This is a genomic window from Pseudoalteromonas sp. NS-SX12 (assembly GCF_057367955.1).
The window spans coordinates 2,497,469-2,555,139 of the sequence record NZ_CM170634.1; the positions used below are offsets into that span (position 1 = coordinate 2,497,469).

The following is a 57,671-nucleotide window of genomic DNA, read 5'->3' on the forward strand; positions in this document are numbered from 1 at the left end:
AAAACATCGCTATAAGCGTTTTAGTTTTCATTTTGCTTCCTTTTAGTCCTTTAAATCTTAAATGGTGTTTGCATTCTAATTAACGCGTAAGACTTAATTGAAATATAATAATCGCTGTATCCACTCCCCGCGCCTGCAATAGCCCCCAGTGCATTGCAGCCTAATTGGTGCTTGTGCGGGCTGTACATTACAAACTCAGCGTCTAAAGGGTTTGGCGATGGATCAGTTAGGGTTAAAATTTTCCCTATTACCCAATTCGCAATTGGTACTTCTAATTTTTTACACCAATTAACTTCGATCTTAAGCAAATTGGCATCTTGAATATTAACGTGCTGTTCATCTGTGATTTTTTTTGCATCAGACTTACGATACATAAGATTGTCATTAGGTATTTCTTGCCAACGATTACCGTGGCGGTCACTCCTAGTTACTTTGTGTTTATCAAAAATCTCAGGCGTCGGGCTAAGAATATTTATTTGGGCACCTGCTTTGGCAATCGCACTTCCCTCAACGTACAACTTTGACATTAAATAAGCCCTACCAACTTCAAGCGCACTTGATTCGTCTCGCATAAATATTGGCACCATGCCTTGTGCTAAGGCATCTCGCATTTTGGCTTTACTTCCGTTATTTAACGATCCTGCTCTTGCTGCTTCAAATGTGGCTGCATTAAGCGTCATTTTGTCGCGATAGATAGTTGCCCATTGAATCAACAGCATTATCATGACAAGAACGATAGGGGCTAAGAACGGAATGCTGATCGAAAATTCAGCCATTGCTTGACCGGTTTGAAACTTTCTACTCATCATTAAATTAATCATTGCTTGCAACAGTCGTGTCAGTAGTTTTAGAAGACTGAATTCTCATTAATTCTAAAAACAACTGATCCATGCGTGATTTTGCATTGGTGTCGACAACAAGGTGGTTTTGAGCCTCAATTAAAATATCGGTAGCTTGTCTCACCCTTGCAATTGCAAGGTTATGCCATGCTTTCGCATGTTCACTATCGCTATTTATACAATTTTGATACGCAGTTACCGCAGCATCAAGGCGATTTGTGCGCGTATAGATATTACCTAAACGAAACCAAGCCGGAGCATAGTTTCGTTTTTCAGAAAGTAATTGGCGATAAAGTCCTTCGGCCAATTCAAGCTGGCCGGAGCGATAAGCGGTTTCTGCATTTGCTTCTATCGCAATTAAATTAAGTTTCGTCGATTTTGTTGGTTCATGCTTAGGTGTAGTTGAACACGCTAAAAGCGTACTTACACATAAAACTAACGTTATAATTTTAATTAATGCTCTTACCATGAGATTTTACTTCCTACTTTGATATTTAACCTTTCAGCATTACCCGACTCCAGCTCAAGCACGCAGTAAGCAGCTTTAGACCTCGCCATTCGCCAAGGTTTTAAATTTTCATAAACATCAGTAACTGTGCCTGCTTTATCAACAAATACGGCGTCAATCGGATAACCCATCCACATTGTATGAATGCTACTACATGGCTTTATGAGTAAACCAAAGCCAGAATCAATTGTTCGGCCTAGTAGGCCTCTCAGCCTTAACCAAGCGGTATTAGCAAGCCCTAGCCTAAAGTTATTTACGTTTTCGTTGTCTATTGTTAATTCAACTAGCTTCATATTAAACTTCGTAAATAAATTTCATCACGATCGGGAAAAACAGAATCGCAAAGGTTACAGGGAAAATGAATGCAACAAGTGGAAACACCAGTTTAACCGGCGCTTCAAGGGCTTTCTTTTCAGCACGTTGAAAACGTTCGACTCGTCGCTGATCCGCTTGAACTCGTAATGTTGAGCCTAAACTTGCACCCGTCCGCTCTGCTTGCGCCAATGCGCTAACTAAGTTATTGATTTCAGTAATTTGGACACGCTCTGCCATAGAACGAAACGCATCAATTTTGCCAACACCTGCGCGTAAATCCCGCATCACCTTTTCAAACTCAACTTTTAGTGGCCCTTCCGGACCTTTATCTACAGCTTGAGAAATAGCACCTGTTAAATTCAAACCAGCTTCAACCGCCATGGTAATAAAATCTAAATACACAGGCAGTGCTTTAACTATTTTCATTTGACGCTTTTTCTTTAAGTCATTGAGTGTTACAAGAGGTAAAAAGTAGCCTGCGATAAACGCACACGCTAAGTAATTAAGCTGAACTGAATTGAGGGCAGCTAAACAAAACCAACATAACAGACCTGAAATGATTGATACGACAATACGAATACCAAAATAGTCTTCTGCTGAAATGATGTAAGACAACCCTGAAATTTGTAGCTTTTTGTTAGTTTTAACTAAATAATCTATCGGTAAGCGCTCACCGATATAATGCGATGCTATCTTAACAAGCGGCCAAATAAGCCGAAGTGAAGGAGGCAAGGGATCCATAAAATCACGGCTATCTTCTGGCACATTTTGCTTTATCCTGGTAACGCTGTACGCGAATAAACATATTGATGCAGCAAAGAAAATTAGTATCCAATATAACATCTCAACAAATCCTTTTTACACGTCGATGTTTACGATTTTCTTAATAAAGAAATATCCGATGTAAAGCATGATTGAACAGCCAGCTATCACTGCCCATCCCATAGGTTCGGTAAATAAACGAGACATATGAACAGGCTCCATATGGTACAAAACATAGCCAAGGAAAATAGGAAGGCCCGTCATTACAATGCCCTGAATTCGACCTTGTGCTGTCAAACTATCAATCTTGCCTTCCATCTCAATTTTTTTACGTAAAGTGTCACCTAGCCTTTCTAATGTTTCAGCTAAATTACCACCGATCTCTTTAGATATTTGCATGCCCGCAACCACTAACTTAAAGTCTTGTTCAGGCATACGTTCAACCATATTATTGAGCGCCTCAATAAAATCGACACCCAAGCGTTGCTCACGTAAAAAGAGTGAGAACTCTTGAGATATTGGCGCATCGGCTTCTTGAACCATCGCTTCTATCGCACTTATTAAACTTGAACCCGAACGCATTGACGCACAAATCATATTGATCCCATCCGGCAGCTGTTCAATGAATTTTTTACGGCGCTTTTTCTGCAAAAATTTATAAAGATAAGGGGGCAATATTGCCATTCCAATAACAGCAAGTGCAGCTAAAAACCAAGCGCCAGTGTAAGCCCAAACAACGATAAAGGTTATGAACATTAATACGATATTGCCGACAAACAATTTACCCGGTTCAATAAATAAAAACATGTCTGATAAATTGCGCTTCGCGTTGTATTTAAACGTTTCGTGGTATTTCTGCGCAAGTTCTCGTGAAATAAATGACCCACCAAAAATCAACAGTGCGACTGAAGCCCCCACGATGATCATCAATACCATGCTAGACATTTGGCACCTCTGGCTTGAAGATACTAAGGTCCACGTCTATGCCACGATCACGAAGATTCTCATAAAACTCAGGAACCATTCCGGTAGCCATAAAGTGGCCTACAACCTTTCCGTTTTCGTCGTAACCTGTTTGTTTAAATTTAAAGATTTCTGATAGCTGTAAGGTGTTCCCTTCTACCCCGGTTACTTCGGTAATTGAGGTAACTCGACGCGAACCATCACTGAATCGGGACTGCTGCACTATCATATTAACCGCTGAGCCAATCTGTTCGCGTATCGCCATTATTGGTAAGTCCATGCCCGCCATCATAACCATCACCTCTAAACGTGATACACAATCTCGTGGTGTATTCGCGTGTGCGGTTGTTAATGAACCATCGTGACCTGTATTCATCGCTTGCAGCATATCTAATGCCTCACCACCACGACACTCACCTACTACAATTCTGTCGGGGCGCATACGTAAACAGTTTTTAACCAAATCTCGAATTTCAACAGCACCTTTGCCTTCTTGGTTAGGTGGTCTTGCTTCCAGTGATACTAAGTTAGGTTGATAAAGCTTAAGTTCGGCGGCATCTTCCACTGTAATAATACGTTCGTCATCTGGAATAAAGTTTGATAACACGTTAAGTAACGTCGTTTTACCTGAACCTGTACCACCTGAAATAACAACGTTTCGTTTATTTATTACTGTTGTTTTTAGGAAGTTAGCCATATCTTCATTCATGGAACCAAAGTTAACGAGATCTTCAATCTCTAACTTCTTATCCATAAATTTACGAATTGTAATACACGGACCTTTCAGCGCTAATGGTGGAATAATCGCATTCACACGTGAACCATCTTTTAAGCGAGCATCAACCATAGGTTGACCTTCGTCGATACGACGACCAATTGGCGTAACAATACGTTCGATAGCACTTAAAACGGCTTGTGGGTCGGTAAAACTAATATCAGAAAGGTATAACTTACCTGAACGTTCATAGAAGATTTCATCGTAAGCATTAACCATTATTTCTGATACTGCTTTATCATTGACCAAGGCCTCTAACGGACCCAAACCAACTGACTCATCAAGTACTTCTTTCGCTAATTCCGCACTGTCGATTTCAGCAGGCAGTGAAAGCCCACTAATTATACTGTTAATTAAACTGCCACTTTGACTTCTTAGCTCATCGTCAGACATTTCCGACACATTAACGCGTCTTAAATCAATTTGACTAATCAGTTCTTTATGAACACGTCTGCGCCACTCATTACGTTCTTTTATTTTTTGCCTAGTTTCGTCTGTATCGCCCTGCGCGAGTTCGTGGTGCTCCTTGACAGCAGAACTGGGCTGAATAGAATCAGCTTTTGGTGTGCTATCACTGTGCGTGTTCGACTGTGAATGGTTAGGCCGTTCGGAGAACGCGTGTTTAGGAGAATTTTTGTTTTCTGCTTTTACATGAATATGATAGCCACCAATTTCAATCAAATCCGATTCATCTAGTGGCCCTACAGATTCAATTTTCTCTTGATTCACAAACGTGCCTGTTCGGCTGTCGCGATCTTCCAAAAAAATACCATCTGGGCGGTAATAAAGTTTTGCATGTTCACGTGATACCTTAAACCCATGGAGTTTTATCAGGTGATTTTTGTCTTTACCGATGACACATGTTGGCTCACTACAGCGAATTTTACCAACTTCAGTACCTTTTGCCGTTTTAATATTGACTTCAAACATACTGGCTAATCCAAGATATTAAACATTTCAAGTTTGTTTGCTTCACCAATTAGCTCTTTCGCACGTTGTAAGCGGTTTTGATGCGATTCATCCTCAATCGGTACGATTTTAGGAGTCACTAAAATGATTAATTCACTTTTCTTGTCAATAAAGTCTCGTGATTTAAATAACTCGCCTAAAATTGGGATATCACCAAGTAGTGGAACCTTGTTAACAGACTTTGACATATCACTACTTACTAAGCCCGATATAACAAGTGTTTCACCATTTTTTACGTTTACAACAGACTCAGTTTCTCGAGTTTGAAAACCAGGATAGTCGCCGACGGTAACTGATGGGTCTATTGAGCTGACTTCAGCTCGCACAAAAGAGACAATGTTACCTTTAGCATCTGAAGTTGGTTCAATTTCTAATTTTATACCGTACTCTTTGTACTCAACATTTAACCCACCGTTTGAATCAACAATTGGGATTGGTACTTCACCGCCAGCAAGAAATCGCGCTTTTTCACCACTTCGCGTACTTAGTGTTGGCTCGGCCAATGTGCGAGAATCACCTTGCTCATCTAATAATTGAATCTGGCTTGTTAAACCAGTGGCAATACCAAACGCAGCATAACCAGAGTTACCAATCGCCATATTGCCTACTGCGTCTACAATTTGGTCACCCATTGGGTTTTCGGTGTATACCGAGAAAATATCATTCGTTACAAAGTTCTTAATACCGCCGTATGCAGGCCCTGCCATAGCACTGCCCCACTTAATACCAATATTTTTTAGCGTGTTGTTACGCATTTCTACAATCTGTACGTCCATCCGGATCATATGTTTTAAATCTACAGTAGTAGGTGCCAGACTTAACATAGAAGTTAGATTTGGGATCATTTCTGATAAGCTTTCAGCCTTTGCGATCACATCAGCTGTAACTTCACCTTCGAGCACTACAAGGCTACCAAGCTTACGAGCTTTTACGCCCGGTAAGTCTCTAACCAATGACTGAACTTGTTGCTCAAGCTCATTCATATTAGTCGGGTCGACATTGACATAAATTTTTTGAGTTTGGTTAGTCGCATTCCAAATTTGAATCTCAGTCTGCCCTGCTCCTTCTGCAATAAGTAACAGGCGGTTATCATCAAGTACTTTGGTGCTAACTACTCCACCTTGGCCTACTACAACGCGTGTCACTTTTGATACTGGCAGTACTTCGATAGAACCAACATGAAGCTCAAGTTTAATGTTTGCAAAACAAAGTGTTGGAAATAGTACAAAAAACATACTCAACTTAATAAAATAACGTCTCATTTTAATCCCTAAAAACTGCTATTAACCTTGTTAGCAAATGTCTTAAATTGGCTAACTGGATTTTCTATTTTATTTTCTCGTGTAACGCCTTGGGCTATCCCGCCATTACCTCCGATAATGTATTCCACTTGGTGTTCGCGCTCGTTGTGCAAAAACACATCCGCTTCTTTAATTAGTGTACTACTAACCTTTAATTCATCTTTTCTGTTTCTCAATAGCGCAACAAACGAACCATATTCTTGAGCCAGTGATACACGGCCCGCATCCATTGTTGATAAGTCTAAGGTAACGGTTGAATATGCTTCTGTTTCGCCAAAAATAGATTTCTTTAGTTTGTCTTTTTCTGAAATGCTTTGACGACCTGTTGCTAGCACCGTTACGCGTTCAAGAATCAAATGAAGACTCTTATCACTTTGCTTTTGTGAGAGGTAAAGATCGATGTAGTCACCCGGCATTAGCATATTTGCATTAGAGTTATTTTCGTTAATATTGATAGTTACAGCACGACGCCCAGGTTTTAAAATATCCGAAAATTGTTCTTCACCGCTTTTTGGTACATACGATAATAAAATTGGTTTGCCAGGCTGCACATCATTTAACACCATCTTATTTGCAATTAAGCCAAAGTCATTTGGATGAATTGCATCATCAGGAACATAGTCTTGTGGAATTTCACGCACAACCGCTTTATCTGGTGTTAGTAAATCACCCTTTGATAGCGGTCCAACTGCTACCACAACAGGGACTTTTACTATATCGGTACGTGAATATTGTTGCTGAATTTCACCTTCTTTTACTTTTAGATACTGGCCCACAGCCCAGGCTGCTATACCGCCAAGCAATAACGATATAAACAAAAGAACCCAGTTTTTATCTAAAAATTTAATTGATTTCATTAAGTTATAACCTCTGAGTTTTATTTATTAATTATCTTCGATGGTAATGGGGTAATGCTTTTGGCATAACTGTACGCGTGATAACTGTCTTTGATTTTTTGCGTTAGGATTTCTATGGCATTGTGTCCTTGATGTTCTTCAAGAAAACCGCCTAATTCGTTTTCTGGAATTGGCATTAACAAAGCGGCTACGAGCGCACCTGTTACGACGAAAAACTCAACTGCCGATTGTCCTTTTTGATTTCGTTTAAATGTCTGCATCTACTCTGATCGCCGTTATAAATGTTTGATTATTCTCAATATGGAACGTCGCATTAAATTCACTTGGACCTCGTCTAGCTAAAATAACCCCCTCTTTTTGTTTGTGATGAGTTTTAGCTCGGTCAATCGTAAACCCTTGTTGTTCAAGGTAACGTGTATAAAAAGACACATTGTTTGAAATGCTTTTTCTATTGCTCAACAACAGTGTTACTGAGTACTTCGCGCCATCTTTTGCTTTGATTTCATTAAGTACTTTACTGCCACTGGGTTTTGGTAGGTCACTAATTTTACTAACAATACGAGCTAGTTTATTTGACGGCGAATGTGACACTGATACCACGGCAATCGACTTTGGATAATGCTGCGTGACTTGCGCTGTAAACAATTTTCCATCGAAAAATTTACTCACTACAACTTCACTTTCAAGTTCCTTTACACCGAACTTCTTACCATCACCTTGCCAAGCCTTAGCATAAAACTCTGCATGTTCTGAACGTTTGAGTGGCGTTTCAACTTGCCAAATACTCACTTGGCTACCATTCATAAAAATATCTTCTGCTACAACTGTAACCTCACTATCTTCAGGAAAAACGAGTTCAGCTGCATTAACAGAGTAAATAAATAACAAACTAAGTAACGTAATAAATCTAATCAATAACATGGTCTTTATCCTTGTCTGGATCTGTATCATCACCATCGCCAGGGTTACCGGTATCATCACCAGGAATATCTTCGCGATAACGCTCTAACGGTAATTCTTCAATATCAACATGACCAAACTTTAACGAGCGCGAATTTAAATGCTTTGCAATTGGTACATGCGACAAAAAATTACGCAATGTGTTAATTACCGCGTTATCAAAAAGGTTAGAAGGCACTAATCCTTTAACTTGATCAATATTGTGGCGAGGCCCGCCTACATTCCAACCATCGGCAAGCACATACAATTCACTATTCATTGCAATTTCAAATTCACTTTCACGCTTCTTCTCACGTCCAGCTTCGCTAGACATCGCGTTTCTTCCATCTTCGTCTTCGAGCAGTAAATGACTTGCTATCTGAAGTTCTGATTGCCCTTTAAAAAAACCTTTATCGTTAAATTCAGTGCCACCAATCTCAAGTAATGAAAGTGCCCCATTAAGAAGCGCTGTGATATCGCCAGGTGGCTTTTCATGCGTCGTTTTCACTTCAAAAAAGCGATGTTTTGCTTCATTTTCTTCATTAGGGTTATACGCTGCAAACAAACTTTGGTGCGCCTTGGTTGATTTCGCTTGCGTAAACTTAAAAGATGCATACCCATCGTCAACACTGTTCCACCCCTGACTGGAATCAACTGGGCGAGAGTCAATCGGTGTAGAAAGCTTTGCGAAAAGACGATTGGGTACTTCGCTTTTTATTACATCCGTCTGCTTAATTGCCAACCTTCCTTGTCCCGAGTTGGAGTAATTTTTCTTTCCTTCCTCAAGCCATACTGTTTTTTCAAACGCGATGTAGCGCGCACTCATATCATTGTAATGTCGTGCTTCAATTACCTTCGAGAAATAGGGTAAAAGCAGCATCAGAGGTGCTATTACAAACGCTAACAAAATGCCTACTTCAACTAACGATTGTCCATGTTGTTTCTTCATTTACATCCCTGCCAAATCTAAACCAAAAACAGCACCTAAAAGATAAGTACGTTCCGAATTGTCGATATCTTGTAAACTTGTTTGCCAGTATGGGTTATATAGATTTCCATACTCAAATCGAGTATTTGGCCACAAGTCAGTCGCGCGATAATAGTAAATTCGAGCCTTTGCTGCCGATGAGAATTGGTCACGAGGTACGTCCATGCCCTCTTCAATGTTGATGTCAACATTGCGTGTCTCATTTTCTTTCGTGGTGCCTATACCTAACGACTTTGATGTTTGTAACGCATCGATAGATTTTGATACAACAATCGTTACTGGAGGCGCATCATTCGATTGATCAATTTTCTTAACAGAATAGAACTGTTGTATGCCGCTATATGCATCATTCATCGCACTTTCCCGTGCGTATGCACGATTTGAAGCGCTGCGGTTTATACGTCTTGATTGTCCATATAGGCTGCGACTTGAGTATCGTCTTGTATCATTATCTTCACCTGCGTGCGATCCGCCCCAACCTATGCGCGCTTCACGTTTTCTGCAGCGAAACCGTTTCCAACGTTTGTAGTGAATACTTAATGTATCCATTGATGTCCAGGTCTCTTTATCTCGTTCACCGTGGTTAATTAAATCTGTGCCTCCGGCTTGACGCGTTTTGTAGTAGCCTGTGCACCAAGGCCATGTAAATGAAAACGGAAAACCCCAATCATGTGAACGATTGACTAAAAATTGATCGCGAGAATTCGTGACTACTTTGAAAAATTCTTGATAACGTCCGGTGTTATCTGTCCGATTAAACCCACCTTGATAATCGCGCCAATCGTTGAAAATAGTATTCATTAATGTTGTTGCAGAAATAATGTCCAATTCGGCATCAGCATCATTTAACTTTACGATTCCATTGAGTGAATCAACCATCGCAGCCGACGACGCATACGACATAATACTTTGCGATTTTGACAGTCCCGTATTCACTGCATTCGTTAGCGTCACTGCTACTTCTAACCCCGGTTGTAAAACCGTATCATTGATACTGTCGATGTACTGCTCAGCCTGCGTAAAATATGCACCGACACCTGGAATAAAGCGGGCAACATCTTCGATGTTATCGAATGTTTCTACAGCAAAATTAAACCAAGAGGAAAGACCTACATATTGTCCAATTGCAACATGATTTGCGATCATTGCACGGTTTGTGTACGCCTTGAAATTTAGCTCACGTGCTAAAAATTGAGAACCACTTAACACAGCCGCATCAGATGTGTTTTGTAGCCGAGTTTTGTGCAGGTTCTGTTGTGATACGTTATATAAATAAAGTAAAAATAGAACGATTACGGGTAAAAAAATCAAGCCAACGACTAGCGATTGACCGCTTTGTTTTCTCATAACACAACCTTGTGAAAAATGGGGAGATGCCTCCCCAACTACCTTGTCTTAACAAGTACTAATCTGTACCAGAACCACCACCGGAAGTACCACCTGATGATTTATTCGCACCATCGTTGTAATTTCCTAAATTGTAATTTTTATCTGCTACAGTAGCACTATCACCAGCAGCGTCTTTTGCCGCCTGAATTTGGTTTCCAGAATCTTGTCCCGAAATTTCAGTCGATATTGCTGAGACTTGATTCCGTACCGTTTTACCGAAAAAACTATATACACCTATTGCCGCAACCGCGATGAGTGCAACAATGATGATATATTCGGTCATACCTTGACCAAACTGACTACGTTTCATAACCCACCTTTAAAAGTAATAGGTAAATTATTACTTAGAACCTTTAGCAGACTTATTCGCTGCATCATTGTAGTTACCTAGGTTATAGTCTTTATTTGCAACGTCAGTAGCAGCCTTAGCTGAATCTTGTGACGCTTTAATTTGTGTTGCAGAGTCCTGACCAGACACTTCATTTGCAAGCGCTGATACTTGGTTTCGTACTGTTTTACCGAAGAAGCTATATACTCCAATAGCTGCAACCGCAATCAGTGCAACGATAATAATGTATTCGGTCATACCTTGACCAAGTTGACGTTTTTTCACTGTTTTCTCCTTAAATAGAATAAACGCACCAAAAATGATACGTGCTTTAGAGAGAATGCTCTATTCACCAAAGGGATGACAAAACTTGTTACAAAATTAAATTTTTTTGAAAAAAATACACCTAATGGCGTACTTACAAACTCGCTGTTTTACTCAGGATTTGTGTGCGGTTTTTTGCACCTGTTTTTTTCAAAATACGCTGTACGTGTGTTTTAACAGTCGCTGGAGAAATCGCCAACTCTTTTGCAATCTCTTTATTTTGTAAGCCACTATGAAGGTAGGTAACTATTTGATTTTCTTTACGTGTTAATACACTTATAGGTTTACTTTCTTCGACTCGTTTATTGATATATTCAGACGCTATTTTTGATAATGCCGCTCTACTAAAGAGCAATTCAAAGTTTCCTGAAAGCACTTGTAGTTGATCAATAATCAGCTGAGGTGATAAGTCTGTTTGTAATACGCCTCGATAGCCTTTGCGTAAATAATCGCATTCTTGTTCAAAGCTTATAGATTGCTGCAACACGATAATTGACTGTTTCTCTAATCCATATAACGAATAAGAACGTAAATATGTTGACTCTACAAAGCACACATACTTATCAGAGTGCTGCGTGTTAATTTTATCCCCGGGCAGTACAAAACGTACCTTAGTGTCTAGCAAGTTGGCACATTTAAACACTTTACTCGCCAACTTATTTTCTTTGCCTATAATATAAAAATCCATTTTCTCAATTACACCTAGAAACTTAATTTACGATATGTTTGCGCATCTTTGACGCTAAAATCCTTAGTTTTTAAACGTTCTACAGATTTTAATCTAAACCGCTTTTCATATAATTTATTATGGTACTGTGCAAAGCCAAATTGGCTATTGTCTAACAAGAAAAACATGATATCTGGTGGTAACACTTCTATCATACCGACCTCAGGTGGATTCATTCGCTGACGTTTATTGAGCGCCATACTAAGCATATTTTTCTCTTTCGCTGAGAGCATCCAACGTTTATCTGTAATCGGTGTGACAATAAACAAATTTTCGCCATCATATTCAGCAATTAGTTCGCCACTCTTCTGTTTAAATGTTAAATAATCAGGAAAGCCTTCTTCTTTAGCAGTAGCTAAAACAAGTTGATCAAACTCTTCATCTGAACCTGTAAAATTAATCTGCTTTTTAACCCTTGCTTTTATTTCTTGATCGTTAATCGACACATACGTTTTTAACTCATGATCGTATAACTGACTTACGCCCTGTTTTAACGAAACGTATTCGGTTTTATGGTAGTGTTCAGGAATATTTAAATCAAAACGCGTAAACGTATCAGACACCCAAAAGTCACTGGTACCATAATCTTGTTCACCATTAAACACCTCAAAATGGAAGTGCAAAACGTCCGCAGCTAAGCGTGGTGAAAATTGCAATAGCGCAATGGCGAGGGAAATAGAAAAGAGTCGTATCATGCTTCAATCCTTGAAAATAATCGTGTGATGTCACTTCACCTTTTTACTACTTTATGGGAACATATTATTTTACATTTTGCAACGCTTTGTAATTTAGTAACTTTATAAATTCAGTACAACATAGGACGTGTTATGAAAATCAACCCCCTTGCTATTTGTGCCACAATAGCAATTTCTGCATCATTCGCTTTAAATGCAAAAACCAATCAACTAGCGCAATTTATGTCGAATATTGAAGGGTCTTCGATAACCCATCAAGATTACAAAAAGTACGTTAAAAAAACCGTATTGGTTGGGTTTGAACAAACTGGCTATCAAGGTAAAGATGTCAAAGGATCGCTTAGCTCGACTAGCTATAGTATTCCGCTTGCATTGAGCGAAGTGGATGTTGTTGAACAATATCAAGCAGCGCTTGAAAAAAGTGGTTTTACCCTATTAAGTCAATGCTCTGCATCGGCATGTGGCAGTATCGCGAGTATGGCTAACGCACTAGGTATTTCTGCACCATTTGGGTTTGATGAGACGCAAGAGTTTCGCTCTTTTGCCATTAAAGACGACCTTTATGTCACCATTTATGCAACGGGTTACGATAAAGCGCGCAATCTGAATGTTCAGGTTGTGGAAAAACGCAATAACAATTCAACAGTATCTGTCGACAAGGCGTATATAGATTCGCTTATCGACAAACAAGGAAAGTATCAAATCCCCAATATTCAATTTAAGTTTGATAGTGATGAGTTAACCGAATCTTCGGGTAAAAGCATCGAAAAGCTGGCAACTTACCTGAAATCTGTGCCTAATCAAAACTTCTATTTAGTCGGTCATACGGATGACAGTGGTAATGCTCAGTACAATCAAACATTATCGAAAAAGCGCGCGTTGGCTATTCAAACTAAGTTAAGTGATTTAGGTATTGAAAAATCGCGTTTAGTTGCAATTGGTGTCGGTGAGTTTTCACCTAAAGAAAGCAATACATCAGAAAACGGGCGTTTATCTAACCGCCGTGTCGAGCTAGTTAAACGCACAGACTTGCTGTAAACAAAAACGCCCAACAGATGTTGGGCGTTTTAAAATTCTATTTTTCGAAATTGTTATCTGAATAACACTTCTTCTTTCTTAAACCAATGTACACATGCAGCCATTAATACACCAGCTAAAACAGCGGTAGCAATAAAAATCATACCAACATAGCTATAATCTACTGTGCCTTTAATAATTTCTTTAATAGCTAATGCAACATTGGTAATTGGCACCATAGCTGTACTCATGCTGAGTTCCATATTTGGCATCATTGCAACAATCAGCGGTAAAAACGCCAACATTGACAATGGTCCCATATAGTTTTGCGCTTCTTTAAACGAACGTGCGTAGATTGAAATCGCAAGCACGAGTGATGAAAACACGCACGCAAGTGGAATGAGCAGTAATAAGATTAATGCAAAGTCCATGAAACCAAGCATTGAAAATGCATCAGTTATCTTTTCAACATCAAAGAAGCTACTCGCCAACTTCATCCAGACTCCCATACTGGCAACGGTTATTAATGCCGTGGCAAGCGAGGTAAAAAGTACTGTAAAGAACTTGCCCAATACCAGTTCGGTACGTGGAATTGGTGTAAGCAGTAGAGTTTCTAATGTACCGCGTTCCTTTTCACCCGCGCCTAAGTCAATGGCTGGATAACTTGCACCCGCAAGCACTAATGGGATCAATAAATATGGAATTAACGCGCCGAGCTTTTCACCTAAGTTTTCACGTAAATCGGCGGTATCTACTTTTTCTAATACAACAGGGTTTAACAGTGATTCTTGATGCTCTTTCGCAATACCAAGCTTGTTAAATTGCTCACTTTGTAATGTTTGCGAAAACTCTTCCGCCATTTCTTTAATGCGGGTAAAAATAAAACTCAGTGATGACGCATCGTTAAATACAATTTGCCATTCATTACTGCTACCATTTTCCAACGCGTCGCGCGCATCTGAAGGAATAACAATACCTACATCAATTACTTCGTCTTTCACCGCTTGCTTTAATTCTTCAACGGTTTTGAAGTCTCCTTCTACCAACTTAAAGTTTTTATGAAAAAACAATTTGTCTTTAAATTCAGGTGCGTACTCAGCGTTGATAATCGCGTAATTATGTACCTTTTGCTCAGCCTCTAAGGCTGCTTTACTCATTAGAAAGCCCATCAGCGCAAAAATCACCGGGAAAATAGCAACCGGTAAGGCAACGACAAAGATAAGGGTTTTTCTATCGCGCAGCAGTTCTTTTAACTCTTTTAAAAATACCTCAAACACTTTGTTGCTCCTTCAAAATCGTTAAAAACGCATTGTTTAATACATCGCTTTGGCCACGTGCTTTAAATTCATCAATCGTACCATCAAAACAGGTAATGCCTTTATCAATCACACTTACGCGTTCACATAAAAGCTCAACTTCATCTAAATGGTGAGTTGAGAAGATAACCGGCGTGCCCTGCGCTTTAATACTTTGAATAAAGCTGATCACAGTTTGCGTTGTCATAATATCAAGGCCCGTTGTTGGCTCATCAAGCACAATCACTTCGGGGTTATGCACTACTGCACGGGCAATATTGGTTTTTTGCTTCATGCCGGTTGATAAATGCTCCGCTCGCTTATCTAAAAAGCTATGCATATCAAGCATCTCAAACAACTCTTCACAACGCGTTTTTACCGCTTGCTTATTCATGCCATGAAGCCGTGCAAAATACTCGATGTTTTCCTTCGCCGTTAAACGCCCGTAAAGTCCGGTAGAACCTGATAAAAAGCCAATTTTTTTACGTGCTTCAAGTGGCTTTTTAACAACGTCTATTCCGTTAATTTCAATTTTCCCAGCATCAGGGCCCAATGCAGTTGAAAGCATGCGTAATGTCGTAGTTTTACCGGCTCCATTTGGTCCTAATAAACCCAATACTTCGCCCTTATTACAGGTAAACGACACATCACGAACTGAGTGAAAGTAATCTTTGTCTTCTCTAGGATCCTTTTTTTCTTGGTTTTTTACTTTATGATCTTTAGTAAGCTTAAAACGCTTTTTCAGCGCCGACACTTCTATCATTTCAACTTCCTTCGTTTAGGACGAAAATAATCGGTATTTTCGTAAAATGCTTTTTCTTTGTTTTGCTCGTACCAATTTGGTACGCCAAGTAACGGTAATGGAAACAAACTGCTGTTATCGCAAAGAATGTCTTCGTTTTCAATAAGATTTTCAAGATAACTGTCTAGCCAAGCATACCTATCTTTCAGGCATTTTGGCATTAATTGATGTTCAACTGTGATATATAGGGCTTTTCCGGTTAATCCAAGGTAAGGGCGTGTTGCCATTTCGTAATTTGCATGGCCAAACATAAACGGATAAATCGTACTGTGCCACTGTTCACGCTGATTAAAAAAACCTTCAATCCATAAATGATTTTTCAATAAATCTGCCTGTGCTTGATCACATACGACTAGCACGCCGCATTCATCCAATAATGTAATGGCATTGCGCTTTTTTGAGCGCTCGGTTTTACCATGTTTATTTATTTGCTCAATATGTAATTGATTAAGCAATGCCTTTGTCTTTGGAAAGAGTAACCAAATAAAGGCACCAAACAAATCGTGCCAGTTCTCCAAACGCGTTGGGATCTCTCCCTTATCAAAAATGATTTCTTCGTAATAACCGTGTTGCCAGTCAACATCGTCATTGGCAACAAATGAAATTTGCTGGTTATTTCGGTTTGTTATGTTTATAGCTAAGGAGTTTAGCCAATCAAGTGTTGGCCAGTTGGAAAATTGCGTTAAATTAAATAAGGCGTTTAAATCGTCAAAGATCCCATGATGTAAAAAATCAGTCGTCCAATGTGCTGGGGCTTCAAATTTCATTCTGGTGATTTAAAAAGTAAAAACTAAAACGCGTACTTTAACGCATTTACTAGCACAACACTAAACTAGTTTTTATAATCGCCTAAATTTGTGACACAGGTTGAATTATGAAAAAACTAACGCCAATCGGTATTGCCGTCTCTTTATTGTTAAGTGGCTGTGCAACTACCAATGATCAACACGCGCTAGATGCTGCTTATAACAGCATTAATGCCGAACAACTCGGACAACATATAAAAACAATTGCATCAGATGAGTTTGAAGGTCGTGCGCCATCCACTAAAGGTGAAGAGCTCACTCTTGCCTATTTAGAAAAACATTTTAAAGCATTAGGCTTTGTCGGTGGCAACAAAGGTAGCTTTTATCAAGAAGTGCCACTTGTATCAATCGAAGCATCACCTGATATGTCGCTAACCATTGATGGCAAAACATATCAATACAAAAAAGATATGGTAATGGGTACGAGTCGCATGAGCGAGCTTGAAGCCATTGAAAATTCAGAGCTGGTATTTGTCGGTTATGGTATTAACGCGCCTGAGTATAACTGGAACGATTACGAAGGATTAGACGTTAAAGGTAAAACCGTCGTAATGCTGGTTAACGACCCTGGTTTTGCTACGCAAGACGAGTCACTCTTCACCGGTAATGCAATGACCTATTACGGCCGTTGGACGTATAAATACGAAGAAGCATCACGCCAAGGTGCTGCTGGCGCAATTATAGTTCATGAAACTGCCCCAGCCTCTTACCCATGGTCGGTGGTTGAAAACTCGTGGTCAGGACCGCAATTTGGTTTTCAAAAAGAAAACAAGAATATGGATCGCGTAGCCGTTGAAGGTTGGATCACGCTTGATGTTGCCAATGAACTATTTACGAAAGCCGGACTTGATTTTACAAAAGAGAAAGCAAAAGCCGCTAAAGGTGGATACTCAGTTGATATGGGTGATTTAACAGCGTCTGTAACGGTTAAAAGCGAAATCAAAAAATCAGTGTCGCGTAATTTTATTGCAACATTGCCTGGTGCTGAAACACCTGACGAACACATTATATACTCAGCGCATTGGGATCACCTCGGCAAAGATCCAAGTAAAAAAGGCGACAACATTTATAACGGTGCGCATGATAACGCAACCGGTACAGCGGGTATGATTGAAATCGCAGAAGCATTTGCAATGCTGCCGAACAAACCTGCACGTTCAGTGACCTTCTTAGCTGTAACAGCTGAAGAGCAAGGCTTATTAGGGGCCAAATACTACGCTGCAAACCCAGTTATCGACGCAAATAAGTCGGTTGCCAATATTAATATGGATAGTTTGAACCTGCTAGGTCGTGTAAAAGACATGAGCGTAGTTGGCGCTGGTAAATCAGAAATGGATGAGTACTTAGCGCGCGCTGCTGCAAAGCAAAGTCGTACTCTATCAGGCGATCCGCGCCCTGCTGCTGGTGGCTATTATCGTTCTGATCACTTTGCATTTGCACAAATGGGCATTCCAGCGATGTACTCAGGCGGTGGCACCGAAGCGATTGACGACGAAACAGCCCGTTATCGCAAACGTATGGGGCTGATTTTACGTGGATGCTATCACCAACCATGCGATCAATACCGTAAAGGCTGGGATCTTTCAGGTGCTGTTGAGGACTTACAGCTGTTTTATCAAGTTGGTTTAGATATAGCTGACAGCACGGCTTGGCCAAAGTGGTACAGTCAATCAGAGTTCCAACGAAAAAAATAATCACCGCGATTGATTAAATTAAACGGTAATGTGATTGATTCGTATTACCGTTAGTACTATAGTGAAGCTAATATTCGATTAGGTACACTGTATGTTGTTTTCCCTCTCACAATTCGCGCTACCAAAACACGCAATTAAAAGCACTCTCGCTTATAAACGCTTGTTTTTACCAATAGCATTGCTATGCCTTATTTTTAATGAGTCTACCCGCGCTGTAGTGCTTGGCGCCCTCGCCGATGCATTTTTACAAGTAACTATGTTTGTTGCTGCAACGCTTTATGGCTATTACTTATTGGTTAATCGATTTCCTAAACTCGAGTTGAGTTATATTGCACGGGTTGCACCAAAGCTTGAAATTCCGTTTGCCGCTTTGCTCGGTGCACTACCAGGTTGCGGCGGCGCAATAATAGTAGTAACACAATACACTAAAAAACAAGCCAGTTTTGGCTCCTTGGTGGCGGTACTCATTGCCACTATGGGCGATGCAGCATTCTTACTTATCGCTGCAGAGTCAAAAACGGCACTGTTGGTATTAACCCTTAGTTTTACAGTTGCAACACTGTTTGGGTGGTTCGTGAATTTATTGCATCCAGCTAATTTTCTTGCGCCCAATACACCATCACATCAACAACTACAGTGCCAAAGGTTGCCTAAGCCTGTTGGTTTTATTAGCCTTCAATTTTGGCGTATTGTCGCCTTGCCGATGACACTTGCCGCTCTGCTTGTCGCATTTCAATATGACTTTGGTGAAAATATTAACCAAGGCTTAGGTTATATCGCTGCGGCCTGTTGTTTTATTGTAGCGCTCTTATGGGCGTGCTCATCTCCTGGTAAGAGCTATCAAGATGTCACCGCTGAAGACGACTGCAGTAAAGAAAGTTTAACAACAAAGGTACTGCAAGATACACACTTTATCACCAGTTGGGTGGTGGCTGCGTTTATTGGCTATGAATTATTCGTGCTGTGGTCTGATATGAATATAGCAGCTCTTTTTCAAAACTACGCCGTGTTACTGCCGCTTATTGCCTGTTTAATTGGTTTACTGCCAGGGTGCGGGCCACAAATTCTTGTCACCTCACTTTATATGCAAGGATTAGTACCCTTTTCGGCACTTATGGCGAATGCCATTTCAAATGATGGTGATGCCCTTTTCCCGGCGATTGCACTAGCACCAAAAGCGGCGCTCATTGCAACCTTGTATACCTCCATACCTAGTTTAGCTATCGGCTACTTAATCTTCTTTTTTTAGTCAATTAAAAAAGGGGTCATGTGACCCCTTTTTATTAATTAGCTCATTGCCATTAACATGGCACTTGGCGTTTCCAAATAGTGTTTCCACAAGTTATTGAATCGTGCCATCGTTGCACCATCAATAATGCGGTGATCGCCCGACCACGATATTTGCATAATTGCACGTGATTCAACCTCACCTTTAGCATTAAAGCGCGGTAAATGTTGCAGTTTACCGAGTGCCACAATCGCAACTTCTGGCTTATTGATAATTGGTGTTGCTGTTGTTCCACCAATTGCACCAATATTTGAAATTGAAATTGTGCCGCCTTTTAAATCTGCAGGCGTTACACGGCCTTCGCGCGCTTGTTCTGTTAAGCGAGATACTTCATTGGCAATGTCCACCATGTTTTTAGCTTGGCATGATTTGATATTTGGTACTAACAGGCCAAGTTTTGAGTCAACCGCCATACCAATGTTGTGATCATTAAAGTATGTAAGTTCTGTGCAATCCGCATTAACTTGCGAATTGATCACAGGGAACTCTTTTAACGCTAAAGACAATGCCTTAATAAAGAACGGCATCATGGTGAGCTTAACGCCCTGCTTTGCATACTGTTCTTTAAGACTTTTACGCAAACTGATAAGTTCTGTTAAATCAATCTCATCGCTCAATGTGAAATGTGGAATGGTCGATACCGACTCCATCATTTGTTTCGCCATCGCCGCTTGCATACCACGAATAGGCTCAACGCGCGTTGCTTGCGTTTGTGTTGCTACTGCTGGCGCTGATGTGTCGTCAGTGCGCTTAGACGCTGTACTGCCGTCATTTAAGAAACGTTTAATATCTTCTTTATAAACACGGCCATTTTTACCAGAGCCATCCACTTTCGCAATATCAATGTTATGCTCTCGCGCTAAACGGCGCACTGCTGGGCTTGCAACGGCTTTGCCGCTGGCAACAGCTTGTGATGGTGTCGCTTCAAGCTGTTTAACTGAGGCATTTTGCTGGGCGTTCACCACTTTTTCTTGGATATTGATAACTTGTGCACTGGCAACCTGCATTTGGAAAAGCGGCGCATGTACTTTGGCAATCTCACCTTTTTGATGGTAAAGCTTGGTTACTCGGCCTGTGTGTTTAGCAGGAATTTGTACCAGCGCTTTATCTGTCATTACATCACAAACCGCTTGGTCTTCTTTGATTTCATCGCCTTCAGCAACTAACCAATCAACAATTTCACACTCAACAATACCTTCGCCGATATCCGGTAAAATAAAATCTTCAAGTGCGGTGCCTTGTGGCGCATCGCTTACCACTGGCTGCTCAGTGCTGGTTTCTGGCGCTGCTTCTTGAGGCGCACTGGCAACCGCTGCACCATCAACATCCATCGCAAAAAGCGGCGCATGCACTTTTGCTATTTCACCTTTTTGATAATACAGCTTAGTGATAACACCATTGTGCACCGCAGGAATTTGTACCAGTGCTTTATCGGTCATTACATCACAAATAGGCTGATCTTCAGCTACCGTATCGCCTTCGCTAATAAGCCATTCGACTACTTCGCATTCAACAATGCCTTCACCAATGTCTGGTAAAATAAAATCTTGACTCATAACCACTCCTTAAAACTGCACTGACTGCTTAATTGCTGATAACACTTTTAATGCATCAGGAATATATTCTTTTTCCAGTGCAAGCGGATACGGTGTATCTAAACCACATACGCGACTAATTGGCGATTCTAAATGTAAGAAACACTCTTGCTGGATTGTTGCAGCAATTTCGGCACCAAAACCGCACGTAATAGGTGCTTCATGGCTGATGATTAAGCGGCCAGTTTTAGTTACTGACTTAGCAACCGTTTCAACATCCCAAGGTTGAATACTGCGTAAATCAATCACTTCACAGCTAATGCCATCTTGCTTCGCCATTTCAGCTGCTTTTTCAATGATTTCCATTTGTGCGCCCCATGCAAGCAGCGTGATGTCTGAACCTTCAGAAACCACTTCCGCTTTACCAATTGGGATAATAAAATCATCTTCTGGCACATCGCCGATAGAGGCGCGATATAAGCGCTTAGGCTCAAAGAAAATAATTGGGTTATCGTCTTTAATACATGCGCGTAACAAACCTTTTGCTTGGTAAGCGTTGCGTGGCACAACCAATTTTAAACCCGGTGTATGAGCAAAATACGCTTCTGGCGATTGAGAGTGGTATAAACCACCGGCGATACCGCCACCGTATGGTGTACGAATAGTTAGCTTACCCACATTAAATTCATTACCACTGCGGTAACGGAACTTAGCAGACTCGTTTACGATTTGGTCAAACGCTGGGAAAATATAGTCAGCGAATTGGATTTCTGCAATGGCAGGTGCACCTGCTGCCGCTAAACCGTTAGCGAAACCTAAAATACCTTGTTCTGTAAGCGGCGTATTAAACACACGGTGTTTACCGTATTTTTCTTGTAAGCCACTGGTAGCACGAAATACACCACCAAAATAACCCACATCTTCACCAAAAATACAGGCAAGTGGGTGTTCCGACATTGAAATATCAAGCGCAGAATTAATCGCTTGTAACATATTCATTTGTGCCATTATTTGATTCTCCCTGCGGTTGTCGGGTAAGCGTCTGGATGCGCTTTTACATGCTCTTTTAATGCTTCGAGTTGTTTTTCAAGTAATGGAATTGGTGTGTCGTACACATCTGTAACTAAATCTTCAATCGGTGGCTTAGCTACTTTTTCAGCTACTTTTACAGCGTCTAAAATCGCTTCACGCAAGCTTTCATCTTCTGCGTTATCTTGCGCTTCGTCTAACCAATCTTTGCTTATTAAGTAGCCTTTGAAACGTTGAATTGGGCATTTAGTATTGGTGCTTTCTTCTTCTTTTGAACGATATCCCGTAGGGTCATCCGACGTCGAGTGCGCACCTAAGCGATATGCAATCGATTCAATTAATACTGGTTCACCCGTTTCTACACTGTATTGACGTGCTTTTTGCGTCGCAGCATAAACTGCAAGCGCATCTGCACCATCAACACGAATTGTTTTTATGCCATAACCAACACCGCGGCTGGCAATACCGTCACCTGCAAATTGCTCGTCTGCCGGTGTTGAAATTGCATAACCGTTATTACGCGCAAAAAAGATAACCGGCGCTTTTAAAACAGCAGCCATGTTCAGGCCCGCGTGAAAGTCGCCTTCAGATGCAGCACCTTCACCAAAATAGCATAACGTGATGTTATCAATTTCAGAATCAAGCTCGCCCGATTTCGCATTAACGTGTGGAATTTTTTGTGAATACGCATAGCCTGTTGCTTGTGGAATTTGCGTTCCAAGCGGCGATGAAATCGTCATGTAGTGCAATTCTTTTGAACCATAGTGAATTGGCATTTGACGACCTTTACCCAAATCTTTCTCATTGGAGAACATTTGGTTCATAAACTGCTCTAAGCTAAAACCGCGATAACGCAGTGCAGCTTGCTCGCGATACTGCGCCATAATCATATCGCTGTCTTTTAGCGCTGCGGCACTGGCCGTAACAGCGCCTTCTTCACCTAAACATTGCATATAGAACGAAACGCGACCTTGGCGTTGGGCTGCTTGCATACGTTCATCTAACGCACGGATGAATCGCATGGTTTTGTAAATTTTTAGTGCAGTGTCTTTATCAATGTTTGGATCTACCGCGCCTTTTACTAAATGACCATTTTCATCTAATAAACTAACAGTAGGTATGTCTAATGCGGATGGATCGATAAACTCGAGTTCCGTTGACGCATTTAACGACACATTTTGCGGGTTCGTCATAGCTTACCTCTAATGATGTAGCGCTTTAAAAATGAGTAAATATCCAATTTAGCAACATAATTAGCAATACGTTGAGATACGCATAACAGCTAGGTTATTTGAAATAAATGCATCAATTCAACTAACAATAACCATTAAACAACTAATTTATGCAAATGACTGGTATGATTAGTACATATCACCCATAAATTGGACTGATATTAAATTAAAGTTAGCTCGACTTTACGTTAACGTAAACGGATATTCAACTAATTTTAGCTGAATATCCGAAAAGGTGTGGCAAGATATTTATACAAAATCTGTTTTATTTTGTAGCGGGATAACAGTCAATAATGCACGTTGACCAAGTGCCACCTTTGCGTTAGGGAAAATAATGGCTTCGCCATCAACATCGGCAAAATATTCGGTATTGCCGTCGGTTGCCAATAGCGCTCCTTTGGCAAAGCCTGTAAAGTTTGCAGCGCTGTCGCTAAACGGAAAACTAAAGTTTTGCTCTGTACGATTAATGGTGCGGTATACATCGAATAACTCAAAGTCATCAAAGTTAAACGCGGGATATTGCATCTCAAGTTGAGAGATCAGCTGAATTAAGCTCTGCTTAGCCTTTTCAAAGCGTGACATATCGTTTTCGCCAAACGGTCTTACTTTACCTAGTTCGATTGTGAACGCATCGGCACCAAAGGTACTGCTAGAAAAATAGCTGAATGTGGTTGCAGCAGACTTCATCATCATTACGGTATTTACACCACAGCTTAATAAAAAGCTTAATTCTTCTTTTTTCCAGGGTTTACCGTGTAAAAATGGGTATACCGCGAATTTTTCATTCTTAGAATCGCGAATGGCTGTGTGCAAGTCGTAATGGATACGTTTTCTGTTTTCACCGGGTTCTTTATTAAAGAAATCACTTACGTAGTTTTCGAGTTTTGCCGCACGTATTTTTTCATTATTCTGCTCACCCGCTTTGTGTGCACCACAAAACAAACGATTGAGGTTTTCTTCAACAAAACGCTTCGCAATATTAATAGATGCAGGGTTACCAAAAATAAACAGCACACGATGCGCTAGGGTTAATTTACCCTTGATAATGTTTTGGATAAGCTCATCACAAATTTCTATAGGCGCAGTTTCATTACCATGCACAGCTGACGATAAGACAATGTCCTTTTTGCCATAGCTAGTTGGAGTAAACTCAATTACGCCTGTATCTTTAACGCTGACATGCGTGCCGTTCTCTAAAGTGAACTCAAAAGGGTCTAAATGCCATTCATGATTACGGGTAATAGATAAAAAATCGCCTGAAGTTGCTAGATTTGTTGTTGTCATAGTACTCATCTTTGTTCTTTACATAATAAAAAAGGCGGTAAACCGCCTTTTAAAACTTCTAATAATGTTATGAAATAACCGAATTAACTAAAGCGATGGCTTCAGTTTCAAGCTCGTTTAAATGTGCCTCAGAGACAAATGATTCAAGATAAATTTTATAGATATCTTCGGTACCTGAAGGACGGGCAGCAAACCAACCATTAGCCGTTGTTACCTTTAAGCCACCAATTGCCGCGCCGTTGCCCGGTGCGTGCGTTAGCTTTGCGGTAATTTCATCACCTGCTAAGGTATTTGCACTAACGTCTTCCGCCGATAGTTTTGACAGTTTGGCTTTTTGCGCCGTATTTGCAGGGGCATCTAAGCGCTTATAAAGTGGTGCACCGAATTCGTCAGTAAGTGCTTTATAATGCTGACTCGGTGTTTTACCAGTAACCGCTAAAATTTCAGCGGCTAGTAAAGCTAAAATAAAGCCGTCTTTATCGGTTTCCCAAACGCTACCGTCGCGTCGTAAAAATGCGGCTCCTGCACTTTCTTCACCGCCAAACAGTAAACTTGATTCTAGTAAACCATCAACGAACCATTTAAAGCCAACAGGCACTTCAAATACTTCACGACCATGCTTGGCGACGACTTTATCAATCATGCCACTCGATACCAAAGTTTTACCTACTTTGGCGTTGGCCGGCCAATCTGGGCGATGACTAATTAGGTAATCAATCGCAACAGCTAAATAATGGTTCGGGTTCATTAAACCATCGGGCGTAACAATGCCATGACGGTCATAATCAGGGTCGTTACCTACCGCAATATCAAACTTATCTTTCATGGCAATTAAGCTTGCCATTGCGTGTGGTGATGAACAATCCATACGAATTTTGCCGTCTTTATCTAACGACATAAACGAAAACTGTGGGTCGATTTTCTCGTTAACCACAGTAATATCAAGATTGTATTTTTCAGCAATCAGTGGCCAGAAATTAATACCAGAACCACCGAGTGGATCAACGCCAATTTTAATGCCTGCTTTGCTGATCGCTTGCATATCAATAATGTTAGCTAAATCGTCAATATACGGTGTCATTAAGTCTTGGTATTGAATAAAGCCCGAACGCTTGGCTTTTACAAATGGAAATAGCTCAACTTCAACCAAGTCTTCAATTAACAATTGGTTTGCTCTATTTTCAATCCACTTTGTAATGTCGGTATCAGCAGGACCACCATTTGGCGGGTTGTACTTAAAACCACCATCCTGTGGCGGGTTGTGTGAAGGTGTAATCACGATACCATCCGCAAGTTCAGCACTGTGCGTTTTATTGTGCGTGACAATCGCATGACTAATTACAGGTGTCGGTGTGAAATCATCATTTTCTTGCGTTACAACCTGCACTTCGTTCGCAACCAATACTTCAATAGCAGAGTTAAACGCAGCTTCTGATAACGCATGCGTATCTTTGCCTAAAAACAGTGGGCCAAATATATTGTTTTGTTTACGGTAATCACAAATCGCTTGAGTGATTGCCAATATATGAGACTCGTTGAATTTTGTGTCTAACGAACACCCACGGTGCCCTGATGTACCAAACGCAACAGCTTGCTCTGAGTTTTGCTCAATATCTGGTTCATACAAATAATAAGCTGACATCAGTTTAGGAATGTTGACTAAATCAGATTGTACGGCGCGCTGCCCTGCTCTTTCATGGTTTGCCATGATTCACCTTCAATATATTTATAAGTAATCGCGTAGCTTTTCGGCTTCTTCTTCACTGTAGCCTAATGATATGGCAACTTCGTGAACCATCATTTTTTTACGTGTCGTGTTTGAGTTCGTCATAACCCAATAGCCACTATCCATAATATTTTTTGGGTTAGTACTGCTACCCGATGCAATTAAATCTTCTTTATTGGTTGCAAAATAAATACGGTCGCGTCCTTTAATATCCAGTACACGATTAAAAATGCCTTTATGTGTACGGTGCAGCGCAGAAAGAATAAACAAAAAGCGGCCAACCACGCCTTTTTGCATTGCCAACTCTTCTTTATTAAGAATATTAAATACGTTGTCGCATTTATGTTCTTTTTGTTCTGGTTGGGCGGCTTCAGGCGCCTCTTCTTGCGTTTCTGTTACTGCCTTTTCTTGGAGTTCCGTATCCAGCTGTAACAAACGGCGCAATATTTGCGATGCACTTTCACCAATACTCTGCGTATTACTTGCTATATACTGATATAACTCGTCGTCGATTTCGATTTTTTTCATGGTTATCCTAATTGTTAGACGAATTTAGCAAAAATCCCGCATAGTATACCCAGTTTAAATTCATTTCTCTATGTTTGCTTTTTCAAGTTTCACTCGGCACAATGCAGCTTTTACATTAGCTTAGCGACCCCTATGCAATTAAATTACACTCAGCTAGGTGAGAAAACCGACGCGCTCCCAATTGTCATTATTCATGGACTATTTGGTTCAAAAGAAAACCTAAATGTAATCGCCAAACCTCTGAGCGAGCAAAATTGTGTAATCAACATTGATTTACGTAATCACGGACAATCATTTCACAATAGCGAAATGACATACACTGCGATGGCAGATGATGTTTTTAAACTATTAGATGAGTTAATTATTTCTCGTGCAATTGTGATTGGTCACTCTATGGGTGGTAAAGTCGCAATGCAAATGGCGTTAACGAATTGTAACCGTGTCGAAAAGTTGGTTGTACTCGATATCGCACCAACTAAATATTCACCTCGTCATCAACAAGTATTTAATGGATTAAATAATGTTGATTTACAGGCAATCACTAACCGCAGCGACGCCGATAAACAATTGGCAGAGTACATTCCAGAGGATGGTGTAAGGCAATTTTTATTAAAGAGCCTTGCAAAAACAGATAGCGGGTTTGCATGGCGCTTTAATTTGCCTCAACTAATTGCATCGTACGATAATATTTTAGATAAGCCGCAAGGTGATGCGTTTAAAAAGCCAACCTTATTTATAAAAGGTGCTAACTCAGACTACATTTTAGAAGCCCATCGCGGTGAAATTGCAGCGCTTTTCCCAAATGCGAAAGCCAAGATCATCGCAGGTGCAGGTCACTGGCTACATGCTGAAAAACCAAGCCAAGTGAATTTGGCAATAGCTCAGTTTCTAAGTGCAGATTAAATAGTTTTGTTTTTATCAAGAGCCTAGCTGTGTTTAACATGCAAACGATTAGTTAGGTTCTTTTCCCCTCCGTGTTTTATACATTTAGTAAATTATCTATTTATTATATTCACTAAATTCATGCTTTTATAGTTGATGTTACAAACGTACACGAAATTTACAAAGCACACTAAAATGCTTTAAATACAAACCGAAACCCTCCCTAGTGGATTTACTTATTTGTGATTTTGTTAGCCTTAAAAACCACACTTTTTAAAGTGGTACTATTTTTGATCTTTGATAATGTATTTAACGGCTTACTATGCTATAGTTGCGGCCGTTTTCGCGCAGATACAGAATAATAATGTTAGATAAATTATTAGATGGTATTGATATACTTGGACTCTATTTCGGCTTAGCCGGAATATTCTTTTTAATCGGTATGGCAATCCAAGACGTTTTAAAAAAAGGTGACGTTCCTAAATTTGGGCGTTACGTCGTTTGGTTAGTGCTGTTTTTAGGCTGTTCTGGGTTTATTGCGAAAGGGCTTATTCAGGTATTTTGGCAAGGTGCTGGAGTTGGATAATGGCCAAAGCGGAATCTGACAGAACGACCCGAGACTTATTTGAACACGATAAGCGACCGGGGCGTCCAAAAACCAACCCCTTACCACGAGAATTACAGCTTAAAATCAATAAGCGTAATCAGCTTAAACGTGATAAAGCACGTGGTTTAAAACGCGTCGAATTCAAGGTGTCTTCAGAGCTATATCAAGCATTAAATGATATGGCTGAAGAGCAGAACGTGAGTCGAAGCGCATTAATAGAAATTATATTACAAGAGAAATTAGCGACAAAAAGGTAATAAACTATGGCAAGCGTAGGCATTTTTTTTGGTAGTGATACAGGTAATACAGAGCACGTCGCCAAGCTAATTCAAAAAGAGCTAGGTAAGAAAATGGTGGATGTTCATGACATCGCTAAAAGCTCAAAAGAAGACATTGCTGAATTTGATTTAATTTTATTTGGTATCCCAACTTGGTATTACGGCGAAGCGCAATGCGATTGGGATGATTTCTTCCCTGAATTGGAAGAAATTAGCTTCGACGGTAAGCTAGTTGCTATTTTTGGCTGCGGCGACCAAGAAGATTACGCCGAGTACTTCCTTGACGCTATGGGCATGATTAACGATATCGTTACTGAACGTGGCGCTATTGTTGTTGGCCATTGGTCGACTGAAGGTTATGAATTTGAAGCGTCAAAAGCATTAGTTGATGACAACCACTTTGTTGGTTTAGGTATTGATGAAGACCGTCAGCCTGAACTAACAGAAAAGCGCATTAAAGATTGGTGTGCTCAAGTGTATGATGAAATGTGCTTGGCAGAATTAGAAGATTAAAGTTAAACCTGCGTTTACATTAGGCTATATCTAGTATAGCCTTACTAAAACGTCGTGCAAATATAGACAAAACAATAGAAAAACGAGACCAAGTTGATGACTGATCACAATTTAGAGCTAAAAAAAGCAGGTTTAAAAGTAACACTGCCGCGAATCAAAATCTTGGAGATTTTACAGTCGCCAGATAATCAACATATCAGCGCTGAAGATGTTTATAAAATCTTATTAGATAAAGGCGAAGAAATTGGTCTTGCCACTGTTTACCGTGTTCTTAACCAATTTGATGATGCCGGTATTGTTACCCGTCACCACTTTGAAGGCGGCAAATCAGTATTTGAACTAGCTGGCAGCACACACCATGATCACTTGGTATGCTTAAAGTGCGGTAAAGTAGTTGAATTCGAAGACGACGTGATTGAAACGCGTCAAGAAGAGATTGCTAAAGACAACGGCATCAAGCTAACAAACCACTCGCTTTATCTTTACGGTGAATGTGAAGATAAAGAAGCATGTAAAAAATATGCAGACGATAACAGCTAATTGTTAAGTCGATGATTTAAAAGCGCCAATTGGCGCTTTTTTTGTTTGTATTATGTTGTTTTTATAATGCTTGTTAGCAACCAACAGGCACTTTCTTTTATCAATTGACCGCTAATTATATCAATTCCGTTAAATACGTGAGCAGGGAGAGCTCAGGTTTAGTGAAATTCAAACTAGGCGAAATTTTTCTTATGTAGTTGCTGAACATTGATAAATTCTAATGCAGTTCGCATGATATTTAGCGCGCTAAGATGCTCACTACTTAAATGAATTGGTATTGTTAATAACCCGTTCTAATGCAAATTGCACCCACGCCCCACCCTCTGTGTGGTTTTGAAGTTTAAGTACCGAACCATGATTTTCAATAATTACGCGTGACAACATTAAACCGATACCATTCCCCCCGCTTTTTGTTGTATAAAACGCAGTGCCGGCGTCTTCCAAATTAGAAAAGCCAGGTCCAGTATCGATGACATCAAATATAATGTCTGTATCGTTTGCGCTAAGCTTTAAAAACACATGTGGTGATGGACTAGATGCTTCACGTGCATTATTAATTAAATGACAGAGCACTTGCTTTATCTGACTTATATCGAAAAAGCCAAACACGCTTTGCTCATATTGAATTTTGATATCTGGGTAAATTGCCGTTAACTGCTCGCATAACGTATCACAGCTTTCAATGTTTTTGTGAGCCGCTGGTAATTTTGCCAGTGACACATAGTTATCCATAAACGATTTTAAGTAATTCGCACGTTCATTAATTAGCGTTAAACCCGTTGTAAAACTATCCCTGTCAATGTCATTTGCGAGCCGTTTATTTAGGCTGCGCGCGACTGTGCCAATTGGCGCCAGTGTATTATTAATCTCGTGACTTAGAATACGAACAAACTTTTTAAGCGCGTCTTTTTCTTGTTGATATAAAATAGAATCCAATTGCTTTAAAACTAACAAAACGTAATTTTGTTCACCGATACGACAGTACGATTGCTCGATTAAAAATGCATGCTGTTTGCCATTAATTGTTAAGGCCACTTTCCCTTGTTGTTGATTGGCTAGTAACGCCTTGTACCAAGTCCACATATTACTTTGGTCACTTGCATCGAATGTTTGCGCCGCGTATTGATTTCTGAATATACAGCTGTGTTCGTTAAACACCAGCAATGCAAAATCAACCTTCTCGATTATCTGCGCTAGCAAATCTTGTTGCTCGGTTACTAACCGCTGGTCTTTTTGCATTTTAGTTGCAAGGGCATTTAAGTGTTCAACAGTAGAGCTTAACGCGCTATCTTGTGCCTCGTTTGCTCTAATTGCATACTCACCTTGGCGCAATGAAATCAATAACGTATCGATTAAATTAATGGTATTGCGTTTAGCTATCGCATCGCGATAGGTCTCTATTGAAAACCATAATGCTGAGATGAGATTTACCAATAAAATAAGCGCTAACGGGTAATCATGAGTGATCAATAAGCCATTGACGAGTATCAATAACAGCAGGCTTGTCAGCCAGCGCCCTGAAAATGCGTTAAACCGCATCATACTTAGACATTTTGCGATACCAAGCACTGCGCGACATTCCTAAACTTTTGGCCGCTTTTGATGCGTTGCCATTAAAGTGTTCGAGCCGCGATAATAACGCTTGTTCAATGACTTCATCGATACTGAGCGTCATATCAACTGTGTGTTGTACATTTGGTTTATTATTGCTTGTTGTAGCACTTAACATTAAATCTTGAGCAGTTATTTGCTGTCCATTCGCCATAAATATAACTCGCTCAATAATATGTTTCAGTTCCCTAACATTACCCGGAAAACCATAGTTAAGCAGTGCCTGTTTAGCGCACTGTGCTAGTGACAAAGCAGGCTTATCGTATTGCTTACAAAATGATGTTAAAAACTGGTTTGCTAGCGGTAAAATATCGTCTTTACACGATCTTAACGGGGGGATTTCAATTTCAACTGTATTTAAACGGTAATATAAATCTTGGCGAAACAACTCGTTTGCAATTGCTTCAGATAAATCCGTATTGGTTGCAGAAATAATACGCGCTTTATTCTCTAACACCTTGCTGCTACCAAGGGCTGTGTATTTTCGCTCTTCAAGTACATGCAATAACTTTGCTTGTGATTGTGCGGATAAGTTAGCGATTTCATCCAAAAACAAGGTGCCATCTTCAGCTAAGGTAAACGCTCCTAAACGATCTTGGCTTGCGCCAGTAAACGCCCCTTTTTTATGGCCAAACACTTCAGAGTTAAACAACTCATCACTCAGCGCCCCCATATTGAGAGCGATAAAACTGGCATTAGAGCGATTAGAATGCTGATGAATATACTTCGCGTAATAGCTTTTGCCGGTGCCATTTTCACCCGTTAGCAGTATATTCATATCACTTTTTGCTAAGTTTTCGAGTTGACTCAAAACATGCTGCTTTTGTGTGCTATATGCGTGTAATGCGGATTGGGGTACAATTGAGCGTTGTTTTTCTTGGGTTAATCGCGCTAAATCTTGCTTATCGCGACGAGTGTTTAGCTGTAATTTAATTGCATGGGCTAAACGTTCATCTTGCCACGGTTTTTCGATAAAATCTGCAGCCCCCGTGGTTAACGCTTTAACAGCTAAATCAAGCGTTGCCCAACCCGTCATCACAATCACAGGTAACAGCGGGTCTAGTTCTTTCAGCACTTCAATTGCAGTTAACCCCTCTTCGCCACTGGTAGTATTTTGGCTAAAATTCATATCGAGCAGCACTAAATCGACACTGTTTTTTGCAACATAATCGAGCGCTGTATCCGGTGAAAGCACACCGTGACAAAGATACCCTTCGTCTTCTAAAAAGAACTTGAGACTCGCTTGAATATCAAGCGAGTCGTCGACAACTAAAATTGTTTTCAAGAAACCTTAATCCATTCTTAAACTTGTTGCAGGCTGCTGTTTAATAACGTACCTTACTGGTACGTATAGTGCGAGACAAACCGCTGCAAGTACCACAACTACAGTCAATGCACCCGCCTCTAACATAATGTTAATTGGCACATTTCCTCTTAAAAAGCTTTCTGCAAGATAACATAGAATGCCAAACACTAACAACGACGTACCAATACCGTACAAAATATGCGTAATGTTCTTTTTAATAAATAACCGCATAATTTGACTATCTTTAGCCCCAATCGCGCGGCGAATTCCTATCTCATAACGGGATTTATTGATATTGCTAATACCCATCGCATAAATACCGATTAGCGATAGTGTTAGAGCGAAACCACCTACCAGCAAAAATACATAAATAATTGCTGCAAATGAATTAATCATGGATGTGTGGTTATCGTAATGGTCGAACATGTAATACATGGTTAAATCATGAGATAATTGCATCTTAACGCGATAGAAGTCCTCTAATGCTTCATTTGCCGTGTTATTGGTCAATAATCGAATGTTTACACTGTCATCCATAAAATGCGTTTGGCGTAAACTAAAGTAGAGCTCATGGCGCGAGTCACCTGATACTCCGCTGATTTCATCTTTTGCAACGCCGATAATCTTAGCACTTGGCCACTTTGCGTCTTTCAACATTAATTGCGACCCGATCACATTTTGACTACCAAACAAAGCGTTAGCAAGTGACTCACTAATGATTACTACTGGTTTTGATTCACTGTTGTCATTGCTGTTGAAATTTCGCCCAGTTAACAACTCTCGGGCAAACAAATGTGACTCTGCACTAATACTGATAAACTTCTCATTATAGACATCACCATTTGGGTACAGTACGTCAGCGTGTATATGCGAATCAAACACTACCGCGTCAATAATATTGCCTTGCTTTGAAAGCCCCGCCGCTAATGTATTTATTAGCGTTAATTGTTCGTCGTTGGTTAGCTCATCATTATTATCAAAATCCAGATAAACCGAGTAAACGCCTTTACTGAGCTCGCCATCAATATTCGTTGCAATTGAATACATCACATAGCCAACAGTACTTGCAATCATTAGCAAAAAACTCACCAATGATACTTGCACGCATAATAAACGACGTGACATCAGTGTGGTTTCTTTACCCGTTGCGCCTCGTGTACCATCGCGCAGTACATTGCTAATGTTAAACTTTGCCGATTTATATGCCGGCAGTAACACGGCAAATGTAAAAATAATGGCTAATAGTAACAGCGAGACTAAAACTGTTTGCCCATTTAAATGCCAATACCACCAATACGGCATTTTTCCGCCAAACATTACATTCATGTAAAAATTCAGTATTTCCAGTCCTAGCGACGTAAAGATCAAGGCAAATACCCAACTCACGATGCAATATATTAGACCTTCTGTAACATGCTGCTGGATCACACGCTTTTGTGTTGCACCGATTGCAGCGCGAATAGCAGACTCCTTTTGCTTTTCCATGATTTTCGCAAACAGTAAGTTGCCAATATTCACCCCTGAGATAAACAGCACAATCACAATACCAAACACAAATAAACCAAATACGAATACGGCTTCGCCATCGGTATTGAGTTCCACCAAAGTGAGTGATTCAATACGCACACCCTGCCCGGTTTGTTTATCACTGTCACTTACCTGATCTTTGATTGCGTTGTAAAAATAATGAGCGATTTGGGTTTCGAAGGTGCGTTCGAATTCGGCATTTGGCAACTTATAAAGAATATCGATACCATCATCAGGCTTCATATTCGCCTGCTTTAGCGGCAGCCAAATCTTTGAAAAAATCGGAAAATGATTACGTTTTTCCATTACGCCAACAATAGTATGCGGCTTGCCTGCCACGTTTAACTGTTTACCAAGAATAGCGCTATCGCCCTGAAATAGTTGCTGCCACACGATATGTGAAATAACTACCACATCGGGTGCATTACTGCTGTAATCGACGTTCGTAAAGCCTCGCCCAATTACCGGCTCTTGTCCCAAAAACTTAAAAAATGACGGGTCAACATAAGACGCTCGAAAATGCTTACCATAATGTTGCGTACTCAACCATAAACTGCTGCGCTTAATGGTGCTCCAGCTTTCAAGTGAATTGACCTCATCCAGCTGTTTAAAGCCATCTAACATCGAATACGTAAATTCTCGTTGCGATGTTAACGAATTCCATACCTTTAAGATGCGAATGTCTTCTTTGTTGTGATTAAAACTTGAGTGCGAAAACGCGATGGTATGAATAAAGTTAAACCCTATCAATGAAATGGTTAAACTCCCTACCATAATAAAGATCATTAACAGTGAAAAACGCAGTGATTTAACGATATTGCGCAGCGCGTAGCGAAAGTCTAATAACAGCCCCATAGCTTATACCTCTATCGCCGCTGAAGGATTAGTATCAAAGGTTTTCTGTTTATCGCGCACAATTGCGCCGTCTAACATGTTCAACGTACGACTGGCATAGTGCGTTGACTCTGCATCGTGGGTTACCATACAAATTGTTTTACCTGACAGGTGTAAATCTTTTAGTAACTGCAATACTTGTTGCGCGTTTTTCGAATCTAAGTTACCAGTTGGTTCATCCGCTAAGATTAAGTCAGGCTCATTGATGAGCGCGCGAGCTACCGCAACACGCTGCTGTTGCCCCCCTGATAACTGTGAAGGAAAGTGATTAATGCGGTTCTCAAGGTCAACTAACATCAACGCCTTACGCGCTTTTTCAATCATTTCTTGCTCAGAGTAGCCACCGATATAGGTCAGTGGCAACATCACATTTTCGAGTACATTTAAGTCACTTATAAGGTTAAATGCTTGGAAGATAAATCCAATATGATTAGCGCGAATATGCGCGCGTTGATCAGAACTTAAATTAACCGCTTGTTTGCCGCTAATGGTGTAGTCGCCATCTGTTGGCTCATCAATTAGCCCTAGCACAGAAAGTAACGTCGACTTACCGCAACCAGAAGGCCCTGTTATAGCCACAAACTCCCCAGGATTAACCACTAGATTAATGCCATTAAGTGCTTGCGTTGCAATTTCATCGGTTTTAAATAGTTTTTCGATATTTTTTAAAGTGATAACTGGATTCATTGTAATTCCCTTCTAGCGTACAAGCACTTGCGTGTCGTTGGTGTATTTTTCCATATCTGAAATAATAATTTCTTGGTCGATTGTTAGCCCTGCTACAACCTCAATATAATTCACGGAGCGTTTACCAAATGTGACCGCGTGTTTGGTTGCAAGATGCTTTTCCAACACAAATACATTGTTTGTGCTTTCGGCAATGGCGTTACGCGGTAGCGCAACAAATAGCGTGTGTGTTTTAAAACTAGTGTTAATAATGCCTTCAATATTGAGTTTATCGCGCGCTTCAGACGGAATTGCATCAATTAATGAAAGCTCAACTTCCACGTGACCGTTGTTCACTTTGGGCGATACGCGAGTGACTTGTGCATCTAAGCGAGACGTATAGGTATCGATTGTAGCCTGCTGGCCTACTTTAACGTTAGGTGCATCAAGTTCCGCTACATTTATTTTGGCAATTAGCTTGGTTTGATCTGCAACTTCGGCAACTGAGCCTGTACTTGCCAGCTGCGTGCCTAGCTCAACAAACACATCTTGGATTTGCCCAGTAATAGGTGATTTCACATCTAACTGTGAAATATGTTGACTAAGCAAACTGATTTCCGATTTTAAACTTTGCTGCTCTGCTTGTTGCGCGTTTTGTTTTGCGGCGAGTATTTCTTTTTGCGTCGCCACTTTCGCTTTTTGTAACGCAAGTTGTTTTAAACTGCGCTTTACGGTGAATTCGCTACGCTGATGTTCAAGTTTCGAAATAGTGCTATTGCCTTGTGCAATTAAAGTTGCCTGCGCTTGCCACTCCATTGTGTTGGCTTTGTGGGCGAGGTCGGCATCATGGTAGGCGGTTTCAGCTTCTTGAAGATACGCTTTTTGCTGCGCCAACTCGGCTTTATGTTGCGCAACCATTTTAAGCAAAAGGCTATTTTTTTGAATGAGTGTCTCTTTGATTTGCGGGTTGTCTAAACGCGCTATAATGTCGCCTCGTTTTACATATTCACCCGGTTTTACCAACACTTCAACAACCTTGCCGCCTGCATTTGTCGTTATCAAATGGCGTTTTTCAAGTGCTAGACTGCCTAGCCCTTTTACGTCTATCGCGAAATCGCCCTGTTTAACTTTTGCGACCAAGATTTCGTCTCGTTTAACTAAATTTGACGCACCTTGGGTATAGTGACGAATAAACATAACAACGCTTAGTAACAGACACGCAAAAACTGCGTAGGTCAATGGCCTTTTGAGCTTATGTGATTTGTTCTCTATTTTTATGTCCATAAAGCATAATCCAATAATTGCATTACATGGTTAATTACAATTATCAGGCCAAATTTATTTTATATATATTTCATACACTTATAAATTTAACATTAGAATAAATCCAGATAACTGTGCCACTTTCGATACAGTTTCCATTTTTAATGTGTGTCGATATCGAAACACTATTTATCTACGTAATAGACAGGCTATTTAACAGGCATAAAAAAACCGGCATATCGCCGGTTTTTAATATTATTAACTATTATGCAGTAATAACTTCTAGGCCGCCCATGTATGGACGAAGTACTTCTGGTACCACTACCGAGCCATCTGCTTGCTGATAGTTCTCTAGAATCGCTACAAGTGTACGACCAACCGCTAAACCAGAACCATTTAGTGTGTGCAATAACTCAGGCTTTTTCTCACCTTGACGACGGAAACGTGCTTGCATACGGCGTGCTTGGAAGTCTTGCATATTTGAGCAGCTTGAAATTTCACGGTAGGTGTCTTGCGCTGGAAGCCATACTTCTAAGTCGTATGTTTTGCTTGCGCCAAAGCCCATATCACCAGTACATAAAATTACTTTACGGTACGGTAGTTCAAGTGCTTGAAGAATACCTTCTGCGTGGTTAGTCAGATCTTCTAACGCTTGCATTGAGTCTTCAGGTTTCACTAGCTGAACTAATTCAACTTTATCAAACTGGTGCTGACGAATAAGACCACGCGTGTCACGGCCATAACTACCTGCTTCACTGCGGAAACACGGTGTATGTGCAGTCATTTTTAATGGTAATTCAGCTTCATCAAAAATAACATCGCGGCCAAGGTTAGTTAATGGTACTTCTGCCGTTGGAATTAGGCTAAACCCTTCATTATGCTCGCTGATTGCTTCTGTGTGGAATAAATCTTCTGCGAACTTAGGTAACTGACCTGTGCCGTACAAGCTGTCTTTGTTTACTAAATACGGTACATACATTTCGGTGTAACCGTTTGTGTCTGTGTGCGTATCAAGCATAAATTGCACAAGGGCACGGTGCATACGTGCTACTTTACCGCGCATTACAGTAAAGCGTGCACCTGAAAGCTTAACACCCGCCTCAAAATCTAAGCCTTTTGCTAAACCTTCACCTAAATCAACGTGATCTTTTACTTCAAAGTCATATTGTTTTGGCTCGCCCCATTTAACCACTTCAACGTTATCGTCTTCATCGTTACCAAATGGTACTTCGCTATCTGGTAAGTTAGGGATCGTTGCAGCAATGGCATTTAATTCAGCAAGGATTTCGTCTTGTTCTTTTTTAGCAGCGTCAAGCTCATCACCTAAGGAACCTACAGCAGCCAACAGAGGTGCAATGTCTTCACCTTTTGCTTTTGCTTGACCAATTGCTTTGGAGCGTGTGTTACGCTCATTTTGTAATTCTTGTGTTTTAACTTGTAGCGCTTTACGCTTTTCTTCAAGCGCTTGAATTTCTGCTACATTTAATTCAAAACCTCGGCCTTTTAGGCGCTCTGCGGCTTCTTCGATATCCTGACGTAAAAATCGTGGGTCTAACATTCTTTTTTAACCTTTTTGCATTGCTAGCTGCATACCTAAATAGGCAACAAAAACACAACCAATTACATTTAAAAATACATTGAGTGTTGCTTTCAACCAGTGCCCTTGCTGTAACAGCAATAGCGTATCTATCGAGAAGGTTGAAAACGTTGTTAACGCCCCTAAAAAGCCAATTCCGATAAGTGATTTGGTGGGGTTAACAACAATTAATTCTTTTTCTAGTAGGCCGTATAAAACGCCTAACATTAATGAACCGAGAATATTAACTGTCAGGGTAGCAAAAGGGAATCCCTTTCCCAAAAGTTTTATCATTGATTCACTAATAAAATAACGAAGACACGCACCTGTTGCACCACCAAGAGCAACGTAAAAATAGAGTTTAATCCCTGTCATAACGTTTCCTAGTGGCTAAATTGTCTTGCTCGGTTAAATAATCGAGCTTTGCTTTTATCTTTTGCTCAAGACCGCGCTCTGTTGGTTGATAGTATTTTCTATCTGCGATTTCTTCCGGAAGATATTTCTCACCTGCAGCATAAGCACCTGGTTCGTCATGGGCATAGCGATACTCGGCTCCATACCCAAGGTCTTTCATTAAATTGGTTGGTGCATTACGCAGATGATGCGGCACTTCAAAACTTGGCTCATTGGCAATATCGTGTTTTGCTTGCTTAAACGCTGTGTAAACTGCGTTACTCTTTGGTGCACTGGCTAAATATATCGCGGCTTGGGCGAGCGCCCTTTCACCTTCTGCAGGCCCTACACGATGATAAATATCCCAAGCATTAAGTGCGACTTGCATCGCACGAGGATCGGCATTGCCGATATCTTCTGTAGCAATCGCTAATAATCGTCTACCAACGTAAAGCGGGTCACCGCCACCTGCTAAAATACGGCAAAGCCAATAAAGCGCACCATCGGGACTAGAGCCGCGAACTGACTTATGAAACGCTGAAATAAGATCGTAAAATAAATCGCCGCCTTTATCGTATTTTGCAATATGTGCAGGCAGAACATTTGCTAGCACATTTTCGCTCACAATCAGTTTATCATTTTGTTGATCGGCCATATCAATGGCTTGCTCAAGTAAATTAAGCGTGCGTCTAGCGTCACCATCTCCTGCAAGTGCCAGCTTTTCAATCGCAGCATTATCAATTTCGATATGTTTTTGCTGTAGCTGCTCATCGTTATTAAGCGCGCTATGTATGGCTTGCATTAAGTCCTGCTGTTCAAGCGCTTTTAATTGATACACGCGTGCACGCGATAAAATTGCATTATTAAGTGAAAACGAAGGGTTTTCCGTTGTGGCGCCAATAAAGATAAAGGTGCCATCTTCGATATGTGGTAAAAACGCATCTTGCTGCGACTTGTTAAAGCGGTGCACTTCGTCAATAAATAACAGTGTACGCTGCCCTTGCATTGCTAAATGATCTTTTGCCGATGCAACACTTTCTCGTATTTCTTTCACACCTGAGGTAACTGCTGATAAACGGATCACGTTTGCATCTGCATGATGGGCGATGACTTCAGCTAACGTTGTTTTACCAACGCCGGGCGGCCCCCATAAAATTAAACTATGGCAACGACCGGCTAAAATAGCGTTGTACAGTGGTGAACCTTCGCTAAGCAGATGTTTTTGCCCTATGTATTGGCTTAAATTAGTTGGCCGCATGCGTGCTGCAAGCGGCCTAATTTCTGGGGCAAATGAAAAGCTTAAATTACTCACCTTGACTTTGATCGTCCACTAATACGTCAGCTGGAATGGTGAATTGAAAATACGCATCATCAATGGTTTGATTAACTTGCTGCTTTGAGAACACATAAACGGATGTTTGACCTGTGTTATCAAACACTGTCATTGAGCGTAATGCATCTGCATCAAATTTAAGCTCTAAGCGCTCTACTTGACTTTGACCTTGATTGGTCGGTGTAATCACAAACGCGTTATCTGCATGCGTTATTGCGTAGTTTTGCCATAAGCTTTCATCCGCTGATGTTAACAACGCAAACGGCGTATTATCGATTAGTTTTTTGCTATCTAAAATAGTGACTTGTTCAGCAAACTCATCGTAATAAAAGGTTTTAATGCCATCAGAAACCAGCACCGTTTCATCTGGTGATGTTTGCTTCCAATAAAGCTTTTCTGGACGCTTAATTTTTAATAAACCCGTACCTTGCATAATTTCGCTACCGGTATTGTCGATTACGGTTTGAGAAAAGTCTGCTTGTAAGTTGTTTAGCTGTGTTAAACGCGTTTTTAATTCACTTTGCGCTTTGCTGTCTACAACGTGTTGCGTTGTTTCTATTTGCGCGTGCACAGCTGTTACACTTACCGTGTTCATCGCGAATACGCTCGCAACAATTAATGTGATTTTTTTTGTCATATTATCCTGCATTATTCGGAACAATTACTTCACGAGTGCCATTGTGCCCCGGCGCTGATACGATACCGGACATTTCCATCTGCTCGACTAAGCGTGCTGCACGGTTGTAACCAACACGCAATTTACGCTGAACACTCGATACAGATGCACGACGACTTTCAATTACAAATGCGACCGCTTCATCGTAAAGCGGATCGCTTTCTTCGTCGCTTTCGGCAGTCTCACCTGGTAGTAAGACATCTTCAACGGCTTCTCCGTTCAATATCTCGTCGACATAATTTGGTTTACCGCGCGCTTTCCAATCATTTACCACCGCGTGAACTTCGTGGTCATCAACAAATGCGCCATGCACACGAATTGGTACGCTAGTACCTGGCGGTAAGTAAAGCATGTCACCCATACCTAATAAATGCTCAGCGCCTTGCTGATCTAAGATCGTACGCGAGTCAATTTTACTTGATACTTGGAACGCCATACGCGTTGGAATATTCGCTTTTATTAGGCCTGTGATCACGTCAACCGATGGGCGCTGTGTTGCAAGTACTAGATGAATACCCGCGGCACGTGCTTTTTGGGCAATACGGGCAATGAGTTCTTCAACTTTCTTACCAACAATCATCATCATGTCGGCAAATTCATCAATAACCACAACGATGGCTGGCAACTTGCCTAAGTCAGGCGCTTCCGTTTCCATACCATCAGTATCTTTCCAAAGCGGGTCTTTAATTGGGTCACCTGCTTCAATGGCATCTAACACTTTTTGGTTGTAACCCTTTAAGTTACGTACACCCAATGCAGACATGAGTTTGTATCGACGTTCCATTTCACCAACACACCAACGTAGCGCGTTAGCTGCTTCTTTCATATCTGTTACAACTTCACACAACAGGTGTGGAATGCCTTCGTAGACCGATAATTCAAGCATTTTCGGGTCAATCATGATCATGCGAACATCATCAGGAGTCGACTTAAACAGTAATGATAAAATCATTACGTTTACACCAACTGATTTACCCGAGCCTGTGGTACCAGCAACTAGAAGGTGTGGCATTTTTGCAAGGTCAGCAACTACAGGGACGCCTGCAATATCTTTACCTAACACCATTGCTAAGTCAGACGGATTATTAGCAAATTTTTTCGCACCAATAACTTCTGAGAGGCGTACAATTTCACGGTGCTGATTGGGCAGCTCTAAGCCAACATAGGTTTTACCAGGGATCACTTCCACAACGCGCACGCTTACTGCTGAAAGTGAACGCGCTAAATCTTTCGCGAGACCACTAATTTTCGCGACTTTAATACCCGGTGCTAAGTCAAGCTCAAAACGTGTAACGACAGGGCCTGGGTAAACTCCTACTACCTGCGCTTGCACACCAAAATCTAATAACTTGGTTTCAACTAAGCGAGAAACCGCATCCAGCTCTTCTTGTGTAATTGGGTTTTCTTTTTTATCCGGTCTATCGAGCAAATCTAACGTTGGCATTGGTGTTGCTGGCGGTGTCGCCTCAAGTAAGTCTTCAAACTGCTCTTTGGCTGTTTTTGGCTTAACATATGTAGATTTACGCGCTGGCTCTGTTGGGGTTTGATTTTCGCTTGGCTGCACAACGGGTGCCAACGTAGGCTCTGCATCTGATTGTGGTTCTAGCGTGCTTAAGAAATCTTCCGATACAGCCTTTGGCGCATTCGTTTGTTTATCGTCATCAAACGGAATATCGTCAAGCGCTGAAAAACTTAAGTCATCACTAATGATCTCGTCGAATTCTTGTAATGCCGGGTGCATTTCGCCTTTGCTGTTTGACTCAGGCTGTTTTGCTGTTTCAATGTCAGTATTTGCAATATCATCGCCAAAAGTTGGTTCAATTGTGGTTTCAGGCTGGACATCGATTGTCGGCACTTGTGGCTCAGCGCTTACTTCTTGCTCTGGTAATTCGTCAACATGATAGGTTACTTGTTTTGGCGCTTGAGTAACCGACTCATTAGTTACGGTTTTAATCGGTACGTTATTCGCTTCTTTTCGTTCTGCTAATCGTTCTGGTAACGCTTTTAACCATAGAAAAGCGTGCATTGCAAAACGGCCAATTTGGTCGACAAACTGTACCCAAGAAACCCCTGTTAGTAGGGTTAAGCTTGAAAAGAAAAAACACAGTAAAATGATACTTGTGCCAGTAAAGTTAAAGGTAGGTAACATGGCGTTGGCAAACACATCGCCAATCACACCACCAGAAGAAAACTCATAGAAGTCATCAAAATTAATGCTGCTAATTGCCGTTGATGACACGACAAACAGCACCAAACCAACAACGCGTAATGACAAAGTGAGGTAGTCTAACTTAAATACTTGGTGTGTTTTTTTAAACAGTAAATAACCGATGACTTGAATAATGACAGGAACAAGTAACGCCAACCAGCCAAAACTAAAGTACAGTAAATCGGCAGTCCACGCCCCTGCTGTACCTGTCATGTTTTTTACTTTGATATAGTCACCCGTTTGAGACCAAGACGGATCGATTGGGTCAAATGTTAATAAAGCAACTAACACAAACGCTGCAAATGCAGTCGTTAAAATAAGGCCTGCTTCTAATAATCTTTGAACACCATTAAGGCGCATTACAACTCCCCTTTTTATTATTCTTTACTTCCGACTACATCAGCGCAAATAACACTTTCTAAGATACAAATAGTATGTAGTGTGCTTATTCTATTACTATGGTGCTACTTTTAGAAGCGAAACATCATCACTTTTCACTTCTTCCATGACAACATAAGTACGACTTTCTGAAACTGCCGGTAAACGCAGCAATATATCACCTAATAAGTCACGATATGCAGACATATCTGCTACACGGGTTTTTAATAGAAAGTCAAAATTACCAGAAACAAGATGACATTCTAAAATCTCATCATGGGTTTTTACTGCGCTACTGAATTCTTCAAATACATCGGGTGAGGTTTTTGTCAGAGTAATTTCAACGTAAACTAATAACGCAGCGCCTACTTTTTTTGGGTCGATAATGGCTTTATAGCCTTTTATATACCCTTCCCTCTCGAGTTTTTTTACCCGCTCCAAACAAGGTGTTGCACTTAAACCTATGCGGCGCGCAAGTTCCACATTCGAAATTCTGCCATCTTTTTGTAATTCGACTATTATCTTTTTATCAATGCGATCTAACACTAGCTAACCAAATTAGAATATTACTCTTTGTTTTTTGATTATATGGTTTTATTAACCAACATTTCAATTAAATAAAGTTACATCGACTAATTAAAGCTAGATAAAATAGTATTATCTATTACCACAGTTCAAAGTAAGGTGAATTTATGATTATCGGTGTACCTAAAGAGATTAAAAACCACGAATATCGTGTAGGTATGGTTCCGGCAAGTGTTCGTGAGTTAATCAACCACGGTCACAGTGTGTTTGTAGAAACGAATGCGGGTATTGGCATTGGTTTTACAAACGAAGATTATGAAGCCGCAGGTGCTGAAATTCTAAATACTGCTGAAGAAGTTTTCGCTAAAGCAGACATGATTGTTAAAGTGAAAGAGCCTCAAGCAGTTGAGCGTGCAATGCTACGCGAAGACCAAATTCTATTCACTTACTTACACTTAGCACCAGATCTTCCACAAACTGAAGACCTAATTAAGTCTAAGTCTATCTGTATCGCTTACGAAACAGTAACAGACGCACGCGGTGGTTTACCACTTCTTGCGCCTATGTCTGAAGTAGCGGGCCGTATGTCAATTCAAGCAGGCGCACAAGCACTTGAAAAATCAAATGCAGGTCGCGGCATGCTACTTGGTGGTGTACCAGGTGTTGAGCCAGCAAAAGTTGTTGTTATTGGTGCGGGTATGGTTGGTAACAACGCAGCGCAAATGGCGGTTGGCATGGGCGCTGATGTAGTTGTTCTTGATCGTAACGTTGATGTTTTACGTCGTATCGATGCACAATTCGGTAACCGCGTTAAAGCTGTTTATTCAACTGCTGATGCATTAGAAAAGCACGTACTAGAAGCTGATCTTGTAATTGGTGGTGTTCTAATCCCTGGTGCTGCAGCACCAAAACTAGTAACAGCAGACCACATCAAACGCATGAAGCCAGGTGCAGCTATTGTTGACGTTGCAATCGACCAAGGTGGTTGTATTGAAACTTCTAAAGCAACAACGCACGCAGAGCCAACTTATATTGTTGATGACGTTGTTCACTACTGTGTTGCTAACATGCCAGGTGCAGTTCCTCGTACGTCAACGTTTGCACTTAACAATGCAACACTACCGTACATTATTAAGCTTGCTAACAAAGGCTACAAAGCTGCACTACTTGAAGACTCACACTTCATGAATGGCTTAAACGTATTCAAAGGCAAAGTAACATGTAAAGAAGTTGCTGAAGGCTTCAACATGGAATACGTAGCGCCAGCAGATGCTTTAAATAGCTAATCATTCTGCAAAGCATTAAAAAAAAGCAGCGAAAGCTGCTTTTTTTTATGCGTGTTTTTTATTTTCAAACATTACTTAAATAAAGCGCTTAATAATAAAATCAACTTTAACACGCTTCGCTTGCCCTAAAAGTTTAGCAACCGGTTCTGGGTAATCATGCATTGTTTGCAGCTCTTTGTAGCTGTTTAATTTAGTACAATGCGTTAATATTTGTTGCTTTTCTTGCTCAAGTACATCAGTTAGTAAACCTTGGCTGTCATCAAATAAAATACCGTTTTCGATATCTAAACCCCACGCTCTAGGGTTTAAGTTGTGCCCTGTCATCATTTGATAACGGTTATCGACACTAATCCCCTTTAAGTGAAATGAGTTGCTGTCATGACGCCAAAGATGCACATTTAAAAGGCCATCTTGCACAAACTTATCATTAAGTTTTAAAAACTTAGCCAATATAGTTTCGTACAAATACGGCAACGCACCAATTTTACTAAACGGCTTATCGGGCGAAATATAAAAATCGTTCGCGGTTTTATCACCCACAACAATAGTCACTTTTAGCCCTTGCTTTAATTTCTTTCTAAGTACACGCAATAGTGGCGCTGGAAAATTAAAGTAAGGGGTGTAAAGAACCAACTCTTTCTCACCGAGTTCAAACAGATTTTTAATCGCTCGGTTAAGCATATTGCCGCGACGACCAAAACCTAAAAATAAAAAGCTATCAATTGAGCCTTCGTCTGACGATGTGACAAACGGATATTTCGCTCGTTTTAGTGACTTCATCAGGGCTTTATGGTCAGATTTGCACTCTGCTAATTTTTTAATCGGACGTACATCAAGACGAATTACCGCACTTGACGCAATCAGGTAGTCATCAACAAACTGTGTGAAGGAGTCTGCTAGTGCTTGATTAGCAATTGTGAAATAACGGTCAAGGCGATAGCGCTCTTCATATTGTAAATAAACATTGTTTAAGCTCGCGCCGCTGTAAAGCACGGTATCATCAATCACCATACCTTTTAGGTGCAACACACCAAACACTTCTTTACCTTTTACAGGAACACCAAAAACACGCACACGATTTTGATGGGCTTGTTGCAGTTTTAAGTATAGTGCCGCATTACCTTCACTTTGGGCTTCACCAATTAAGCCGCGCTGGGCACGGTGATAATCAACCAAAATGTCGACGCGTAGTTCAGGGTTCGCATTTGACGCTTGATGAAGTGCCTCTAAAATTTCACGGCCCGCTTCATCATCCTGTAAATAGAGCGCGGTAATAACAATGCGCTGTTTAGCATTTTTAATTAACGATAATAATTTTGCTCGATAAGACGACGCATCAAGCAATATTGATATTTGCTCGCTATCAAGTTTAAAGCTTGGCTCTTTTTGCCAAAAATCCAAACGCACGCTGTTATCCTATAGCATCAGTTTTGTATAAAAGCGTAAACATAACAAATTATTAGATTAAACGCACAATTTTTGAGAGAAAGATTTGCTAAGTGGCTAAATTTACGACGGGTGTTACGTTAAATTGACGCTTGCGCCAAGTTGGTAATATCAAATTCCGTAAAATAATTTACATCTGCCTTGTTTTTAATAGAATCAACCGCATTAATTAGCAAAAGCAGTATTAATTAGGAAATGCGATGAGCGCAAGCAAACACAGTAAATTACTTATTTTAGGCTCAGGCCCTGCAGGTTACACAGCTGCAGTATACGCAGCACGAGCAAACTTAAACCCTGTATTAATCACAGGTATGCAACAAGGTGGTCAGCTAACAACGACAACTGAAGTTGAAAACTGGCCTGGTGATGCGCACGGTTTAACCGGCCCTGCTCTTATGGAACGTATGAAAGAGCATGCTGAACGTTTTGAGACTGAGATCATTTTTGATCACATTCACACTGTTGATGTAAATAACCGTCCATTCACCCTAACAGGCGATTCAGGCACGTATACATGTGATGCACTTATTATTGCAACAGGTGCGTCTGCTCGTTACTTAGGTTTAGATTCAGAAGAAGCATTCAAAGGCCGTGGCGTTTCGGCATGTGCAACATGTGACGGTTTCTTCTACCGCAATCAAAAAGTAGCGGTTGTAGGTGGTGGTAACACAGCTGTTGAAGAAGCTCTTTACCTATCTAATATCGCGTCTGAAGTACATTTAGTACACCGTCGTGACACTTTCCGCAGTGAAAAGATCTTAACCGATCGTTTAATGGATAAAGTTGAGAACGGTAACATTACCCTGCACCTTAACCAAACGCTTGATGAAGTACTTGGTGACGATATGGGTGTAACAGGTCTTCGTACTAAATCAACCACAGACGAAAGCACTAATGAGCTTGACGTTGCAGGTGTATTTATTGCTATCGGTCACTCGCCAAATACAGGTATGTTTGAAGGCCAGCTTGAAATGAAAGACGGCTACCTAGTTGTTGAGTCAGGCTTAAACGGCAATGCAACTCAAACCAGTGTTAAAGGTGTATTTGCAGCAGGTGACGTAAGCGACCACATTTATCGCCAAGCAATTACCTCAGCGGGTACGGGTTGTATGGCCGCACTTGATGCCGAGCGCTACCTAGACAATCTCAAGTAAAATTCGCTAAACTGAAGGCTGCAACTAACGCAGCCTTTTTTATGACAGCACAACTTACACTACTCGATTCATTATCAACTCAATTTCCTCCCGCAGATCTTGCTTTATCCGAGCCTGATGGTTTGCTTGCAATTGGTGGCGACTTATCAACGCCACGATTAATAACCGCCTATCAAAATGGTATTTTTCCTTGGTTTAATCAAGGTGAGCCAATTATGTGGTGGTGTCCAAGCAGCAGAGCGGTATTAAAAATCGGCGACATCAACATCAGCCGCAGTTTGCGTAAACTAGCTCGACAGGGTAAATACACCATTACCGTTAATACTGATTTTAGCGGTGTTATAAATAATTGTATTAAGCAACGAGAACAACTTGAAGGTACGTGGATAACCGATGATATGAAGGCAGCCTATATCGCACTTCACAATCAAGGGTATGCGCATAGTATCGAAGTGTATAATCAAGACAACATATTAGTTGGCGGACTGTATGGCATTATGGTTAACCATGTGTTTTGTGGTGAGTCGATGTTTCATTTTGAAAGTAACTGTTCAAAACTAGCATTTTGGGCGCTACATAATCACTTGCGAAACCATAATATTAACTTGATTGATTGCCAAATCGAAAACCCGCATTTGTCGTCATTAGGTGCTACTTGCATTACACGTGAAGAATTTTTGGCTAAACTTACTGTAAGAGATGATCAACCAATTCACCACACTATGTGGAATAAGGCGCAATTGACGGATATTTATGACTGAGCATATGCCGGTAAAATTGGGGATAAGCCAACAATTCCCATGCAGTTATATCGATAAAGAGCAAGAACGCTTACTGGTGGTGCTAGACCACGATTTTTATACCCAACAGCGTTTTGAACACCTTCTTGCGCTGGGCTTTCGTCGTTCTAGCGACCAGATTTATCGTCCACATTGTGCTAACTGTACTGCCTGTGAAGCCATCCGACTTGATGTGTCACAGTTTTCACCAAGTAAATCACAAAAGCGCATCATTAATAAAAGTAAGCAGTTCGAACTTAAAGTAAGTAGTGTCAGCAAAGATATTTATTACACACTGTACGAAAAATACATCACGCTAAGACACCAAGACGGTGCTATGTTTCCACCATCTGTTGAACAATACGAAAGCTTTTTGACCTGTAGTTGGTTACCAATTAACTACCTTGAACTTTGGCACAACAACACCTTAATTGCAGTTGCGGTCACAGACACATTAAGTAATGCGCTTTCTGCTATCTACACTTTCTTCGACCCTGATTTTGAAGATTACAGTCTTGGCACCATGATGATTTTGAAACAAATCGAATTTGCTAATAGCATCAACAAGCAATATTTGTATTTGGGTTACCAAATCGATGAATGTCGCAAAATGAATTACAAAACCAAATTTAAACCTTACCAAAAGCTCAATAATAATGTTTGGCATCTGGAATTATAAAAAGATGACTGTAAATGCCAATCATAGCTTTACATATGCATGGGTTTTCGGCAAAATCTGCAGCTTTAAAGAATACAACTGAGGTTATACGCTCAATATGGCGAAAGAAGACGTAATTGAAATGCAAGGCACTGTCCTTGACACACTCCCTAACACTATGTTCCGCGTTGAATTAGAAAACGGTCACGTGGTTGTTGCACACATTTCTGGTAAAATGCGCAAAAACTATATTCGTATTTTAACAGGCGACAAGGTTACGGTTGAGTTAACGCCATATGACCTTTCGAAAGGTCGCATTGTATTCCGTGCTCGCTAATTTTTAAGTAGTATCGAATATAAAAAAAGCCCGCTAATTGCGGGCTTTTTTATTGACGTTTTGTTTATGCTTCAACGCTTTCATTTTCGTAACTAAATGTAAGCTGCTTATCTTTAATGCTTACTTTTACGTTACCACCATCGCTCAACTCACCAAATAGAATTTCATTGGCTAATGGCTTTTTCAGCTTTTCTTGGATCAGGCGAGCCATTGGGCGAGCGCCCATCGCTTTATCGTAGCCTTCTTTTGCAAGCCATTTACGTGCAGGCTCAGTCACTTCCAGTGACACTGATTTAGCATCGAGTTGCGATTCCAGCTCAACAATGAACTTATCAACCACTTGCAAGATCACTTTTTCATCTAAATGATTAAACCAAATCGTGTTATCTAAGCGGTTTCTAAATTCAGGCGTAAACGTTTTATTAATCTCACTCATCGCATCGTGGCTGTGATCTTGTTGCTTAAAGCCAATTGATTTACGAATTGTTTCTTGCACACCCGCATTAGTGGTCATCACGAGTACAACGTTTCTGAAATCTGCCTTGCGGCCGTTGTTATCCGTGAGCGTGCCGTGATCCATTACTTGCAATAATACATTGTAAATATCAGGATGCGCTTTTTCGATTTCATCGAGTAATACAACGCAATGAGGCTGTTTAATCACTGCATCGGTTAATAAGCCACCTTGTTCATAACCCACATAACCAGGAGGTGCACCAATTAAGCGACTTACCGCATGTTTTTCCATGTATTCAGACATATCAAAACGTACAAGTTCAACGCCTAAACATTTTGCAAGTTGTTTGGTGATCTCGGTTTTACCAACACCCGTTGGCCCTGCAAACAAGAACGAGCCAATCGGTTTATCTTCGCTAGATAGACCTGAACGCGATAATCGAATTGCTGCACTTAGTGCATCAATGGCATCATCTTGACCGAATACCACCATTTTCAGATTACGATCAAGTAATTGCAGAACTTGCTTATCTGAGTTTGATACATTTTGCTCTGGAATACGCGCGATTTTGGCAATAATGTGTTCAATATCCGATACCGTTACTGTTTTCTTACGACGCGATGCGGGTAACAAACGCTGACTTGCACCCGCTTCATCAATTACGTCTATCGCTTTATCTGGTAAGTGACGTTCATTGATATACTTAGCCGATAGCTCAGCAGCAGCTTTCAGTGCTGTTTGCGTATAGCGAATGCCATGGTGCTCTTCATAACGTTCTTTTAAGCCCATTAAAATCTTAGTAGTGTCGGCAACTGACGGCTCAACAATATCGATTTTTTGGAAACGACGTACTAAAGCGCGGTCTTTTTCAAAAATATTTTTAAATTCGTTGTACGTGGTCGAACCCATACAACGAAGCTTACCGCTTGATAGTAACGGTTTGATTAGGTTTGATGCATCCATCACACCACCAGAGGCTGCACCCGCGCCAATAATTGTGTGGATTTCATCAATAAACAAAATTGCGTTTTTGTGTTGCTGAAGTTGTTTTAGCAACGCCTTAAAACGTTTTTCAAAATCGCCGCGGTATTTTGTACCAGCAAGCAACGCGCCCATATCGAGTGAAAATACTGTCGCATCTGAAATAACTTCTGGCACTTGCTCGTTAACGATACGATAAGCAAGACCTTCTGCGATAGCCGTTTTACCAACGCCCGCTTCACCCACAAGCAATGGATTGTTCTTTTTACGACGGCATAACACCTGAATAGTGCGTTCAATTTCACTGTCGCGACCAATCAGCGGGTCGATTAAACCAAGCTCTGCTTGCGTATTAAGGTTTGTGGTAAAGTTTTCTAGTTTAGATTTCTCATCTGCGCCCTGCTCGGCACTGTTTTCAATCTCTTGCTCTTCTTCACTTGGGTGGTGACTTTCTTCCTCGTCTAAACGCGAAATACCGTGTGAAATATAATTAACAATATCGAGACGAGTAATGTCGCATTTTTTAAGTAAGTAAACAGCTTGGCTTTCTTGTTCGCTAAAAATTGCAACAAGTACATTAGCACCGTTCACTTCACTTTTACCAGACGACTGCACATGAAAAACAGCGCGTTGCAATACGCGTTGAAAACCAAGCGTTGGCTGAGTTTCGCGCTCTTCTTCTAAGTCGGGGATTAATGGTGTGGTTTCATCGATAAAATCTGACAACGCGATTTTAAGTGATTGTAAATCGGTGCCACAGCTCGACAACGCATCAATTGCCGATGGGTTGTCTAATAGCGCTAACAGTAAGTGCTCCACAGTCATAAATTCATGCCTGCGACTACGCGCTTCTCTGAATGCGGAGTTTAAGGTAATTTCTAAGTCTTTATTAAGCATAATAAACTCCTCTAAATACTTCTTTATTCGGGCTCAAAACTACATAACAGTGGATGTTCATTATCACGCGCGTATTGGTTCACTTGCGCTACCTTGGTTTCAGCGACTTCCGCACTGTAAACGCCACAGACAGCTTTGCCGTCATAATGGACCTTTAACATAATTTCAGTCGCCCTGTCTGAATCCATATTAAAAAATCGTGCTAAAACCTCAACAACAAAGTCCATTGGCGTGTAATCGTCATTATTTAAAATGACTTTATACTTGCGCGGCGGCTTAATACTTTGTCGCTGTTTTTCCTTTTGGCTATCTACTAAATCTGAAAATTGTGTCCCACTCATAATTTAATATAGTCATCTCTTGTAAACTCAAGCAACTTTGAGTCTTAAAAATTAAAAAATTATTTAAATTGTTAAAAACAATTAAAAAAAACTTGACTGTTTGTTCAATTAAACTACAGTCAATATGTGATTATTTACTAAGCAATTTACGAACAAAAGCTTGTGTAATCCGCAGCACTGGTTCGTTTTAAGCTTGTTAAGTAATTTACCATGTAGAATAACATGATTTTAGTCAACTTATAGAAGGATGTTGAGGTATGGCTTGCGGAAAAGTCAAATGGTTCAATAACGCAAAAGGGTTTGGGTTTATCGTAGAAGAAGGCAGCACGGAGGATATCTTTGCGCATTTTTCAACCATTCAAATGGATGGATACAAAACACTTAAAGCCGGCCAAGATGTAACATTTGAGTTGCAACAAGGTCCGAAAGGCCTACACGCGACCAATATTGCGCCAACTGAAGGCGAAGTCTAAGTAGTACTGCTTACGACACATTATAATAATAAAGAAGCGGATCGCCCGCTTTTTTTATGCCTAAAATTTACCCTCCCATGTCAATTGAACATTTTGTGATTGCTAATTCTTTTTATTTAAACTAGCCCTGCTATACTATCGGCCAATTGTCAGCACTATAAATAACGCTAGACTAAGTCAATTACATTCAGTTTTTGTGATTTTGCAAAATCACACCCCTTTCAATGTAAGTATTGAACGCCATAGTAATGGCATTTAAAAGTTAGGAATAATAATGACTAGTAAATCTAAGATAATTTATACAAAAACGGATGAAGCACCGGCACTTGCCACGTACTCGTTTTTACCAATCGTTAAAGCCTTCAGCGCTGTATCTGACGTAAACGTTGAAACACGTGACATCTCTCTTGCAGGTCGCGTAATCGCAAACTTCCCAGAGTACTTAACCGAAGAACAACGTATCGGTGATGCACTAGCTGAATTAGGTGAACTAGCAAAAACACCTGACGCAAACATCATTAAACTACCAAACATCAGTGCATCTATTCCTCAGCTACAAGCAGTAATCAAAGAATTACAAGCTCAAGGTTACGCACTTCCTGAGTACCCAGAAGAACCGAAAAACGAAGAAGAAGCGAAAGTTAAAGCAACTTACGACAAAATTAAAGGCAGTGCTGTAAACCCAGTACTACGTGAAGGTAACTCTGACCGTCGCGCTCCTGGTTCTGTTAAAAACTATGCGAAAAATAACCCGCATTCAATGGGCGCATGGTCAAGCGATTCTAAATCACACGTTGCATCAATGAATGAAGGCGACTTCTTTGCATCTGAGCAATCAGTAACGGTTGATTCAGCTGATGATGTGCGTATTGAATTCGTAAACGAAAATGGCGATGTTGAAGTATTAAAAGCATCAGTTCCATTACTTGCAGGCGAAATCATCGACAGCTCTGTAATGAATGTTGCAGCGTTAAATACATACTTAGAGCGTGAAATCAACGCAGCAAAAGACGAAGACGTATTACTTTCATTACATATGAAAGCAACCATGATGAAAGTATCTGATCCAATCATCTTCGGTCACGCTGTAAAAGTATTCTACAAAGACGTATTTGCAAAACACGCTGCAACGTTTGAAAAGCTAGGTGTAGATGCTAACAACGGTATTGGCGATGTTTACGCTAAAATCGCGCAGTTAGATGACGCAACACGCGCTGAAATTGAAGCTGATTTACAAGCTGTTTATGCAAACCGCCCTGCACTTGCAATGGTTGATTCTGACCGTGGCATTACAAACTTACATGTACCAAGTGACATCATCATTGATGCTTCAATGCCAGCATGTATTCGTTCATCAGGCCAAATGTGGGGTCCAGATGGCAAACTAAAAGACACCAAAGCACTTATTCCAGACCGTTGTTATGCAAGTGTTTACCAAGCAACGATTGATTTCTGTAAAGAAAATGGCGCATTTGATCCAACAACTATGGGTAGCGTACCAAACGTTGGCCTTATGGCTCAAAAAGCGGAAGAATACGGTTCACACGACAAGACATTTGAAATTAAAGCAAAAGGTCAAGTTCGCGTAGTTAACCAAGCAGGTGTTGCTGTAATGTCTCACGACGTTGACACGGGCGATATCTTCCGTATGTGTCAAGTTAAAGACCTACCAATCCAAGATTGGGTTAAGCTTGCAGTGAATCGTGCTCGTGCAACTGGCACGCCAGCGGTATTCTGGTTAGACGAAAACCGTGCTCACGATGCGCAGTTAATTAAGAAAGTTAACCAATACCTACAAGACCACGATACTAACGGCCTTGATATTCGCATTCTTGCACCATTTGAAGCAACGCAATTCTCATTAGCGCGCATCAAAGAAGGTCAAGATACTATTTCAGTAACAGGTAACGTACTACGTGACTACCTAACTGATTTATTCCCAATTCTTGAGCTTGGTACAAGTGCTAAAATGCTATCAATCGTTCCATTAATGAACGGTGGTGGTTTATTTGAAACAGGCGCAGGTGGTTCAGCACCTAAGCACGTTCAGCAGTTCGAAAAAGAAAACCACTTACGTTGGGATTCACTTGGTGAATTCTTAGCGTTAGCGGCTTCTTACGAGCACCTTGCAGTAAACGCAGGTAACACTAAGGCACAAGTATTAGCAGATACGCTTGACGCGGCAACAGCTAAATTCTTACTTGAGAACAAATCACCTTCTCGTAAGGTAAACGAATTAGATAACCGTGGTAGCCACTTCTATCTAACGATGTTCTGGGCACAAGAACTTGCTGCACAAGACAAAGACGCTGAACTTAAAGCTAAGTTTGCGCCAATTGCAGAGCAATTAACAGCAAATGAAGCGGTTATCGTTAAAGAGCTTAACGATGCACAAGGCGTTGCAGTTGACATTAAGGGCTACTTCCAGCCTAGCGAAGAGCTTGCATACAAAGCAATGCGTCCAAGCGAAACATTCAACAACATTATCGCGCAAATCGCATAATCGTACTGTTTGAATAAGAAAAAGGGCAACATGTTGTTGCCCTTTTTTATTTGCTACAATACCTACCTTGCTTGTAATTAATCAAAGTCATGACTCGATTATCTAAACCTAAATCTGCACAAATTACTAAAAAGCCAACACGACCAAATAAACAACGTGTCGCAGCAGCTAAAAAACACATCAAAACTCGTGATGTAAAGCCACACCAAGGACCAACTCATATCGTGCTATTTAACAAGCCTTTTGATGTGCTAAGCCAATTTACCGATGAAGGTAATCGCAAAACACTCGCTGATTTTATCGACATTAAAGATGTGTATGCCGCAGGTCGTCTCGATAGAGACAGTGAGGGATTATTACTGCTTACCAACAACGGTAAGCTGCAACATAAAATTGCTTCACCTAAACATAAATCACCGAAAACCTACTGGGTGCAAGTAGAAGGTGATGTAACACAAGATGCCATAAACGCCCTATCGCAAGGCGTTGTGCTGAAAGATGGTAAAACCCTACCGGCAGACGTTAAGCGGATCAATGAGCCCAAAGTTTGGCCACGTAACCCACCTATTCGTGAGCGCAAAGCAATTCCGACAACTTGGCTGTCAATCACCATCACCGAGGGTAAAAATCGCCAAGTAAGACGTATGACAGCACATGTTGGCTTTCCGACGTTACGCTTAATTCGTTACGCCATTGGCAAATACACCTTGGACGGTATTGAAAATGGCGAATATAGACTTATAACAGAGAATAAATAAGCACCTTACTCGCGCATTTTAGAACATGTTTTATTAAAACAGCTATGATATAATTCGCGCCTCAAATTTTCGGAGTAATTCAATACCATGAGTGATAACAGTAACATCAAAGTCATCGTTGGCATGTCTGGCGGTGTAGACTCTTCCGTTTCAGCTTATTTACTTAAGCAACAAGGCTATCAGGTAGAAGGCTTGTTTATGAAAAACTGGGAAGAAGATGATACTGATGAATACTGTGCAGCTGCGGAAGATTTAAAAGATGCGCAAGCTGTATGCGAAAAACTGGGTATTGAGTTACACACGGTAAACTTTGCCGCAGAATATTGGGATAACGTGTTTGAGTATTTCCTTGCTGAATACAAAGCAGGCCGTACACCTAACCCTGATATTATGTGTAACAAAGAAATCAAGTTTAAAGCGTTTCTTGAATTTGCTGCAGAAGCGCTCGGTGCAGACTATATTGCAACCGGTCATTATGTTCGTCGCGCTGAAAAAGACGGTAAAGCAACGCTAGTACGTGGCCTTGATGACAATAAAGACCAAAGCTATTTCCTATACACCCTTGGTCATGAGCATGTTGCGCAAACCTTATTCCCAGTAGGCGAAATTGAAAAGCCAGAAGTACGCCGTATCGCGGAAGAACAAGGCCTGATTACCCACGATAAGAAAGATAGCACAGGTATTTGCTTTATTGGTGAGCGCAAATTTAAAGACTTCTTACAAAAATTCTTACCAGCTCAACCTGGCAAAATTGAAGATTGCGAAGGCAACGATGTTGGCGAGCATGAAGGCTTAATGTATCACACCTTAGGTCAACGCAAAGGCCTACTCATTGGTGGTATGAAGGAAGGTTCGGGTGAGCCTTGGTATGTTGTAGATAAAGATATCGCGCGTAACGTACTTGTTGTTGGTCAAGGTAAAGATCACCCTCGCCTATATTCAAACGGCCTAATGGCAAATCAGCTGCACTGGGTTGACCGCGTAGGTCCGCAATCAACGCTACGTTGCACAGTGAAAACCCGTTATCGCCAAACTGATATTCCATGCACTTTACTTGTTGGTGAAGACGGTGTTGCACGCGTATTATTTGATGAGCCGCAAAAAGCCGTTACCCCAGGTCAATCTGCGGTATTTTACCTAGATGAAACATGTTTAGGTGGCGGTATTATTGATTCGGTGATCCGCTAATGGATAAAAATCAGGTTATGGCGCTTGCCGCCATGTGCCAAATTACCAAAGCAGTGCAAAAAGTTGCGCAAACCGGTTCAATAACCGATTATGAAATGCAGCAACTACTTTCGGGTATTTTAGTAACCAATCCAGATGCACCGTCAGATGTATTTCGTGATATGGATTTACGCCAAGGTTATCAATTAGTTGTTGAACAACTCGAATCAGGCCAAAATAAAAGCATTGAGCTTGTAAAGTACGTTGGCGGTTTAATTCAGTTAGAACGTGCTTTAAACGCAAACCCCAAAGCATTAAATGAACTTGGCTCACGCATTAATT

58 protein-coding genes (2 of these 58 running past the window's edge) are annotated in these 57,671 nt (G+C 40.7%); 18 read left to right on the plus strand and 40 right to left on the minus strand.

Going from position 1 to position 57,671, the window contains the following annotated elements; all coding sequences use genetic code 11:
• The 17 genes from AC2IOM_RS11565 to AC2IOM_RS11645 all read right to left on the minus strand — a co-directional run.
• Positions 1-31, minus strand: partial view of an IPT/TIG domain-containing protein gene (locus AC2IOM_RS11565; protein ID WP_486358450.1) — the beginning only. 3,893 nt of this gene lie to the left of the window's left edge; only the first 31 of its 3,924 coding nucleotides appear in the window; the start codon lies at positions 29-31; the stop codon falls past the left edge of the window.
• A gap of 19 nt (positions 32-50) precedes the next feature.
• Positions 51-809, minus strand: coding sequence for a TadE family protein (locus AC2IOM_RS11570; RefSeq protein ID WP_234004705.1), 759 nt, complete (start codon positions 807-809; stop codon positions 51-53).
• 4 nt (positions 810-813) lie between these two features.
• Complete coding sequence (locus tag AC2IOM_RS11575; RefSeq protein WP_486358451.1) at positions 814-1,308, minus strand: tetratricopeptide repeat protein; 495 nt, start codon at positions 1,306-1,308, stop codon at positions 814-816.
• Positions 1,302-1,640, minus strand: coding sequence for a DUF192 domain-containing protein (locus AC2IOM_RS11580; protein ID WP_486358452.1), 339 nt, complete (start codon positions 1,638-1,640; stop codon positions 1,302-1,304). The genes AC2IOM_RS11575 and AC2IOM_RS11580 overlap by 7 nt, the downstream gene beginning before the upstream one ends.
• Before the next feature lies 1 nt (position 1,641).
• The gene (locus AC2IOM_RS11585) at positions 1,642-2,505 is read right to left on the minus strand and encodes a type II secretion system F family protein (protein ID WP_486358453.1); all 864 of its coding nucleotides are present in this window, start codon (positions 2,503-2,505) and stop codon (positions 1,642-1,644) included.
• Positions 2,506-2,520: 15 nt separating this feature from the next.
• Positions 2,521-3,369 (minus strand): type II secretion system F family protein, encoded by an 849-nt coding sequence (locus AC2IOM_RS11590; RefSeq protein ID WP_486358454.1) that lies wholly within the window; start codon positions 3,367-3,369, stop codon positions 2,521-2,523.
• The gene (locus AC2IOM_RS11595) at positions 3,362-5,092 is read right to left on the minus strand and encodes a TadA family conjugal transfer-associated ATPase (protein WP_486358455.1); all 1,731 of its coding nucleotides are present in this window, start codon (positions 5,090-5,092) and stop codon (positions 3,362-3,364) included. Before AC2IOM_RS11595 ends, AC2IOM_RS11590 begins: the two co-directional genes overlap by 8 nt.
• Positions 5,093-5,097: 5 nt before the next feature.
• Positions 5,098-6,393, minus strand: a complete 1,296-nt coding sequence (locus tag AC2IOM_RS11600; protein ID WP_486358456.1) for a type II and III secretion system protein family protein — start codon at positions 6,391-6,393, stop codon at positions 5,098-5,100.
• 8 nt (positions 6,394-6,401) lie between these two features.
• Positions 6,402-7,289: a Flp pilus assembly protein CpaB gene (cpaB, locus tag AC2IOM_RS11605; protein WP_100913333.1), complete on the minus strand. Its 888-nt coding sequence runs from the start codon at positions 7,287-7,289 to the stop codon at positions 6,402-6,404.
• Positions 7,290-7,309: 20 nt separating this feature from the next.
• Complete coding sequence (locus AC2IOM_RS11610; protein ID WP_100913332.1) at positions 7,310-7,549, minus strand: hypothetical protein; 240 nt, start codon at positions 7,547-7,549, stop codon at positions 7,310-7,312.
• Positions 7,536-8,210, minus strand: coding sequence for a hypothetical protein (locus AC2IOM_RS11615; RefSeq protein ID WP_486358457.1), 675 nt, complete (start codon positions 8,208-8,210; stop codon positions 7,536-7,538). The genes AC2IOM_RS11610 and AC2IOM_RS11615 overlap by 14 nt, the downstream gene beginning before the upstream one ends.
• On the minus strand, positions 8,197-9,177 hold the full coding sequence (locus tag AC2IOM_RS11620) for a hypothetical protein (protein WP_486358458.1): 981 nt from the start codon (positions 9,175-9,177) through the stop codon (positions 8,197-8,199). Before AC2IOM_RS11620 ends, AC2IOM_RS11615 begins: the two co-directional genes overlap by 14 nt.
• Positions 9,178-10,563 carry a Tad domain-containing protein gene (locus AC2IOM_RS11625; RefSeq protein WP_105171433.1) on the minus strand — a complete coding sequence of 462 codons (1,386 nt, stop codon included), beginning with the start codon at positions 10,561-10,563 and terminating at the stop codon, positions 9,178-9,180. It abuts the gene before it with no gap.
• Between the two features lie 58 nt (positions 10,564-10,621).
• Complete coding sequence (locus AC2IOM_RS11630) at positions 10,622-10,915, minus strand: Flp family type IVb pilin (protein WP_486358459.1); 294 nt, start codon at positions 10,913-10,915, stop codon at positions 10,622-10,624.
• 30 nt (positions 10,916-10,945) lie between these two features.
• Positions 10,946-11,218, minus strand: coding sequence for a Flp family type IVb pilin (locus AC2IOM_RS11635; protein WP_232732262.1), 273 nt, complete (start codon positions 11,216-11,218; stop codon positions 10,946-10,948).
• 133 nt (positions 11,219-11,351) lie between these two features.
• The gene (locus AC2IOM_RS11640; protein ID WP_486358460.1) at positions 11,352-11,945 is read right to left on the minus strand and encodes a response regulator transcription factor; all 594 of its coding nucleotides are present in this window, start codon (positions 11,943-11,945) and stop codon (positions 11,352-11,354) included.
• 14 nt (positions 11,946-11,959) lie between these two features.
• Entirely contained in the window at positions 11,960-12,679 is a 720-nt protein-coding gene (locus AC2IOM_RS11645; protein WP_486358461.1) for a hypothetical protein, read from the minus strand.
• 132 nt (positions 12,680-12,811) lie between these two features.
• Between AC2IOM_RS11645 and AC2IOM_RS11650 the strand changes: the two genes are divergently transcribed.
• A complete protein-coding gene (locus AC2IOM_RS11650; RefSeq protein ID WP_486358462.1) occupies positions 12,812-13,717 on the plus strand; it encodes an OmpA family protein in 906 nt (301 codons plus the stop codon).
• Between the two features lie 53 nt (positions 13,718-13,770).
• Here AC2IOM_RS11650 and AC2IOM_RS11655 read toward each other — a convergent pair whose 3' ends face one another.
• The 3 genes from AC2IOM_RS11655 to AC2IOM_RS11665 are packed head-to-tail and all read right to left on the minus strand — an operon-like array spanning position 13,771 to position 16,560.
• Positions 13,771-14,973 (minus strand): ABC transporter permease, encoded by a 1,203-nt coding sequence (locus tag AC2IOM_RS11655; protein WP_010560151.1) that lies wholly within the window; start codon positions 14,971-14,973, stop codon positions 13,771-13,773.
• Positions 14,966-15,754, minus strand: a complete 789-nt coding sequence (locus tag AC2IOM_RS11660) for an ABC transporter ATP-binding protein (protein ID WP_010560152.1) — start codon at positions 15,752-15,754, stop codon at positions 14,966-14,968. Before AC2IOM_RS11660 ends, AC2IOM_RS11655 begins: the two co-directional genes overlap by 8 nt.
• Positions 15,751-16,560, minus strand: a complete 810-nt coding sequence (locus AC2IOM_RS11665) for a DUF3025 domain-containing protein (protein WP_138629718.1) — start codon at positions 16,558-16,560, stop codon at positions 15,751-15,753. Before AC2IOM_RS11665 ends, AC2IOM_RS11660 begins: the two co-directional genes overlap by 4 nt.
• 107 nt (positions 16,561-16,667) lie before the next feature.
• Between AC2IOM_RS11665 and AC2IOM_RS11670 the strand changes: the two genes are divergently transcribed.
• Together AC2IOM_RS11670 and AC2IOM_RS11675 are read left to right on the plus strand one after the other, a co-directional pair.
• The gene (locus AC2IOM_RS11670; protein ID WP_486358463.1) at positions 16,668-18,293 is read left to right on the plus strand and encodes a M28 family metallopeptidase; all 1,626 of its coding nucleotides are present in this window, start codon (positions 16,668-16,670) and stop codon (positions 18,291-18,293) included.
• 91 nt (positions 18,294-18,384) lie between these two features.
• The gene (locus tag AC2IOM_RS11675; protein ID WP_486358464.1) at positions 18,385-19,542 is read left to right on the plus strand and encodes a putative manganese transporter; all 1,158 of its coding nucleotides are present in this window, start codon (positions 18,385-18,387) and stop codon (positions 19,540-19,542) included.
• 38 nt (positions 19,543-19,580) lie between these two features.
• Here AC2IOM_RS11675 and AC2IOM_RS11680 read toward each other — a convergent pair whose 3' ends face one another.
• From AC2IOM_RS11680 to seqA, 6 genes are all read right to left on the minus strand, one after another.
• Positions 19,581-21,137: a dihydrolipoyllysine-residue acetyltransferase gene (locus tag AC2IOM_RS11680; protein WP_486358465.1), complete on the minus strand. Its 1,557-nt coding sequence runs from the start codon at positions 21,135-21,137 to the stop codon at positions 19,581-19,583.
• 9 nt (positions 21,138-21,146) lie between these two features.
• Positions 21,147-22,124, minus strand: a complete 978-nt coding sequence (locus tag AC2IOM_RS11685; protein ID WP_486358466.1) for a transketolase C-terminal domain-containing protein — start codon at positions 22,122-22,124, stop codon at positions 21,147-21,149.
• On the minus strand, positions 22,124-23,338 hold the full coding sequence (locus AC2IOM_RS11690; protein ID WP_486358467.1) for a thiamine pyrophosphate-dependent dehydrogenase E1 component subunit alpha: 1,215 nt from the start codon (positions 23,336-23,338) through the stop codon (positions 22,124-22,126). Before AC2IOM_RS11690 ends, AC2IOM_RS11685 begins: the two co-directional genes overlap by 1 nt.
• A gap of 288 nt (positions 23,339-23,626) precedes the next feature.
• The gene (gene astE / locus AC2IOM_RS11695; RefSeq protein ID WP_486358468.1) at positions 23,627-24,670 is read right to left on the minus strand and encodes a succinylglutamate desuccinylase; all 1,044 of its coding nucleotides are present in this window, start codon (positions 24,668-24,670) and stop codon (positions 23,627-23,629) included.
• 58 nt (positions 24,671-24,728) lie between these two features.
• Positions 24,729-26,369 (minus strand): phosphoglucomutase (alpha-D-glucose-1,6-bisphosphate-dependent), encoded by a 1,641-nt coding sequence (gene pgm / locus AC2IOM_RS11700; RefSeq protein ID WP_486358469.1) that lies wholly within the window; start codon positions 26,367-26,369, stop codon positions 24,729-24,731.
• A gap of 18 nt (positions 26,370-26,387) precedes the next feature.
• The gene (gene seqA, locus AC2IOM_RS11705) at positions 26,388-26,915 is read right to left on the minus strand and encodes a replication initiation negative regulator SeqA (protein ID WP_486358470.1); all 528 of its coding nucleotides are present in this window, start codon (positions 26,913-26,915) and stop codon (positions 26,388-26,390) included.
• A 132-nt stretch (positions 26,916-27,047) separates the two neighbouring features.
• Between seqA and AC2IOM_RS11710 the strand changes: the two genes are divergently transcribed.
• The 5 genes from AC2IOM_RS11710 to fur all read left to right on the plus strand — a co-directional run bounded on the left by AC2IOM_RS11710 (position 27,048) and on the right by fur (position 29,735).
• On the plus strand, positions 27,048-27,818 hold the full coding sequence (locus AC2IOM_RS11710; RefSeq protein ID WP_486358471.1) for an alpha/beta fold hydrolase: 771 nt from the start codon (positions 27,048-27,050) through the stop codon (positions 27,816-27,818).
• Positions 27,819-28,161: 343 nt separating this feature from the next.
• The gene (locus tag AC2IOM_RS11715; protein ID WP_010560163.1) at positions 28,162-28,383 is read left to right on the plus strand and encodes a DUF2788 domain-containing protein; all 222 of its coding nucleotides are present in this window, start codon (positions 28,162-28,164) and stop codon (positions 28,381-28,383) included.
• The gene (gene ybfE, locus AC2IOM_RS11720) at positions 28,383-28,661 is read left to right on the plus strand and encodes a LexA regulated protein (protein WP_010560164.1); all 279 of its coding nucleotides are present in this window, start codon (positions 28,383-28,385) and stop codon (positions 28,659-28,661) included. The genes AC2IOM_RS11715 and ybfE overlap by 1 nt, the downstream gene beginning before the upstream one ends.
• Before the next feature lie 6 nt (positions 28,662-28,667).
• Positions 28,668-29,195 carry a flavodoxin FldA gene (gene fldA, locus AC2IOM_RS11725; RefSeq protein WP_010560165.1) on the plus strand — a complete coding sequence of 176 codons (528 nt, stop codon included), beginning with the start codon at positions 28,668-28,670 and terminating at the stop codon, positions 29,193-29,195.
• 96 nt (positions 29,196-29,291) lie between these two features.
• A complete protein-coding gene (gene fur, locus AC2IOM_RS11730; protein ID WP_010560166.1) occupies positions 29,292-29,735 on the plus strand; it encodes a ferric iron uptake transcriptional regulator in 444 nt (147 codons plus the stop codon).
• A 258-nt stretch (positions 29,736-29,993) separates the two neighbouring features.
• Here fur and AC2IOM_RS11735 read toward each other — a convergent pair whose 3' ends face one another.
• From AC2IOM_RS11735 to lrp, 11 genes are all read right to left on the minus strand, one after another.
• Positions 29,994-31,277 carry a sensor histidine kinase gene (locus AC2IOM_RS11735; RefSeq protein ID WP_486358472.1) on the minus strand — a complete coding sequence of 428 codons (1,284 nt, stop codon included), beginning with the start codon at positions 31,275-31,277 and terminating at the stop codon, positions 29,994-29,996.
• On the minus strand, positions 31,264-32,631 hold the full coding sequence (locus tag AC2IOM_RS11740; RefSeq protein WP_486358473.1) for a sigma-54-dependent transcriptional regulator: 1,368 nt from the start codon (positions 32,629-32,631) through the stop codon (positions 31,264-31,266). Before AC2IOM_RS11740 ends, AC2IOM_RS11735 begins: the two co-directional genes overlap by 14 nt.
• A 6-nt stretch (positions 32,632-32,637) precedes the next feature.
• Complete coding sequence (locus AC2IOM_RS11745; protein WP_486358474.1) at positions 32,638-35,034, minus strand: ABC transporter permease; 2,397 nt, start codon at positions 35,032-35,034, stop codon at positions 32,638-32,640.
• A 3-nt stretch (positions 35,035-35,037) separates the two neighbouring features.
• Entirely contained in the window at positions 35,038-35,760 is a 723-nt protein-coding gene (locus AC2IOM_RS11750; RefSeq protein ID WP_486358475.1) for an ABC transporter ATP-binding protein, read from the minus strand.
• Between the two features lie 12 nt (positions 35,761-35,772).
• Entirely contained in the window at positions 35,773-36,936 is a 1,164-nt protein-coding gene (locus AC2IOM_RS11755) for an efflux RND transporter periplasmic adaptor subunit (RefSeq protein WP_486358476.1), read from the minus strand.
• 331 nt (positions 36,937-37,267) lie between these two features.
• On the minus strand, positions 37,268-38,560 hold the full coding sequence (gene serS, locus AC2IOM_RS11760; protein WP_010560172.1) for a serine--tRNA ligase: 1,293 nt from the start codon (positions 38,558-38,560) through the stop codon (positions 37,268-37,270).
• Between the two features lie 6 nt (positions 38,561-38,566).
• Positions 38,567-38,953: a fluoride efflux transporter CrcB gene (crcB, locus tag AC2IOM_RS11765; protein WP_010560173.1), complete on the minus strand. Its 387-nt coding sequence runs from the start codon at positions 38,951-38,953 to the stop codon at positions 38,567-38,569.
• Positions 38,940-40,283 carry a replication-associated recombination protein A gene (locus AC2IOM_RS11770; protein ID WP_105171448.1) on the minus strand — a complete coding sequence of 448 codons (1,344 nt, stop codon included), beginning with the start codon at positions 40,281-40,283 and terminating at the stop codon, positions 38,940-38,942. Before AC2IOM_RS11770 ends, crcB begins: the two co-directional genes overlap by 14 nt.
• A complete protein-coding gene (gene lolA, locus AC2IOM_RS11775) occupies positions 40,276-40,941 on the minus strand; it encodes an outer membrane lipoprotein periplasmic chaperone LolA (RefSeq protein WP_486358477.1) in 666 nt (221 codons plus the stop codon). The genes AC2IOM_RS11770 and lolA overlap by 8 nt, the downstream gene beginning before the upstream one ends.
• A gap of 1 nt (position 40,942) precedes the next feature.
• On the minus strand, positions 40,943-43,549 hold the full coding sequence (locus AC2IOM_RS11780) for a DNA translocase FtsK 4TM domain-containing protein (RefSeq protein ID WP_486358478.1): 2,607 nt from the start codon (positions 43,547-43,549) through the stop codon (positions 40,943-40,945).
• A 96-nt stretch (positions 43,550-43,645) separates the two neighbouring features.
• Positions 43,646-44,113 carry a leucine-responsive transcriptional regulator Lrp gene (lrp, locus tag AC2IOM_RS11785; protein WP_010560177.1) on the minus strand — a complete coding sequence of 156 codons (468 nt, stop codon included), beginning with the start codon at positions 44,111-44,113 and terminating at the stop codon, positions 43,646-43,648.
• 146 nt (positions 44,114-44,259) lie between these two features.
• On the opposite strand from lrp, the gene ald reads away from it, so the two are divergent.
• Complete coding sequence (gene ald, locus AC2IOM_RS11790; RefSeq protein ID WP_100913306.1) at positions 44,260-45,378, plus strand: alanine dehydrogenase; 1,119 nt, start codon at positions 44,260-44,262, stop codon at positions 45,376-45,378.
• 75 nt (positions 45,379-45,453) lie between these two features.
• Here ald and pssA read toward each other — a convergent pair whose 3' ends face one another.
• Positions 45,454-46,779 (minus strand): CDP-diacylglycerol--serine O-phosphatidyltransferase, encoded by a 1,326-nt coding sequence (gene pssA, locus AC2IOM_RS11795; RefSeq protein WP_486359562.1) that lies wholly within the window; start codon positions 46,777-46,779, stop codon positions 45,454-45,456.
• Between the two features lie 245 nt (positions 46,780-47,024).
• Here pssA and trxB point away from each other — a divergent pair, with 245 nt between their 5' ends.
• The 4 genes from trxB (at position 47,025) to infA (ending at position 49,752) form a co-directional block, all read left to right on the plus strand.
• On the plus strand, positions 47,025-47,978 hold the full coding sequence (trxB, locus tag AC2IOM_RS11800) for a thioredoxin-disulfide reductase (protein WP_010560180.1): 954 nt from the start codon (positions 47,025-47,027) through the stop codon (positions 47,976-47,978).
• Positions 47,979-48,019: 41 nt separating this feature from the next.
• Complete coding sequence (gene aat / locus AC2IOM_RS11805; RefSeq protein ID WP_486358479.1) at positions 48,020-48,739, plus strand: leucyl/phenylalanyl-tRNA--protein transferase; 720 nt, start codon at positions 48,020-48,022, stop codon at positions 48,737-48,739.
• Complete coding sequence (locus AC2IOM_RS11810) at positions 48,732-49,436, plus strand: arginyltransferase (protein WP_010560182.1); 705 nt, start codon at positions 48,732-48,734, stop codon at positions 49,434-49,436. Before aat ends, AC2IOM_RS11810 begins: the two co-directional genes overlap by 8 nt.
• Before the next feature lie 97 nt (positions 49,437-49,533).
• A complete protein-coding gene (gene infA / locus AC2IOM_RS11815) occupies positions 49,534-49,752 on the plus strand; it encodes a translation initiation factor IF-1 (RefSeq protein ID WP_010560183.1) in 219 nt (72 codons plus the stop codon).
• A 64-nt stretch (positions 49,753-49,816) separates the two neighbouring features.
• On the opposite strand, the gene clpA is transcribed toward infA, so the two are convergent.
• Both clpA and clpS read right to left on the minus strand, forming a co-directional pair.
• The gene (gene clpA, locus AC2IOM_RS11820) at positions 49,817-52,087 is read right to left on the minus strand and encodes an ATP-dependent Clp protease ATP-binding subunit ClpA (RefSeq protein ID WP_054979922.1); all 2,271 of its coding nucleotides are present in this window, start codon (positions 52,085-52,087) and stop codon (positions 49,817-49,819) included.
• Between the two features lie 23 nt (positions 52,088-52,110).
• A complete protein-coding gene (clpS, locus tag AC2IOM_RS11825; protein WP_010560185.1) occupies positions 52,111-52,428 on the minus strand; it encodes an ATP-dependent Clp protease adapter ClpS in 318 nt (105 codons plus the stop codon).
• A 257-nt stretch (positions 52,429-52,685) separates the two neighbouring features.
• Between clpS and cspD the strand changes: the two genes are divergently transcribed.
• The 5 genes from cspD to hflD form a co-directional block, all read left to right on the plus strand.
• On the plus strand, positions 52,686-52,901 hold the full coding sequence (gene cspD, locus AC2IOM_RS11830; RefSeq protein WP_010560186.1) for a cold shock domain-containing protein CspD: 216 nt from the start codon (positions 52,686-52,688) through the stop codon (positions 52,899-52,901).
• Between the two features lie 274 nt (positions 52,902-53,175).
• Positions 53,176-55,404 (plus strand): NADP-dependent isocitrate dehydrogenase, encoded by a 2,229-nt coding sequence (locus AC2IOM_RS11835; protein WP_486358480.1) that lies wholly within the window; start codon positions 53,176-53,178, stop codon positions 55,402-55,404.
• Positions 55,405-55,493: 89 nt separating this feature from the next.
• Positions 55,494-56,162, plus strand: coding sequence for an rRNA large subunit pseudouridine synthase E (locus tag AC2IOM_RS11840; protein WP_486358481.1), 669 nt, complete (start codon positions 55,494-55,496; stop codon positions 56,160-56,162).
• 87 nt (positions 56,163-56,249) lie between these two features.
• Positions 56,250-57,350 (plus strand): tRNA 2-thiouridine(34) synthase MnmA, encoded by a 1,101-nt coding sequence (gene mnmA / locus AC2IOM_RS11845; RefSeq protein ID WP_010560189.1) that lies wholly within the window; start codon positions 56,250-56,252, stop codon positions 57,348-57,350.
• Positions 57,350-57,671, plus strand: the 5' portion of a protein-coding gene (gene hflD / locus AC2IOM_RS11850; RefSeq protein ID WP_100913301.1) for a high frequency lysogenization protein HflD. It continues 278 nt past the right edge of the window; only the first 322 of its 600 coding nucleotides appear in the window; it begins with the start codon at positions 57,350-57,352; its stop codon lies off the right edge, out of view. The genes mnmA and hflD overlap by 1 nt, the downstream gene beginning before the upstream one ends.

Bases quoted from the DNA above. Each gene is read 5' to 3' on its own strand.
- AC2IOM_RS11570 (WP_234004705.1), bottom strand. From the start codon at position 809: ATGATGAGTAGAAAGTTTCAAACCGGTCAAGCAATGGCTGAATTTTCG.
- AC2IOM_RS11575 (WP_486358451.1), bottom strand. From the start codon at position 1,308: ATGGTAAGAGCATTAATTAAAATTATAACGTTAGTTTTATGTGTAAGT.
- AC2IOM_RS11580 (WP_486358452.1), bottom strand. From the start codon at position 1,640: ATGAAGCTAGTTGAATTAACAATAGACAACGAAAACGTAAATAACTTT.
- AC2IOM_RS11585 (WP_486358453.1), bottom strand. From the start codon at position 2,505: ATGTTATATTGGATACTAATTTTCTTTGCTGCATCAATATGTTTATTC.
- AC2IOM_RS11590 (WP_486358454.1), bottom strand. From the start codon at position 3,369: ATGTCTAGCATGGTATTGATGATCATCGTGGGGGCTTCAGTCGCACTG.
- AC2IOM_RS11595 (WP_486358455.1), bottom strand. From the start codon at position 5,092: ATGTTTGAAGTCAATATTAAAACGGCAAAAGGTACTGAAGTTGGTAAA.
- AC2IOM_RS11600 (WP_486358456.1), bottom strand. From the start codon at position 6,393: ATGAGACGTTATTTTATTAAGTTGAGTATGTTTTTTGTACTATTTCCA.
- cpaB (WP_100913333.1), bottom strand. From the start codon at position 7,289: ATGAAATCAATTAAATTTTTAGATAAAAACTGGGTTCTTTTGTTTATA.
- AC2IOM_RS11610 (WP_100913332.1), bottom strand. From the start codon at position 7,549: ATGCAGACATTTAAACGAAATCAAAAAGGACAATCGGCAGTTGAGTTT.
- AC2IOM_RS11615 (WP_486358457.1), bottom strand. From the start codon at position 8,210: ATGTTATTGATTAGATTTATTACGTTACTTAGTTTGTTATTTATTTAC.
- AC2IOM_RS11620 (WP_486358458.1), bottom strand. From the start codon at position 9,177: ATGAAGAAACAACATGGACAATCGTTAGTTGAAGTAGGCATTTTGTTA.
- AC2IOM_RS11625 (WP_105171433.1), bottom strand. From the start codon at position 10,563: ATGAGAAAACAAAGCGGTCAATCGCTAGTCGTTGGCTTGATTTTTTTA.
- AC2IOM_RS11630 (WP_486358459.1), bottom strand. From the start codon at position 10,915: ATGAAACGTAGTCAGTTTGGTCAAGGTATGACCGAATATATCATCATT.
- AC2IOM_RS11640 (WP_486358460.1), bottom strand. From the start codon at position 11,945: ATGGATTTTTATATTATAGGCAAAGAAAATAAGTTGGCGAGTAAAGTG.
- AC2IOM_RS11645 (WP_486358461.1), bottom strand. From the start codon at position 12,679: ATGATACGACTCTTTTCTATTTCCCTCGCCATTGCGCTATTGCAATTT.
- AC2IOM_RS11650 (WP_486358462.1), top strand. From the start codon at position 12,812: ATGAAAATCAACCCCCTTGCTATTTGTGCCACAATAGCAATTTCTGCA.
- AC2IOM_RS11660 (WP_010560152.1), bottom strand. From the start codon at position 15,754: ATGATAGAAGTGTCGGCGCTGAAAAAGCGTTTTAAGCTTACTAAAGAT.
- AC2IOM_RS11665 (WP_138629718.1), bottom strand. From the start codon at position 16,560: ATGAAATTTGAAGCCCCAGCACATTGGACGACTGATTTTTTACATCAT.
- AC2IOM_RS11670 (WP_486358463.1), top strand. From the start codon at position 16,668: ATGAAAAAACTAACGCCAATCGGTATTGCCGTCTCTTTATTGTTAAGT.
- AC2IOM_RS11675 (WP_486358464.1), top strand. From the start codon at position 18,385: ATGTTGTTTTCCCTCTCACAATTCGCGCTACCAAAACACGCAATTAAA.
- AC2IOM_RS11680 (WP_486358465.1), bottom strand. From the start codon at position 21,137: ATGAGTCAAGATTTTATTTTACCAGACATTGGTGAAGGCATTGTTGAA.
- AC2IOM_RS11685 (WP_486358466.1), bottom strand. From the start codon at position 22,124: ATGGCACAAATGAATATGTTACAAGCGATTAATTCTGCGCTTGATATT.
- AC2IOM_RS11690 (WP_486358467.1), bottom strand. From the start codon at position 23,338: ATGACGAACCCGCAAAATGTGTCGTTAAATGCGTCAACGGAACTCGAG.
- astE (WP_486358468.1), bottom strand. From the start codon at position 24,670: ATGAGTACTATGACAACAACAAATCTAGCAACTTCAGGCGATTTTTTA.
- pgm (WP_486358469.1), bottom strand. From the start codon at position 26,369: ATGGCAAACCATGAAAGAGCAGGGCAGCGCGCCGTACAATCTGATTTA.
- seqA (WP_486358470.1), bottom strand. From the start codon at position 26,915: ATGAAAAAAATCGAAATCGACGACGAGTTATATCAGTATATAGCAAGT.
- AC2IOM_RS11710 (WP_486358471.1), top strand. From the start codon at position 27,048: ATGCAATTAAATTACACTCAGCTAGGTGAGAAAACCGACGCGCTCCCA.
- AC2IOM_RS11715 (WP_010560163.1), top strand. From the start codon at position 28,162: ATGTTAGATAAATTATTAGATGGTATTGATATACTTGGACTCTATTTC.
- ybfE (WP_010560164.1), top strand. From the start codon at position 28,383: ATGGCCAAAGCGGAATCTGACAGAACGACCCGAGACTTATTTGAACAC.
- fldA (WP_010560165.1), top strand. From the start codon at position 28,668: ATGGCAAGCGTAGGCATTTTTTTTGGTAGTGATACAGGTAATACAGAG.
- fur (WP_010560166.1), top strand. From the start codon at position 29,292: ATGACTGATCACAATTTAGAGCTAAAAAAAGCAGGTTTAAAAGTAACA.
- AC2IOM_RS11735 (WP_486358472.1), bottom strand. From the start codon at position 31,277: ATGATGCGGTTTAACGCATTTTCAGGGCGCTGGCTGACAAGCCTGCTG.
- AC2IOM_RS11745 (WP_486358474.1), bottom strand. From the start codon at position 35,034: ATGGGGCTGTTATTAGACTTTCGCTACGCGCTGCGCAATATCGTTAAA.
- AC2IOM_RS11750 (WP_486358475.1), bottom strand. From the start codon at position 35,760: ATGAATCCAGTTATCACTTTAAAAAATATCGAAAAACTATTTAAAACC.
- AC2IOM_RS11755 (WP_486358476.1), bottom strand. From the start codon at position 36,936: ATGTTTATTCGTCACTATACCCAAGGTGCGTCAAATTTAGTTAAACGA.
- serS (WP_010560172.1), bottom strand. From the start codon at position 38,560: ATGTTAGACCCACGATTTTTACGTCAGGATATCGAAGAAGCCGCAGAG.
- crcB (WP_010560173.1), bottom strand. From the start codon at position 38,953: ATGACAGGGATTAAACTCTATTTTTACGTTGCTCTTGGTGGTGCAACA.
- lolA (WP_486358477.1), bottom strand. From the start codon at position 40,941: ATGACAAAAAAAATCACATTAATTGTTGCGAGCGTATTCGCGATGAAC.
- AC2IOM_RS11780 (WP_486358478.1), bottom strand. From the start codon at position 43,549: ATGCGCCTTAATGGTGTTCAAAGATTATTAGAAGCAGGCCTTATTTTA.
- ald (WP_100913306.1), top strand. From the start codon at position 44,260: ATGATTATCGGTGTACCTAAAGAGATTAAAAACCACGAATATCGTGTA.
- trxB (WP_010560180.1), top strand. From the start codon at position 47,025: ATGAGCGCAAGCAAACACAGTAAATTACTTATTTTAGGCTCAGGCCCT.
- aat (WP_486358479.1), top strand. From the start codon at position 48,020: ATGACAGCACAACTTACACTACTCGATTCATTATCAACTCAATTTCCT.
- AC2IOM_RS11810 (WP_010560182.1), top strand. From the start codon at position 48,732: ATGACTGAGCATATGCCGGTAAAATTGGGGATAAGCCAACAATTCCCA.
- infA (WP_010560183.1), top strand. From the start codon at position 49,534: ATGGCGAAAGAAGACGTAATTGAAATGCAAGGCACTGTCCTTGACACA.
- clpA (WP_054979922.1), bottom strand. From the start codon at position 52,087: ATGCTTAATAAAGACTTAGAAATTACCTTAAACTCCGCATTCAGAGAA.
- clpS (WP_010560185.1), bottom strand. From the start codon at position 52,428: ATGAGTGGGACACAATTTTCAGATTTAGTAGATAGCCAAAAGGAAAAA.
- cspD (WP_010560186.1), top strand. From the start codon at position 52,686: ATGGCTTGCGGAAAAGTCAAATGGTTCAATAACGCAAAAGGGTTTGGG.
- AC2IOM_RS11835 (WP_486358480.1), top strand. From the start codon at position 53,176: ATGACTAGTAAATCTAAGATAATTTATACAAAAACGGATGAAGCACCG.
- AC2IOM_RS11840 (WP_486358481.1), top strand. From the start codon at position 55,494: ATGACTCGATTATCTAAACCTAAATCTGCACAAATTACTAAAAAGCCA.
- mnmA (WP_010560189.1), top strand. From the start codon at position 56,250: ATGAGTGATAACAGTAACATCAAAGTCATCGTTGGCATGTCTGGCGGT.